Raw genomic sequence first — 56,682 nt, forward strand, 5'->3', positions numbered from 1 at the left:
GATCGGCGCGGACGGGGTGCGGCTCGCGCTGTTCGTCGTCGCGCCGCTCTGGCTCGACTGGCTGCCCGACCACGCGCTGATCCCGCTGCTGGCCAGCGTGTTCGTCGCCGGGATCGCCGAACGCCTGTGGACCATCGCCAAGGACAGCGCGGCCCCTGCCCTGCTGCCCGCGCCGCCCCCCGAGGGCGACGCCGTGCGGCCCCTGCCCGACCACCTCGACGCGCTGCGCCGGCTGAACCTGCGCACGAACTTCGCGGCCCTGCCGGTCGCGGCGGCCGTCCTGCTGCTGTCGGTGCTCGTCGGCAAGGCCCTGGGGCTGGGCGTGGACTGGTTCGCCGAGAACCACACCGCCCTGGGCTCGTACGTGGCCGCCGGGCTGTTCGCGGCGGGGATCTCGCTGCTGCTGCCGCTCGTGCTGCCCGAGACCGACACCCCGCGCCCGCGCTCCCCGCTGGAGGGGTTGCGCCCGCCGAAGGCCGGGGACCGGCCCGACAAGGGCCGCACCGGGGCGGTGCCGCTGCTGGTGCTCGCGTGCGCGGCGGTGACCGGGGCGATCGCGAGCGCGGTCGCGGTCGCGGTGCTGCACGCCTTCGACCTCGGCGGCGGACCGGCCGCGTTCGCGCTGCTCGTGCTCGCGCTGCTCGGCGGCGTCGGCGGCGGGATCGCCGCCGCGCGCGGCGGCCGGGTGCTGCCGGGGCTGTCCCGGCGCCGGCTGTTCGCGCTGGCCATCGCGGTGAGCGGGGTGGCGCTGCTGCTCACCGGACTCGTGCCGGACACCGCCACGGTGATCATGCTGTCCTTCGTGGCCGGGCTCGCGGCCGGTGTCGCCGCGAACATCGGGCACGCCCTGCTCGACCAGGAGAGCGAGGAGGCCCGGCGGCCCCGGACCACCGCGCACCTCCAGGCGGCGGCGCGGGTCGCGATGGTGCTCGGCGGGGTCCTCGCCCCGCTGGTGGCCGGCGGGATCGGCCCGCACCGCTTCGGCGCGGCCGACGGGCGGGTCGGACCCGGCGAGATCGTGTTCGCGCACGGCGGCGCCGCGTACGCCCTGATGCTCGTCGGCGCCCTGCTGCTGCCGGTGGCCGCCATGGTGATCACCAAGGGCGACGACCGGTCCGGAGTGCCGCTCGGCCGCGACCTGCGCGAGGCGCTGCGCGGCGGGGAACCGGCCCAGGCCGCCTCCGCCACCGGCTTCTTCATCGCGCTGGAGGGCGGCGACGGGGCCGGCAAGTCCACGCAGGTCAAGGCGCTGTCCGAGTGGATACGGAGCAAGGGCCACGAGGTGGTCGTCACCCGCGAGCCCGGGGCCACCCCGATCGGCAAGCGGCTGCGCTCCATCCTCCTCGACGTCTCCTCGGCCGGGCTGTCGAACCGGGCCGAGGCCCTGCTGTACGCGGCGGACCGCGCCGAACACGTGGACACCGTCGTGCGGCCCGCCCTCGAACGCGGCGCCGTCGTCATCACCGACCGCTACATCGACTCCTCCGTCGCCTACCAGGGCGCCGGCCGCGACCTCTCCCCGACCGAGATCGCCCGGATCTCGCGCTGGGCCACCACCGGACTGGTGCCGCACCTGACCGTGCTGCTCGACGTGTCCCCCGAGGCCGCCCGCGAACGGTTCACCGAGGCCCCCGACCGGCTGGAGTCCGAACCCGCCGAGTTCCACGAGCGGGTCCGCGCCGGCTTCCTCACCCTGGCCGCCGCCGACCCCGGCCGCTACCTCGTCGTGGACGCGGGCCAGGACCCCGAGACCGTGGCCACCGCCGTCCGACACCGGCTCGACCGGATACTGCCGATGTCCGCCGACGAGATCGCCGCCCAGGTCGAGGCCCGGCGCAAGGCCGTGGAGGAGGCCCGGCTGGCCGCCGAGGCGGAGGCCGCGCGCAAGGCGGAGGAGGAGCGTCGCCGGCTGGAGGCGGAGGCCCAGGCCCGGGCCGAGGCGGAGGCCGCGCGCAAGGCCGCCGAGGAGGCCCGGCTCGCCGCCGAGGCCGAGGCCGCGCGCAAGGCCGAGGAGGAGCGTCGCAGGTTGGAGGCGGAGGCCCAGGCCCGGGCCGAGGCGGAAGCCGCGCGCAAGGCCGCCGAGGAAGCCCGGCTGGCCGCCGAGGCCGAGGCCGCGCGCAAGGCGGAGGCCGCACGCCGCGAGGCCGAGGAGAAGGCCCGCGCCGCCGAGGCCGAACGCCTGCGGCTCAAGGCCGAGGAGGAGGCCCGCGAACGGGCCGAGGCCGAGGCCCGCCGGCTGGAGAAGCAGCGCAAGGCGGAGGCCGCCCTGCTGCGCGCCGAGGAGGCCCGCCGACTGGCCGAGGCATCGGCGGCCAAGGCGCGCGCCGAATCGGAGGCCCGGGCCAGGGCCGAGGAGCGGGAGCGGGCCCGGATCGAGGCGGAACAGCGCCGCGCGCGCGAGGAACGCGAGGCCCGGGAGGCCCGGGAGGCGGCGGCCCGGCTCGACGACGCCGTCACCGTCGAGACCCCGATCGTGGTCCCCGACCGGCGCGTCGTGCACCCCGACGACATCACGCAGACCGTGCCCGTCCCCACGGTGGACCCGGCCCGCGGCGCCGAGGACGAGACCCGGGTGCTGCCCCGGATCGGCCCCGGCACCGGGCCCGGCTCCGACGACGCCACGCGGGAACTGCCCGTGCTCGACGACCGCGGCCGGCCCGTGCGCGGCGGCGGACGCGGCCCGGAGGGCGACCCCAGCCTGGCCGACGAACTCTTCGGCGGCGGCGGATCCGGCGCCGACCACGAGGACGAGGGGCCCGCGCGCGGCGGCCGCCGGCGCCGCTGACGCGCCCGCCGGGCGTTGACGCCGGGCGTCGTCGGCGGGCGTTGTCAGTGGCGTCCGCCACCATGGGACCGACACCCGTCACAGCGGGTGAGCACAGCACACGAGAGGAGGCGGCCGTGACCGTCTGGGACGACCTGGTGGGCCAGGAACGCGTCCACGCGCAACTGGCCGCCGCCGCCCGCGACGCGGACGTCCTGGTCACCGCCGCCGAGACCGGGGCCCCCGCCCCCGCCGCGTCCAAGATGACCCACGCCTGGCTGTTCACCGGCCCGCCCGGCTCCGGCCGCCCCGAGGCCGCCCGCGCCTTCGCCGCCGCCCTCCAGTGCGTCAGCCCCGACCGGGCGCTGAGCGGGGAACCCGGCTGCGGGTTCTGCGAGGGCTGCCACACCACCCTCGTCGGCACCCACGCCGACGTGGAGCTCGTCCGCAGCGACACCCTGTCCATCGGCGTCAAGGACACCCGCGAACTCGTCCGGCGCGCCCAGCTGTCCCCGGCCGTCGGCCGCTGGCAGGTCATCATCGTGGCGGATGCCGACCGGCTCACCGAGGGCGCGGGCAACGTCCTCCTCAAGGCCGTGGAGGAGCCCGCGCCGCGCACCGTCTGGCTGCTGTGCGCGCCCTCGCTGGAGGACGTGCTGCCCACCATCCGCTCCCGCTGCCGGCACCTCACCCTCGGCACCCCCTCCGTGCCCGCCGTCGCCGACCTGCTGGTGCGCCGGGACGGCGTCGAGCCCGAGGCCGCGTACGCCGCCGCGCGCGCCACCCAGGGCCACATCGACCGGGCCCGCCGGCTGGCCACCGATGAACGCGCCCGCGCCCGGCGGGCGACCGTGCTGCGGCTGCCGCTGCGCGTGGACGACGTGGGGGCCTGCCTGAAGGCGGCGCAGGAACTCGTGGACGCGGCCGCCGAGGACGCCAAGCAGGTGGCCGAGGAGATCGACACCCGGGAGACCGAGGAGCTGAAGGCCGCCCTCGGCGCGGGCGCCGGCACCAGCGGCCGGATGCCGCGCGGGACCGCCGGGGTCATGAAGGAACTGGAGACCCGGCAGAAGAGCCGGCGCACCCGCACCCAGCGCGACACCCTCGACCTGGCCCTCACCGATCTCGTCGGCTTCTACCGCGACGTGCTCGCCCTCCAGCTCGGGGCCTCGGTCGCCATCGCCAACGAGGACCTGCGCGGGGACCTCGACCGGATCGCGCGGGCCGGCGGGCCCGAGCGGACCCTGCGGCGCATCGAGGCGATCCTGGCCTGTCGCGAGGCCCTGGACCGCAACGTGGCCCCGCTGCTCGCCGTCGAGGCCATGACCATGGCCCTGCGCGCGGGCTGACGGCCGCCGGGCGCGCGGGGGCGGTGCGGCACCGGGGGGTCGCCCGTCCGGGCGACCCGCGACACCGCCCGGGGCGCCGCCGGGCGGGGGAACCCGGGCCGGACCGCGCCGTCGGCGGCCCGACCAGGGCATAGGGTCGCGGAATGGATCCCCGTCGCCCCGGTCGCACGCCGGTCGCCACCACCGCCCTGCTCGTGGCCGCCGGTCTCCTCCTGGCCGGCTGCACCTCGACCGGTCCCGGCCCCGAGCGCACCGGCACGCCCGGCTCCGTCACCGCGACCCCGGCCCCCGTGCCCGAGGCGCTGCGCTCCTACTACACGCAGAAGCTGTCCTGGCGGGACTGCGGTGTCGAGGGCTTCCAGTGCTCCACCCTCAAGGCCCCCCTGGACTACGCGCACCCGGCCGCCGGGAGCGTGGACATCGCCGTGGCCCGCAAGAAGGCCACCGGACCGGGCAAGCGGATCGGTTCGCTGCTGGTCAACCCGGGCGGCCCCGGCGGCTCCGGGATCGGCTACCTCCAGGCGTACGCGGGCATCGGCTACCCGGCGCCGGTCCGGGCCCGCTACGACATGGTCTCCTTCGACCCGCGCGGGGTCGCCCGCTCCGCGCCCGTGGAGTGCCTGACCGGGCCCCGGATGGACGCCTTCACCCAGGTGGACCAGACCCCCGACGACGACGCCGAGAAGAAGTCCCTGGTCGCGGCGTTCCAGGAGTTCGCCAAGGGCTGCGAGACCCGCTCGAAGCGGGTCCTGCCGCACGTGTCCACCGTCGAGGCCGCCAAGGACATGGACCTGCTGCGGGCCGCCCTCGGAGACGAGCGGCTGCACTACGTGGGCGCCTCGTACGGCACCTTCCTCGGCGCCACCTACGCCGAACTCTTCCCCGCCCGCGTCGGCCGGCTGGTCCTGGACGGGGCCATGGACCCCTCCCGCAGCTCCCTGGAACTCAGCCGCGACCAGGCCGCCGGCTTCGAGACCGCGTTCCAGGCATTCGCCAAGGACTGCTCCGCCCAGACCGACTGCCCCCTCGGCACCGGCGGCCCGAAGGGCGTGGCCACCGAGCTGCGCGCCTTCTTCCGCACCCTCGACGCCCGCCCGATCCCCTCGGGCGACCCCAAGCGGCCGCTCGGCGAATCCCTGGCCACCACCGGGGTCATCGCGGCCATGTACGACGAGACGGCCTGGCCCCAGCTGCGCGAGGCCCTCGCCCAGGCCAAGGACGGCGATGGCGCGGCCCTCCTGGCCCTGGCCGACAGCTACTACGAGCGCGACCCGGACGGCAAGTACGCCAACCTGATGTACGCCAACGCCGCCGTGAACTGCCTCGACCAGCCCCCGGCCTTCGCCGACCCGGCCGCCGTCGAAGCGGCCCTGCCCTCCTTCGAGAAGGCCAGCCCGGTCTTCGGCCCCGGCCTGGCCTGGGCCTCCCTGAACTGCGCGTACTGGCCGGTCAAGGCCACCGGCAAGGCCGGCCCGATCAAGGCGGCCGGCGCCGCCCCCATCGTGGTCGTCGGCACCACCCGCGACCCGGCCACCCCGTACGCCTGGGCCCAGGCCCTGGCCTCCCAACTGGACTCGGGCACCCTCCTCACCTACGAGGGCGACGGCCACACCGCGTACGGACGCGGCAGCGACTGCGTGGACTCGGCGATCAACACCTACCTGCTGGAGGGCAAGGCCCCGCCGAAGGACAAGCGCTGCTGACCCACCCGCGAACCCGGTACGGGCCACCCGAAACCACCCTGTAGACTTACCCCGCTGCCGATGATCGTGGCCCCCGGTCACCCTTGTCAGCGCGGCAAGCCGCCTTAGCTCAGTTGGCCAGAGCAACGCACTCGTAATGCGTAGGTCTCGGGTTCGAATCCCGAAGGCGGCTCAACGAAACCCCAGGACTCACTCGCCGTGACCTGGGGTTTTGTGTTGCCCGGGGTGTTTCCGTCTCTCGGCCCGGGTCAGTGGCCTGTTGCGAGGAAACGAAGGTAGCGGAGCGAGCCGAAGGCGCGACGGTGTTCTGCTTCGGTTGTGGTGACCTGAGTTGCCAGGCGGGTGTGTGCGGCGTCGGCGTCGGCGATTCGGGCCTGCTGTTGGAGCAGCAGCGCGCGTCGGCGTTGAGTGTCCGTGCGGCGCCGCTGCTTCTCCGTGTTGGCCTGCTGTACGTCGGAGGTGATCCTCTTCTGGAGATCCTCACGGTTGCGGCGGGCGGTGCTCTTGGCCTGGGCGAGCTCCGTGTCGTGCTGTTTCTTCTCGGTGGCGAACCGTTGCCGGATCGCGGTGCGTTCCTGTGGGCTCAGGCTGGTGGGCGCGGATTTCCGGGCTCGCTGGTGGAGGTTGGCCCGCCAGCTTTCGAGCGCGGCGGCGCGGACCTCGCCGATGCCCGGAACCTTGACCTGCCCGCCGTTGGGGCGGATGAGGTACGCGTCGCGGTTGCCGTAGCCACTGTTGTGCTGGACGTATCGGATGCCGGTGAAGTCGGCGGCCGTGTGGATGCCGGCGGCGGTCAGGTTCGAGATCGTCACCGCTCCCATGTTGGAGAGCCGCATGGCGTCTTGGATGGGTGTCCTGCGGAGTTTGTCCTGGGTGTGGGCGCTGATCGCGGCGTCCAGCGCGGCGTCCAGTTGTTGACGCTCCCGGATGCCCAAGTTGTTCAGCTTGGTCGTGAGATCGCTGGTCTGCCGATTGAGTTTGAGGGCGATCCGCGCCTCCCCGTCGGTCAGCTCCTTCTGCAGTTTTTTGATCCGCAGGTCGGTTTGCGAGTCCTGGGTGACGGCGGCCGTGTCGAGTTTCTCGATTTCCTGCCGGATCCGCCGAGCCTCTGCGGCGGCATCCGTCCAGGAGCTCGCCTGCTCTTTGAGCGCCGAGACCCGCGCTTTCGACTCTCTGGTGTCGGGGTGGGAGCCGCGCGTGACGTGCAGAGCCCCGGTGCCCAGGATCAGGGCTCCCACTTCGGCGGCGAGTGTCGGTCCGACCTGCAGCGTGCCGAGGCCGGCCATGGTGACCGGTGCGGTCGCGACGGCCAGCGCGAACATGCCGGCGATGAGGTCCGCGGGACGTCGGCGGGTGAACCCTGTACGGGTGGCCGTGTTCGTGTTGCCCGTGGTGGGCGCGCTCCGGGGTTGGGGGATGTGTCCGGCCATCCACGAGGGAACCGCACCCGGCGGGGCCGCGGCGGGCGTGGCCGGATGTGAGCTCGTTCTCGGGGCGGCCCCGACCGTGGTGAGTGCGGGGATCGCGGTGAGGGGGGTGGAGAGGTGGGCGCGGGTCCGGGCGGCCAGGTTCCGGAGGTCGGCGTCGGGGTGGGCGAGGAGCAGGCTCCAAGCCAGCGAGGATTCGGGTTCCTTGAAGTCGTCCTCTTTGAGGATCAGGAACTCGCCATGCTCGTCGTGCAGCTGATTCCAGAGGCCGGGGTCGACGGCGACGGCGATGAGGGCGAGGTGGATGATCCAGGACGAGAACCGGTCCATGGCCGGACCGAAGTCCGTGCTCGTACGGCGCGGGGACTGGTAGTTGCGGTGGCCGTTCTCGGTAGCGCCCTGCCCCTGCAATGCGGGCACGTACATCCCGTCGTAGTCCACCAGACGGAACGTGCCGTCGTCGGCCACCAGAAGGTTTCCGTGTTGCAGGTCGCCGTGGGCGAACCCGAGTCGTTCCAGGTCGGAGACCAGTGCCCCGAACCGCTCGGCCGCCGTGAGGAGGGCGGCCCGGTTCCGGACGTTGCGCTCGATCCATGTGATCAGGCCGGTCCCCTCGACCCACGCCATCTTCAGCGCCGGATACCACTCACCGGCGACGAGCACCCCTTTCGGCAGGTACTCGATGCCGACCGGCCACGGTTGGGACAATTCGGCGGGCCGGAGGGCGGCGAGCTGCTCGCCGATGGCCTGGTAGCGGGTCCCCAGGGTGCTGCTGTCGCGGGTGAAGCACTTGAGGGCATACCGCTGCCCGCCCGGGGCGGTGACGGAGAAAACGCTCGCGAAGTTGCCGGAGATCGCTTTTGGCCCCAGCACGGGACTCTGCTGGACCGTCCCGTGCTTGAGGTCGGGATCCTCGAAGCACACTGTGGGGTTTTGGAGGGCCTCCACGTAGTTCGCGCCGGTCGGGAATTTCCGTCCGGCGGCAGGGCCACCAGTACGGGAGACCGCCATCACCCCTCCGTTCTCACCCGCATGCGAATGAGGGCCACGTCGTCGTTGCGCATCCTGGACTTGTCACGTTCGTCCTGGACCCATTCGGCGAAGGTCTCCTCGCCCAGGTCGGCGAGGTTCCCGAGCTGTTCCCCGGCTCTCCCGGAACCGGATTGGGACGTCGACAGCAGCCAGGCCGCCAAGGCATCGGTTGCCAGCACGAGCTCCTCGCCGGGGTGCAGTTCCCCGGTCAAGGTGCTCGCACGGTCGGTGATGAGGTCGACGTCCCGATTGCGGCTGCCGAGGAGTTGTGGGGTGATGCCGAAGCCTGCGCCGTCGGTTATGGGGAAGGAGGCGAGCAGACGGCCCTCTCGCAGGTGGAAGAGGCAACTGTCGCCGAGCGCGAAGGCTTTCCAGGTCCAATGCGGCGGGCGCGAGGAGTCCGCCGCGGTCCCCGTCTCCACGCGAACGTCCACGGCCATCAGGGTGGCGAAGGCACCTTTGTCGAGGCCAGGTTGTTCGTACCAGGTGATCGGCCTGCCCCGGGCTGCCCGTTCCGCCTGGTACTCCGCCAGGAAACCGTCCCACTGCTCGACGGTGCGGGCCAGGAGGTCCTCCACGAAGGAAGCGCTCCCGTCCGTTTTCCCGTGTCGGTCGTCATCGGTCGCCATGGCGGCGATGGCGCCCCGGGCGAGCCGGTCGGCCCACGCACCGGCCAGCATGCTCTCGGACGCGCCGTCGGACACGGCCGCGAACAGGGCGTGCTCGTTCGGTGCGAGGACGACGTGTGCGGCGTCCTCGCACTCCTCTCGAGAGCTGCCGGCCTTTGGCACCGTGATGCGCTGGAAGTCGATGCGCGGCGGACGGATGTCCATGTCGGTCAGCGAAGTTCCGTGGCGCGGGTACCGATGTCGAGGAATTCGACGATGGAGGTGATGTCGGCGTTGTAGACGAAACCGCGGGTGTCCTCGCTGACCCGGTGGCCCTGGGACGTGGCGTAGGAGCGCATGTGGGTGGGCAGCACGCTCGACATGTGGAAGAGGAGACGGGAGTAAGTGTCCGGGAGTCCCTCCTCGCTGTCGGGGAACGTGACGGGGGTTCCGCCGGCCCCGGACACGTGGAGATTGAACAGGAGCACGGATCCGTCGGCGGTGGCGTGCGAAGCGAGGCCGATGGCCGCGCTCGTCGGGTCACCGTCCGTGGACTCGCCGTCGGTCAGGTTGAGGACGATGGGCGGGAAGCCACCGGGGTGTTCGTCGACCCAGCGAGCCACAAGGGAGTCGGCGTAACCGAGGGCACGGGTCATGGGGGTGCCGCCGTTGGTGACCGGGTCCATCCAGACGGGGAACTGGACGGTTGTCTCGACGAGGCCGCCGGCGCCATCGGGAACCTTCTTCGTTCGGCTTTCCAGCCGGGCGGGATTGTTCGCGATCTCGCCCAACGGGACGAGATCGCGTCCGGCGAGCGTGCCCGTGAAAGCGGAGCCGACCTGATTGTGGCCGTATCCGATCACCGCGACGTGGAAGTAGTCCCGGACACCCTCTTCTTTGGCGCACTTGACCGAGAGCTCGGTGAGCAACCGGTTGATGGCGTCCGAGACGACCTGGGCCCGTTGCTGCACCAGCTCACCGCTGCCGATCGGGTCACTCATCGAGGCCGACTGGTCCACGAGGAAGATGAAACAACCGGGGTTGGTCCGGCTGATTTCGGCGGTATACGGCATCTCGGCGATCAGACTCCTTTGTGTGACGGGGTCGAACCACCGCGGAGCACGAGATGTGTGCGGAAACCTGACCCCCCAGGGAGGCCGATGCTAGCGGACGCGGCAGGCTTGGGAGGAGGGACGGAAGTCGCCCGTTCGGGGGGTGGGGGAGTGCGGAGTCCGGGCAGGGGCACCGAGTGGCGGGTGGTTCGGTCAGGGGTGGAGTCGTCGCAGGTCAGGGGGGTGGGGTGAGGTAGGGTTCTGCGAGACTGTAGGCTGGAAGTCTTGTCGACATGCTATGGTCGACGTTGGTTCGGTCAGAGCAAGCTGTAATAGGAGTATTCGGTGTCTTCGAAGTGCGATGTTTGCGAGAAGGTGCCCTCGTTCGGGCGAGTCGTCTCCCGACTGGGCAAGGGCGCCCAGGTGCGCCGCGTCAAGGGCCGCTCGCCGCGCATGTTCCGCCCGAACGTGCAGGTGATCCACACCTCCGTGAACGGGACCCCGAAGCGCGTCAACGCGTGCACGTCCTGCATCAAGGGTGGCAAGGTGGAGCGTCGCGTCAAGGGCTGAATCTCGACATCGTCGTGGATTCGCGCGCGCAGACCGGACGGACTGTCCGCTCCCATGTCACACCCCAAGTTTTGAGCTCCTGGCTCCTTCGGTGACTCCGCCGTAGGGGCCATTAGCGTTTTCGGCCCCGGTTCGGGTCACGCGTGCGGGCGTACCGCCGCGCGGATCGACGCGGCCACGAGCTCCTGCCGCGCGGACAGGTAGAAGTGTCCGCCGGGGAAGGTCTCGGACGCGCACGGGCCGGTCGTGAACCACTCCCAGGCCAGGGCGTCGTCCAGTGGGACCACCGGGTCCTCCTCGCCGAGCAGCACCGTGACCGGGCAGTCGAGCGGACGCGCCGGGTCCCCCGGTGCCGGTTCGGCCACCGTGTACGAGGTCAGCGCCTCGTAGTCGGCCCGGATCGTCGGCAGCACCATCCGCAGCAGTTCCGGGTCCTGCAACAGCACCCCGCCGGTGCCGCCCAGGCGGCGCAGCTCCGCGAGCACCCCCTCGTCCCCGTACCGGTGCACGGGGTCCCGGCGCAGCCGCGAGGGCGCGCGGCACGCGGACGCGATCAGCGCGGCCGGACCGCCCGCGGGGCCGGAGCCGAGCCGGCGGGCCACCTCGAAGGCCACGACCGCGCCCATGCTGTGCCCGAACAGGACGAGGGGACCGGCCCCGGGCCCCTGCGCCGCCTCCCGTGCCGTGAGCGCGGCCACCACCCCCGCCGCCAGGTCCCCCACCGTCCGCAGCGGCTCCTCCGCCAGCCGGTCCTGCCGTCCCGGGTACTGCACGGCGAGCACCTCGATCTCGGGGGACAGCTCGCGGGCGAGGGGGAGGAAGAAGTTCGCCGAGCCGCCCGCGTGCGGGAAGCACAGCAGCCGGGGAGCCCCGGGGAGGGGGTCGCGGTAGCGGCGGAGCCAGGCGTCCGCCCGCACGTCGAGGGCATTCATCGCGTCCTGCTTTCTCGAGGTTCCCCAGGCCGGTCGGTACCGTACCGGGTCGCGGGCCGGCCCGTCCGGCCGGGGCGGGGCACGTGCGTCACTTCGCGTCCGCGTAGCAGGAGACGGTGGCGGTGGTGAAGGAGAAGACCACCGGGGTGGGGCCGAAGGTGAGGGCGGTGGCCGTGGCCGCGGCCTCCGTGATGGCGCGGGTGACGGCCGGGGCGGCCTCGGCGGGACAGTCGACGATCACCTCGTCGTGCTGGAAGAAGACCAGGTCCGCGTCGAGCGGGAGCAGGGAGCGGCGCAGGGCCGCCAACAGCAGCAGGGCCCAGTCCGCCGCGCTGCCCTGCACCACGTAGTTGCGGGTGAAACGGCCCCGGGCGCGGGCCCGGGAGCCGGCGCCGGCGCCGCGTTCGGGGCCCTCCGGGTCGGCGGGGGTGGGGTCGGGTCCGGTGGGGTCGGGTTCGCCGGTGCCGTGCGAGGCGGGCGGGCAGGTGCGGCCGAGGTGGGTGCGGACCAGCCGGCCCTCCTCGCCGGCGCGGGCGGCCTCGTCCACGTGGTCCACGGCCCGGGGGAAGCGGCGGCGCAGGGCGGCGAGGTTGCGCAGGCCGTCGCCGGAGGTCTGGCCGTAGATCGCGCCGAGCACGGCGAGCTTCGCCTGCTCGCGGTCGCCGGCGAACACGTCGCGGGCGATCTCCGCGTACAGGTCGGTGCCGGTGGAGGCCAGGGCGCCCAGGGCGCGGTCGCCGGAGATCGCGGCCAGGACCCGGGGTTCGAGCTGGTCGGCGTCGGCGACGACGAGCACGCGGCCGGGGTCCGCGATCACGGCCCGGCGGATCACCTTGGGGATCTGGAGGGCGCCGCCGCCGTGGGTGGTCCAGCGTCCGCTGACGGTGCCGCCGGGCACGTACTCGGGGCGGAAGCGGCCGTCGCGGACCCAGTCGGCGAGCCAGCTCCAGCCGTGCGCGGTCCAGATCCGGTACAGGCGCTTGTACTCCAGCAGCGGGGCGACGGCCGGGTGGTCGATCTCCTCCAGTTCCCAGCGGCGGGTGGAGCCGAGGCGGTGGCCGGCGCCGGCGAAGGCGCGGATGACCTCGGCGGGCAGGTCGGGGCGGACCCGGCGGCCGAAGGCGGCGGAGATCTCGGCGGCGAGTTCGGCGAGTCGGCGGGGTTCGCCGGTGCCGCCGTAGCGTTCGCCGAGGAGTTCGGTGAGCAGGGCCCGGTGCACGTCGGCCCGCCAGGGCAGGCCGGCCCGGCGCATCTCCCCGGCGACGAGGAAGCCGGCGGACTCGGCCGCGTGCAGCAGGGCCGTCCGGTCGGGGTGGGTGGTGGCGCGGGCGCGGGCGAGCTGGTCGGCGTGCACGGCGAGCAGGGCGTCCGGGGGGAGCGGGGCCGGGCCGGGTTCGAAGAGGGCGGACTGGTCGCCGCCGCCGGGTTCGGCCGCGCGGGCGGGCGGGTCGGCGGGGACGGGGGCGTCGTGCAGCCGGGCCCAGGCGGCGGCGGCCGAGCGGGGTTCGCCGTACCGGCCGGCGTGGGCGAGGAGGAGGGGTTCCACGGCCTCGATGTCGTGGCAGCGGTCGATCCGGACGCCGGCGGCGAGGAGCCGGGGCAGCACGGCGGGGGTGGAGCGCCAGACCCAGCGGGTGTGGGGGCCGGCGCCGAGGTCGGCGAGGGCGGCGCGGACGGCGGCGGCCGGGTCGGCGGCGGTGACGGAGGGCGCGCCGGGGGTGACGGCGCCGGCCCGCCAGGAGCCGCTCTCCGTCTCGGCGAGCAGGAAGCGGGGGTCCGGGGCGGGGCGGTCGTTGCCGGAGGGTTCGCGCACGGGTGCGAGTGTGACAGCAGGGGCCGACAGGGGGCTCGACGCGCGCGTGACACCCTGGACGCGTGAGTGACGCCGATGCCCCTTCCGCCGCCGAGATCGTCGACCGCGCCTGCGCCGCGGCCCTGTACGCGGACGACGACCTGTCCCTGGACACCGGGGCCTCCGTGCTCGCCGCGGACCCCGCGCGGTGGGAGGACGTGAGCCGCGAGCTGCTCGTGCGGGCCGAGGGGCTCGTGGGGCAGGCGTGGCGACGGGGGTGGCGGCCGGAGGACGTGGCGCGGCTGGTGCGCCGTGACCTCGGCGAGCCGGCCCTGGCCCGGTACGAGGACTTCGTGGCGGCCGAGGCCCGCCGGCACGTCGGTCGCCGGCCGGCGCGCTGGCCCGAGCCCCCGCCGGTGTGGTGGGGCGGGGACGACGCGCGCTGGGCCGGGGAGGCGGCGCGCCGGGAACGCGAGGACCGGTTCGGGTTCGGCGGCGGGGTGCTCGGGCTGCTGCGGCTGCTCGTGCGCCTGCCCTCGATCGAACCGGCCGGTCCCTGGCCGGGGCGGGACGGGGTGGGCGAGGGCCCGGCGGAACTGCCCGAGGGCGGGCACATCGAGCCCCGGATGCTGTCGCGGATCCGGGCCCTGCTGGCCAAGGCCGAGGCCACCCCGTACCCGGAGGAGGCGGAGGCGCTGACGGCGAAGGCGCAGGAGCTGATCGCCCGGCACACCGTGGACGAGGCGCTGCTCGCGGCGAGCGGCCGGGCGCCGGCGCAGCCGCCGATCGCCGTGCGGATCGGGGTCGAGCCGCCCTACGAGGAGGCGAAGGCGCTGCTGCTGCACGCGGTGGCGGAGGCCAACCGGTGCCGGGCGGTGTGGAACGCGGCGTTCGAGTTCACCACGGTGGTCGGCTTCGAGGGGGACGCGGAGGCGGTGGAGCTGCTGTACACCTCGCTGATGGTGCAGGGCACGGCCGCGATGACCCGCGCGGAGGCCGGGCAGCGGGCGGGGGGACGCAAGCGCACGAAGACCTTCCGGCAGTCCTTCCTCCTGGCCTACGCCGACCGGCTCGGGCGCCGACTCGCGGACACCGCCCGGGACACGGCGACGGCGGCGGGCGCCGAGGGCACGGGCGACGCGGGCGCGGGGTGGACCGGGGAGGTGCTGCCGGCGCTCGTGGCGCGGGAGGTGGCCGTGGGGGAGGAGGCCGACCGGATGTTCCCGCGGACCACGACCACCCGGCTGCGGGGGGCCTCCGACCGGGCCGGCTGGGAGGACGGCGTCGAGGCCGCCGACCGCGCCCGCCTGGGCGGCGAACGCCGGGGCCTGCCGGAGGGCCGGGGGCGGTAGCGCGGTGAGCGGGTGGGGCGGCGGGCGGTAGGGCCGTTCGTCGGGTCCGGTCGGGTCGGGTCGGACCGTCCGGAATGTCCTGTGCGCGTTAGGCTCGCCGCATGAGCTGGGCCAAGGCGCTGAAGGACACCGTGCGGTCCGGCATGAAGGTCGAGCGGACGCGCCTGGAACCGCTCGTCGCGCTGCGGGCCACCGCGGGTCTGGCGCTGGTCGTCGGCGTGGGCCTGGCGTGGGCGGGGCCGGGGACGGCGGCGAGCGCCGCGTTCGGCGCGCTCCAGGCGGCCATCGCCACCTACCAGCGCAGTTGGCGGCCCCGGCCCGTGCTCGCGCTGGCCTCCGGGGTGACCCTGGCGGTGTCCACCTTCCTCGGGTACCTGGTCGGCTCCTCGCACACCCTGGCGTTCGTGGCGATGCTCGCCGTGTGGACCTTCGCCGCCGGGCTGATGTGGGCGGCCGGCCCCACCGCCGGGATCATCGCCTCCGGGAACGTGGCCATCATGCTGGTCACCGTGACCCTGCCGACCTCCGTGGCGCAGGCCGCCGGGCACGCGGTGGTGATCGCGCTGGGCGGGGTGGTGCAGGCCCTGCTGATCGTGCTGTTCCCGGTCCGCCGCTGGGGCCCGCAGCGCGACGCCCTCGCCGACGCGCTGGCCGCCGAGGCCGACTACGCGCGCCGGCTGCGCCAGGATCCGCTGGCCTCCTTCGACCCGCAGCCCCTCATGACCGCGCGCGCGGCGGCCCGGGTCACGCCGGGGCAGGCCCGGCGCCGCCCCGCCGAACTGCACGGGGCGCGCGGGCTCGCCGAACGGGTCCGGCCGGTGCTGGCCGCGCTCGCCGATCCGGCGGCGGGGGTGCCGCAGGAGGGGCCGGAACGGGACCGGGTGCGGGAGGCGCTGGGGGCGGCCGGGCAGGTGCTGGACGCGGCGGCGCACGCGATCCGGCACGGGGAGCCCGTGCGGGTGCCGCCGCCGGCCGCCGCCGTGCTGCGCGCCCCGGACTGGGAGGACGTGTGCCAGGGCTCCGCGCTGCGGGCGGTGCGCCGGCTGTCCCGGCTCCTCGACGACGTGGTGGAGACCGCCGAGCCGGGCTCGGGCCGGCCGGCGGCCCCCGGCGAGTTGATGCTGCGGCCCACCCTGCTCGGGCTGGTGCCGCTGGTGGCGCGGGCGGTGCGGGCCGAGCTGCGGCCGGGGTCGACGGTGCTGCGGCACGCGCTCCGGCTCACGGCCGTGGTGGTGGCGGGCTGGCTGGTCGGGCACCTGCTGCCGTTCGGGCACGCGTACTGGGCGCCGATGGCGGCGGCCATGGTGATGCGCCCGGATTTCACGCAGACCTACTCCCGGGCCGTGGCCCGGTTCGCCGGGACGCTGGTCGGGGTGGCCCTGGCCACCGGGGTGGTGCAGACGGTGCACCCGGGGACCTGGCTGTCGGGGCTGCTGGCGGTGGTGTGCGCGGGGCTGATGTACACGCTGCTGCGCACCGGGTACGCCGTGACCCAGGTGTTCGTCTCGGCGTACGTGGTCTTCCTGCTGGGCATGGGCGGCCTGCGCTGGGACCAGACGGTGCCCGACCGGGTCGCGCTCACCCTGGTCGGCGGGGTGCTCGCGATGATCGGATACGCCCTGTACCCGGCCTGGGAGACGCCCCGGTTGCGGACCCGGCTGGCGGACTGGCTGGCCGCCGACGGGCGGTACGCGGCGGCCGTGCTCGATCGGTACGCGCAACCGGGCGGTGGGACGCGGGAGCCGGTGCGGGCGGCCCTGTTGGAGGCACGGGACGCGCGGGTGGCGTGGCGGGCCGCGAAGGCCACGGCGGAGGGGGAGCCGGTGCGGCACCGGGGCCTGTCGCGGGCCGCGGCCGACGAGGCGGGGTCGGCCCTGGCCGCGTTCGGTCGGGCCGCGATGTTGTTGGAGGGGCGGGTGCCGCCCGAGCGGGAGGCCCCGGGGTCGGCGGGCGCGGCGGTGATGGCGGCGGCGGTGCTCGCGGCGACCGAGGAGGGGGCGCGGGAGTTGCGTGCCGGGGTCGTGCCGCGCTGGGAGGGGGTGCGGGCCGCGCTGGCCGACGAGGCGTGGACGGCGGAGGACTCGCCGTTGCTGCGGGAGGCGGCGGAGCGGCTCGCGGACCGCTTGGACGAGGTGTCCGAGGCGCTCGGGCACTGAGCCCGCCGGTCGCGCGGGGTGTCGAGGGGCGGTGTTTCACGTGAAACACCGCCCCTTTCGCATGCCCGCGGCCCTCCGGCCGGGGTGGCCCGCCGGCGGCCCGGAGGCGACCCGGCGGAGGTTGATGGAAATGGGAGTCGTTTTCATTTATGCTCGCACCATGGCTCGCGACGACCTCCGACCCGTGGTGCGGATCCGTTCCACCGCCGGGACCGGCTTCACCTACGTCACCCGCAAGAACCGGCGCAACGACCCCGAGCGGCTCGTGCTGCGCAAGTACGACCCCGTGGTCCGCCGGCACGTCGACTTCCGAGAGGAGCGCTGATCCCCGTGCGCCCCGAGATCCATCCCGCCTACGGCCCCGTCGTCTTCCGCGACAAGGCGGCCGGATTCGCCTTCCTGACCCGCTCCACCCTCGCCGACCGCACCGCCGCGCGGACCGTGACCTGGGAGGACGGGGTCGAGTACCCCGTCGTGGACGTCGAGATCTCCTCGGCGAGCCACCCCTTCTACACCGGCACCGCCCGCGTGGTGGACACCGCCGGCCGCGTCGAGCGCTTCCGGCGCCGGTACGGGTCGGGAACGGACGGCGCGTCGTGAGGCTGCCCGTCGTCATCGTCGGCGGGATGCACGAGGCGGCCCGCCGCGAGGTCGTGGACCGGCTGCTGCTCGCCGTCCCCCACAGCGTCGCCCTCCACCACGACCTCGCCGGCGCCGCCGCGACCGGCCGGGTCACCCGGGTGGAGCGCGACGCGGTCGGGGAGCTCGCGCGCGGCACCGCCCCGCTCGTCGACGACTGCGCCTGCTGCGCCCTGCGCGCCGACCTCGTGCCCGAACTGCGGCGGATCGCGGCCGGCGGCGGGCGCGCGCTCGCGATCGTCGAACTCTGGGACTCCGTCGAACCCCGGTCCGCGGCCGAGGTGATCGCGGCGCACGCCGGGGCCGGGCCGGACCGGCTCGTCCTCGTGAACGTGGTCACCGCCGTGGATCCCGCGCTCGTGCTGCCCTGCCTCGGCAACGGCGACGACCTCGCCGAACGGGGCCTGGCCGCCGCCGCCCGGGACCGCCGCACCGTCGCCGACACCTTCGCCCGGCAACTGGAGTACGCGCCCGTGCTCGCGCTCGTGGACAGCCCGGAGGCCGACGCCGAGGACGCGGCGCTGCTCGCGCAGCTCCACCCGACCGCCCTGGCCCTGCCGGCGGACTCGGCCGCGCTGGTGCGCGAGGTGCTCGGCGGACGGTTCGACGTGGTCGCCGCCGCCGAACGGCAGCACCCGGCCGGGGCCCTGCTGCCCCAGGAGGCCGACGAGGCCGGGGTGTCCACCCTGGTCTGGCACCGCGACCGCCCCTTCCACCCGGGCCGGCTGTTCGCCGCCCTGGAGGGCCTGACCTGCGCCGCCGCCCGCAGCCGGGGCCGGTTCTGGCTCGCCGACCGGCCCGACACGCTGTTGCACTGGGACGCCGCCGGCGGCGCCCTGTGCGTGGAGGGCCTCGGGCCGTGGATGGCGGCGCTGCCGGCCGCCGCCTGGGACCTCGCGCCGCCCGCCCGACGCGCCGCCGCCGCCGTCGACTGGCACCCCGAGCACGGGGACCGCTGCCAACACCTCGTCTTCACCTCCCCGGCCCTGGACCGGGCGGCCCTGACCGCGCTGCTCGACTCCTGCCTCCTGTCGGACGCCGAGTACGCCGCCGGGCCCGCCGGGTGGACGGACCTGCCGCGCGCCTTCGACACCCTCCTCGACCCCGTCGGCTGAGCCGGCGACACGCCCCGTTCACACCCGACGACGAGATCCGGTCGTCCTGGACGCTCCGCCGATCGGGGCAGGATCGGGGCCCGTTCGGCCACCCGGGCCCGGGCCGGGCGGCGGGGTGAGCCGGCACGGGGGGTCGGTGACGAGCGGGAACGCCCCGGTCGGCCCGCCCGGGGCCGGGTGCGTGACGGACTCGTGACCCCTCGTGCACGTGCATCCGCCCATGCAGGCGACCGTGAACGCGGCTATGATCCGGTGCAGTTGACATCTGCGCTATCGGGGGCTTCCTGTGGATCACGCCTACAACGGGATGGCAGCCGCAGAACTCGACGGGGTCGCCTGGCAGAAGAGCAGGCACAGCAACTCCCAGGGTTCCTGCGTGGAGTTCGCCAAACTGCCCGGCGGCAACGTCGCCGTGCGCAATTCCCGACACCCGGACGGGCCGGCCCTGGTCTACACCCCGGCCGAGATCGCCGCGATGCTCCTGGGCGTCAAGGACGGGGAGTTCGACCACCTCGTCGCCTGAGCCCGCCGGCCGGCCGGACCACCGCGCACCGCGCCCCGCCCGCCGGGGCGCGGTCGTGTGCCGTACCTCACACGGAGCTTCCCGGCCATGCACGTGCGCCGGCCGGGATCGATCGGCCCCCGTGGCGGATCGATCCCGGCCGGTGGTGTGTGACGCGGCCCCGGCGGGCGGTCGGCGGTCAGTCCTCGGTGAGGAGGAACAGCGCCCAGACCACCTTGCCGCGCATGCTGCCGGCCAGTCGGTGCCAGCCCCAGGTCTCGCTGTACGCGTCCACCAGGAACAGCCCCCGGCCGGACTCGGCGGCGCAGTTCTCGTCGAACGCGTCGGGGGAGAAGCCCCCTTCGGGGGACTGCTCGCTCGGATCGCGCACGGCGCACACCAGGCGGCCGTTCCACTGGATCAGGTGCAGCCTGACCTGCGGTTCCGTTCCCTCGCTCAGGCCCGGGGCCCGGTCCGAGCCGGGCTCGGACCCCTCGGGCAGGGCATGGCGCAAGGCATTGGTGACGAGTTCGGAGACCACCAGGGAGACGTCGTCGAAGCGTTCCGACAGGCCCCACCGGCCCAGGGTCGAGCGCGTGAAGGCGCGCGCCCCGCGGACCGCGTCGAAGCGGGCGGGCAGGGCGCAGGAGGCGGAGCCGGAGACGGCGGCGGGGTCGACCGGGGGCAGGCCCTGCCGTAACGGCTCAAGCACAGTCGATCCATTCGTCCCCATGCGAGGCACTCCCGGAAATCGCGGACGAGGCGGCGGAACTGCGGGATGGTCCGGCGCCCGCGCGATGAGCACGCAGGTGCGCGGCACCATGGTTCCGAATGGGCGGGCCGGATGCAAGGGCAGATGCACGTGCACGCGCCGGAGAAGTCCGGACCCTTCCGGTTCTCGATGATTTCTTCCCCCGGGTCCTGACGGACTTCCTCCGCCGGCCGTCCGAATCCGTCACCGAACGAGTACGGCCCGATGCGTTTTGCCGGCAGACTTCGGGGCTTGGGGACGACGGGGACCCCGATCCGGGGGGTCCCGAACGCCGCCGAGGGCGTGACCGGGGCGCACACAAGTCGGCGACACGAGCCGGCGTGACCAAGGAGGGCAACAGTGACCGCAGAAGCCGGCGGTTCCGTGGTGCGCCGCATCCTCTTGGGCTCGCAGCTCAGGCGACTGCGCGAATCCCGGGGCATCACCCGGGAGGCGGCCGGTTACTCGATCCGTGCCTCCGAGTCGAAGATCAGTCGCTTGGAGTTGGGCAGGGTGAGCTTCAAGGCCAGGGACGTGGAGGACCTCCTCACGCTCTACGGGGTCACGGACGGGGCGGAGCGCGAGGCGCTGCTCGGCCTGGTGCGCGAGGCCAACGCGGCCGGCTGGTGGCACAGTTACGGCGACGTGCTGCCCGGTTGGTTCCAGACCTACGTGGGACTGGAGGGCGCCGCCTCGCTGATCCGCGTGTACGAGGTGCAGTTCGTGCACGGCCTGCTCCAGACCGAGGCGTACGCGCACGCGGTGGTCTCGCGCGGCATGCCCGGCGCGGGCCCCGCCGAGGTGGACCGCCGGGTGGCGCTGCGGCTGGAGCGCCAGAAGGTGCTCGTCTCCGAGAACGCCCCGGTGCTGCACGCCGTGCTCGACGAGGCCGCCTTGCGCCGCCCGTACGGGGACCGCGAGGTGATGCGCGGGCAGCTGGAGCACCTGATCGAGATCTCGCAGCGGCCCAATGTGCGCCTTCAGGTGATGCCGTTCAGCTTCGGCGGGCACGCGGGCGAGAGCGGGGCCTTCACGATGCTCCGGTTCCCGGAGTCCGACCTCCAGGACCTGGTCTATCTGGAGCAGCTGACCAGTGCCCTGTACCTCGACAAGGACGAGGAAGTGGCCCAGTACGACCGGGCCATGACCAGGCTTCAGGAGGACTGCCCAACTCCCGATTCCACGCGCGATGTTCTGCGCGGTCTCCTCCAACTGTCCTGAATCACGCTTAGTATGACGAGCGTTCCATCCGATCGACGATCGGGGGCGGTCGATATCCGGTGCGGCGTGAACGGGCGCGCCCCGTCGCGAGTAGGGGATGGCATGTCGATGTTCAGCGACCTGGCTCACCAGTACATCGACGGCGCGTGGCCGGCGGGCGCGGGGTCCTGGGACATCATCGACGTGAACCCCTACAACGGGGAGAAGCTCGCCGCGATCACCGTCGCCACCGTCGACCAGGTCGACCAGGCGTACCGGGCCGCCGAACGCGCCCAGCGCGACTGGGCCGCCGCCGGTCCGCACGCCCGGCGTGCCGTGCTGGAACGCGTGCTGGCCGCCGCCGAGCGGCGCGGGGACGAGATCGTCGAGGCGATGATCGAGGAACTCGGCGCGACCCGCCCCAAGGCCGCCTACGAGCTGTACCTGGCCAAGGAGTTCCTCCGCGAGGCCATCGCCCTGACCGTCCGCCCCGAGGCCGAGCTGTTGCCCTCGCTGGTGCCCGGCAAGGAGAACCGGGTGCACCGGCTGCCGGTCGGCGTGGTCTGCGTGATCAGCCCGTTCAACTTCCCGTTCCTGATCACCCTGAAGTCCGTGGCCCCCGCCCTGGCCCTGGGCAACGCCGTGGTCGTCAAGCCGAACCAGAACGCGCCGGTGGTCGGCGGGGGGCTGATCGCGGCCCTGTTCGAGGAGGCCGGGCTGCCGGCCGGGCTGCTGAACGTGCTGGTCACCGACATCGCCGAAATAGGCGACGCGCTGATCACCCACCCCGTGCCCAAGGTGATCTCCTTCGCCGGCTCCGACCGCGTCGGCAGACACGTCGGCGCCGTCGCCGCCCGTCACTTCAAGCGCAGCGTGCTGGAGCTCAGCGGCAACAGCGCGCTGGTGGTCCTCGACGACGCCGACCTGGAGCAGGCCGCCGAGGCCGCCGTGTTCAGCCGGTTCGTCTACCAGGGCCAGGTCTGCATGGCCGCCAACCGGATCCTGGTGGACGCCTCCGTGGCCGAGGAGTTCACCGCCCTCTTCCTCGCCAAGGTCCGCGCCCTGCGCGCCGGCGACCCGCACGAGGCCGAGACCACCATCGGCCCGCTCATCAACTCCTTCCAGGCCGACGCGCTGACCGCCCTCGTGGACCGGGCCCTGGCCGACGGGGCCCGCGCCCTGCTGCGGGGCACCACCCGGGGCAACCTGGTCGAGCCCACCGTCTTGACCGACCTGCCGGCCGACTCCCCGCTGCTGGGCCAGGAGATCTTCGGGCCGGTGGCCCTCCTGGTGGTCGTCGCCGACGAGGAGGAGGCCGTGCGCGTCGCCAACGCCACCCCGTACGGGCTGAGCGGGGCCGTGCACACCCGGGACGTGGAGCGCGGCATCCGCTTCGCGCACCGGATCGAGACCGGGATGATGCACGTCAACGACTCCACCATCGCCGACGAGCCGCTGACGGCCTTCGGCGGGGAGAAGGCCAGCGGGCTGGGCCGGCTCGGCGGGCAGTCCACCGTGGACGCCTTCACCACCCTGAAGTGGATCTCGGTGCGGCACGGGGCCCGCGACGGCTTCCCGCTCTGACCCGGACCCCGCCCTCCCGCGCCTCTCGGTTTTCGGGGCGCCCGGCATTGCGGACCGTTCCTGACCGCGTCCGTCCCTATCGTCGTGGGTGTCGGAAAGTTCGCACCACTGCTTGGGGAAGAGGCGGTCCGCATGGTCACGCACGTGTCGCTGGAGAACCACGCCGACGAGCGCGAGGCGCTCCTGGCCTTCGTCGAGGCCCAGCGCGGGGGACTGCGCCGCGCCGTCCTCGGGCTCGGTGAGGAACAGGCCGCGAGCCGCCCGAGCGCCAGCGAGCTGAGCCTGTCCGGGTTGCTGAAGCACGCCGCCGAGTGCGAGCTGAACTGGCTGCGGATGGCGCAGGGCCGGCCGAACGAGCGGCAGGAGGGCGGGCAGAGCTGGGAGGACGGCTTCCGGTTGATCGACGGGGAGACGATCCCCTCGGTGCTGGAGTTCTGGGCCGACGTGGCCGCGCAGACCGCCGCGTTCACCGCCGAGTCCGACCTGAACGGCACCTTCGCCCTGCCGCCCGCCCCCTGGTTCCCCAAGGACGGCAAGGTCTCGGTGCGCTGGATGCTGCTGCACCTGGTGGAGGAGTTCGCCCGGCACGCCGGCCACGCCGACATCATCCGCGAGTCCCTCGACGGCAAGGGCGCCTGGGACCTGCTGGCCCTGGAGACCGGGCAGACCTGGGGCGGGGACGACGGCACCGGGAACGCCTCGGCCTGAGGGCTTGCACCTCACGCGACGTGAGGGGGCACGGTGGTCACACACCCCGGACGGACCGGGGCGCGAGGAGCGGAACGCGTCATGAGCCACTCGGTCGGACAGGTCGCCGACATCGCCGGGACCACCGTGCGCACCCTGCACCACTACGACGAGATCGGACTGCTGAGCCCGAGCGGGCGCACCCCCGCCGGACACCGCCGGTACGAGTCCGAGGACCTCGACCGGTTGCAGCGGATCCTGTTCTACCGAGAGTTGGGCTTCCCCCTCGACGAGGTGGCCGTCCTCCTGGACGACCCGGACACCGACCCGCACGAGCACCTGCGCCGGCAGCACCGGCTGCTGACCGAGCGGATCGACCGGCTGTCCCGGATGGCCGCCGCCGTGGCACACGCGATGGAGGCAAGGACCATGGGCATCGACCTGACCCCCGAGGAGCGCTTCGAGGTCTTCGGCGAGTTCGACCCGGAGGCGTACGCGGCCGAGGCCGAGGAGCGCTGGGGCGGCACCGAGGCGTACCGGGAGTCCACCCGGCGCGCCGCCGGGTACGGGAAGGCGGACTGGGCGCGGATCATGGGCGAGCACGAGGAGCTGTGCCGACGCGGCGCCGCCCTCCTCGCCGCCGGCGCCGACCCGGACTCCGCGGAGGCCCGCGCGCTCGCGGAGGACCACCGGGGCTGGATCTCGCGCAACCACTACCCGTGCCCCTACGAGACGCACACGGGCCTGGGCGAGATGTACGCGGCCGACGAGCGGTTCACCGCGACCTACGACGCGTTCGCCCCGGGACTGGCGATCTTCCTGCGCGACGCGATCCTCGCCAACGCGATCCGGCGGGTGTGAACGGGGAGTGACGGCTTCCGGGCCGCCCCCGGAGGGGCCGTGGAACCGGGTGGGGAACTCGGGCGTTCATAATTAAGCCGCCCGCAGCGGTTTCACCTTCCCCCAATCCAGGAGAGCCCGGATCCCGTGTACACGCTCGCGCTCGGCCCAGAGTGGCTGTCCCCGGACTACCTGATCTCGCATTTCGGCCTGATCGGCATCCTCGTCATCGTCTTCGCGGAATCGGGGCTCTTCGCGTTCCTGCCAGGTGACTCCCTGCTGTTCACGGCGGGTCTGCTGGTCGCCGACGGCAAGTACATCACCCAGCCCCTGTGGCTGGTCTGCGTCCTGATCGTGGCCGCCGCGATCATCGGTGACCAGGTCGGCTACATGATCGGCAAGTTCTTCGGGCCGAAGCTCTTCAACAAGCCGAACTCCAAGGTCTTCAAGAAGGAGAACCTGGACAAGGCGCACGAGTTCATGGACCGGCACGGCCCCAAGGCCATCGTCCTCGCGCGCTTCGTGCCGATCATCCGGACCTTCGCGCCGATGGTCGCGGGCGCCGGCTCCATGAAGTACCGCACCTTCCTCACGTACAACGTGATCGGCGGCGTGGCCTGGGGCGCGGGCGTGACCACGGCCGGTTACTGGCTGGGTCAGATCAGCTTCATCAAGACGAACATCGAGGCGATCCTCGTCGGGATCATCTTCGTCTCGATCATCCCCGTGATCATCGAGTTCCTGAAGGCCCGCAAGGAGAACAAGCAGAAGGCCGCCGAGGCCGAGCGGAACCCGGCCGCGGTGGGGGCCCCGGTCGGGGCGCCCGCGTTCGGCGCCGACGGGCAGCCGCTCGGGGACACCGCGCAGTTCCCGCAGTTCCCCGAGGTCCGACAGACCCCGGGCGGGCCCGGCGCCGGCCCGGACGGCGGCCACGGCGGGTACGGCGGCGGTCAGGGCGGTCAGGCCGGTCAGGGGTACGGGCAGGGCGGTCAGGGGCAGGGGTACGGCGGGGGCTACGGCGAACGCCCGGGGCAGGGCCAGGAGCCGCCCGCGCCCTACGGCGGGCAGCCCCGGCAGCAGGGCTACCCGCAGCCGGTCGAGCAGTCCCCGTACGGGCAGCCCCAGCAGCCCGGCGGCTACCAGCAGCAGCCGCAGCAGCCGCAGCAGCAGCAGGGGTACCCGCAGCCGCAGCAGCCCTCGCCCTACGCGCAGCCGCAGGCGCAGCCCCCGCAGCAGCCCTCCCCGTACGGCGGTCAGGAGTACGGGCAGCAGCAGCCCCAGCAGGGCGGCCCCTACGGCTACCCGCAGCAGCAGAACCACGCGCAGCAGCAGGACGCGTACGGCTACCCGCAGCAGCAGCCCAACCCCTACGGCGCCCAGCAGCCCCCGCAGCAGCCGTACCCCTACGGTCAGCAGGGCGGGCAGCAGCAGCCGAATCCGTACGGCCAGCAGCCGCCTCAGCAGCAGCCCCGGCAGCCGGGCTACCCGTACGAGTACGACGAGAACGAGGGCCAAGGGCAGGGGCACGGCGGCACCGGCCGCTGAGCGCCGCGCCGCGCACCGTGAGAGGGGCCGCGGGGCCCGGACCGAGCACCGGTCCGGGCCCCGCGGCCCCTCTTGCGTCCCCGCGCCGGCGCCGGCCGGGGGCCCGGCTCAGAAGCCGAAGCGGGTGCGCTTGGCCGCCGCGCGCTGCTTGGTGCGCGTCCCCGGCAGGCGCATGAACAGCCGCGAGACCTCCGCGCCCAGGTTCACCCCGATCGCGATGGCCAGCGCGATCGCCGCCGCCTTCGTCAGGGAGGCGAGCCCGCTGTCCAGCCGGTTCTCCGCGATCGAAAGCAGCGCGTGGTACGTGGTGGAACCGGGCAGCAGCGGGCCGATGGCCGCCGTCACGTAGGGCAGCGCCGAGGTGTGCTGGATCCGCGAGAAGAGCTGCCCGAACAGGCCCACCAGCCCGGCCGCGATGGCCGTCGAGGGCACCGGGGTCATCCCGGCGGTGACCAGCGCCCCGTACACCGTCCACGCCACCCCGCCGTTGAGGGCCACGGCGAGCACCGTGGAGCGCTCCTGTTGCAGCAGGATCGCGAAGGTCAGCACCAGCACCATCGAGGCGACGATCTGGAGCAGCGGCCGGGAGGGGATCTGGAGCACGGCGTCCGGATCGAGCGGGGCGCCCACGTGCACCCCGACGTAGAGCATGATCAGCACGCCCGTGACGATGCCGATGAAGAGGTACATCACCTCCAGCAGCCGGGCCGAGGCGGTGATGTAGTAGCCGGTCAGACCGTCCTGCACGGCCGCCACCAGGGCCCGTCCGGGCAGCAGCGCGAAGAGCCCGCCGGTGATCACCGCCGAGGCCCGCAGATCCACCTCGGCCAGCTTCAGGGCGATGCCCAGCGCCGCCGGCGGCATCGCCGCCACCACGAACTGGTAGAACTCCGGCAGCCCGCGCCCGGCGCACCACCAGGCCAGCCGGTCGCCGAGGACCGCGCCGAGGGCGGCGGCGAAGAACACCGCGACCCCGCCGCCGACCAGGGTCGAGGCCGAGCCGGCGAGAAGCCCGGCGGCCACCGTCAGCACCCAGGTGGGGTAGGGGTGCCGGTTGCGTCGGATCTCGGCCAGCCGGCGGTAGGCGTCCTCCAGCGTCACCTCGGTCTCGGGCGCGCTGATGTCGGCGACCAGCCGGAAGACGGCGGCGAGCCGGTTGTAGTCGGTGCCCCGGCGGCGGACCGTGCGGGCGGCCGAGACCGGGTCGTCCACCAGCGAGGGCTGGTGGGTGATGGAGAGCATGGTGAAGGTGACGGTGGGCTCGCAGCGGTCCAGCCCGTAGCTGCGGGCCACGGCGAACATCGCGGCCTCCACGTCCTCGGAGCCCTCGCCGCCCGAGAGCAGCAGTTCGCCGATGCGCAGGGTCAGGTCGAGCACGCGGCCCACCGGCGGCCCGGTCTCGGCGACCTTCTGCACGCTGTCGGGGGTCGGGCGCACGTCCACCGGCATGCGCAGCATCGTGCGCATCCGGTCCTGCCAGGGGGACTCCTTCATCCGGATCAGCGGGAGCTGTCCGGTGGTGGTGAAGGCCGGCGGGGACTGCTGGGCCGAATAGGTGCTCGGCGTCGCGAACGCGGAGACCTCCGGTTCGGCCGCCGTGGTCTCGGTGCCCGCCGGGAGGGCGAACTCCGAGGTCGGCGAGTCCTCCTCGGGCGCCGTCGGCAGGGTGGCCCCGGCCGGTTGCGAGAAGGCGCTGTGCGCCTCGTCCGACTTGGGTTTGCGGTCCTCCGCCTCGGCCTCCGCCACTCCCACTCCCGTGTCCCACGACCGCCGCGGCTGGTCGGCGGCCGTTGATGATCCAATTATGCGGAATCGTTTCCTCCTCGGCGCGCGCGGAGTGCGCGCGCCCCGGCGATCCCCTCCTGCCCGGCGGGGCGGCCCGGGGAACGCCGAAGGCCCCGACCGGCCCGGACGGAGCCGGGGGACGGGGCCTTCGAGGAGTACGGTCCGCGCGGGACCGTCCGGGGGATCAGTGACCGCCCTGGTCCTTCAGACGCTTGTAGCTGGCCTCGATCTCGGCCTCGGCCTCGGCGCGACCGACCCAGTCGGCGCCCTCGACCGACTTGCCGGGCTCCAGGTCCTTGTAGACCTCGAAGAAGTGCTGGATCTCCAGGCGGTCGAACTCGGACACGTGCTGGATGTCCTGGAGGTGCTCCACGCGCGGGTCGGAGGCCGGCACGCACAGCAGCTTGTCGTCGCCGCCCGCCTCGTCGGTCATGCGGAACATGCCGATGGCGCGGCACTTGATCACGCAGCCGGGGAAGGTCGGCTCGTCGAGGATCACCAGCGCGTCCAGCGGGTCGCCGTCCTCGCCGAGGGTGTTCTCGACGAAGCCGTAGTCCGCCGGGTAGCTGGTGGAGGTGAACAGACGACGGTCCAGACGGATCCGACCGGTCTCGTGGTCCACCTCGTACTTGTTCCGCGAACCCTTCGGGATCTCGATGGTGACGTCGAACTCCACGTCCTGGCTCCTGTCGTGTGTGGCACGCCGGTATCGGCGCACCGCCGGCATGATCGTTGGTGAGGGCGCGTCCGACGCCGGCCCCCGTGACGGGATGCCATGCTCGCGGCAAGACGCGAGGCAAGTGTCCCTCACGCAACCGGGTGATCGCGAAAGGGGCTGGTCCGAGGTGCCGGCGATGAAGACGTGGCAGGTCGTGGCGGGGTCGACGGTGGCCGGTCTCGCCCTGGCGGCCTCCGCCGTGGTCACGGCGGGGCCGTGGGAGTCCGGGCAGCGCACGGCCGAACAGGCCAGGGCCGCCGCCGGCAACCACGCCCCCGGGGACGACGGGCTCGCGGCCCGGGCCGGGCTCCCGGCCCCCGCCCCCAGCGCCGGCGCCGTGCTGCGGGCCCTGACCGACCCCGCGCGCGGCGGCGCCGCCCCCGGTCGCGCCGAGCGGGACGCGGCCCTCGCGAAGGCCCTCGCCCCCCTGATGGACGCACCCGCCCTGGGGAACCGGCCGGCCGCCCTCGTGATCGACGTCACCGGCGGGGCGCCCCTGTACTCCGTCAACCCCGACGCCGCGATGACCCCCGCCTCCACCGTGAAGATCGCGACGGCGGCGGCCGTGCTCGCCGCCGTCGGACCCGAGCACCGGATCGCCACCACCGTCGTGCCCGGCGGCGCCCCCGGCGAGATCGTCCTCGTGGGCGGCGGCGACCCCTCGCTGACCGCGCGGCGCGGGGCCTCGGGCGGCAGCCTGATCGCGCTGGCCGCCGACACCGCCCGGGCCCTCCAGGCCGCCGGCACCACCACCGTCACCCTCGGCTGGGACGCGGGCCGCTTCACCGGCCCCGACCGCCACCCCATCGGCGTCAACCCCAACCTGGCCCGGATCTCCGCCCTGACCGTGGACGAGGCCCGCACCGACGGCTCCTCCTCCGGGCCCGTCGAGCGCCTGCCCGACCCCGCCGCGGCCGCCGCGAAGACCTTCGCCGACCTCCTGCGCGCCCGCGGCCTGACCGTCACCGGCGAACCCGCCGCCCGCCCCGCGCCCGCCGGGGCCAAGCCGATGGCCACCACCCTGTCCCCGCCCGTCGGCGCCCTCGTGGAGCGGATGCTGACCAACAGCGACAACGACTTCGCCGAGGCCCTCGCCCGGCTCACCGCAGTCTCCTCCGGACAGCCCGCGAGCTTCGAGGGGGTCGCGAAGGCCACCGCCGCCCGCATCGCCGGCCTCGGCCTCGACACCGCCGGCAGCCGCTTCGCCGACGGCAGCGGCCTCGACCGGGCCGACAAGGTCACCGTCGAACTCCTCACCGGCATCCTCGCCAAGGCCGCCGCCCCCGACCGGGCCGGGCTGCGGCCCCTGCTGTCCGGGCTGCCCGTGGCCGGGTTCTCCGGCACCCTCAAGGCCCGCAACGCCGAGGGCTCCCCGGCCGCCGGCCTGGTCCGCGCCAAGACCGGCACCCTCACCGGGGTGAACGCCCTCTCCGGGATCGTCGCCACCCCCTCCGGTCGACTGCTCGCCTTCGCGTTCCTCGCCGCCGACACCCCGGCGGCCGGCGAGGCGGAGAAGGCCCTCGACGCGCTGGCCGCCGAAGTCGCCGCCATGCCGTAGCGCCGGCGCCCGCGACGGGACCTCCGGGCCCGTCGCGGGGGGTCCTTCGTCGGCCCGGTACACGTACCGTTGACGCATGACGAGCTTCGGTGGTGCCGGCGGCGAGATGGTCGACTGGAATCTCGCGGTGACGACCGCGACCCGATTCGCGCGTTCCGGCCCGGAGGTGAGTCGGGACGAGGCCCGCGCGGTCGTCGCCGAGCTCCGCCGGCACGCCGCGACCTCCGAACGGCACGTGCGCGAGTTCACCCGGATGCTCCCCGAGGGCGCGACCGTGCCCGACACCCCGGTGCTGATCGTCGACCGGGCGGGCTGGGTCAAGGCCAACGTGGCGGGCTTCCGGCATCTGCTCGGCCCGCTGCTCGCCACCATGCGCGAACGCCGCGAGGACCGGCCCGGCGGGGCCGTGATGGGCGCGGTCGGCTCCAAGGTCACCGGCGCCGAGCTGGGCATGCTGCTGAGCTTCATGTCCTCGCGGGTGCTGGGCCAGTACGAGACCTTCGCGCCCGTCGGCCGCGACCTGCCCGGCGCCCCGGACGGCGGCGGCCGGCTGCTGCTCGTCGCGCCGAACATCGTGCACGTGGAACGGGAGCTGGAGGTCTCGCCACACGACTTCCGGCTGTGGGTGTGCCTGCACGAGGAGACGCACCGTACCCAGTTCACGGCCGTCCCGTGGCTCCGCGACCACCTGGAGGGCGAGATCCAGACATTCCTGGGCGCCTCCGACCTGGACCCGGCCACCCTGCTGGAGCGGCTGCGGGAGGCCGCGCAGGCGGTGGTCTCGGGCCGGGGCGAGGGCGAGGACGAGGAGGGCCGCTCGCTGGTCGAGCTGGTCCAGAGCCCGCTCCAGCGCGAGACCCTGGGCCGGCTCACCGCCGTGATGTCCCTGCTGGAGGGGCACGCGGACTACGTGATGGACGGGGTCGGGCCCGCCGTGGTGCCCTCGGTGGCCGAGATCCGGGAGAAGTTCCAAAAGCGCCGCACGGGCGGCGCCGGCCGGCTGGACCTCGCACTGCGCAAGCTCCTGGGCCTCGACGCCAAGCTGCGCCAGTACCGGGACGGCGAGCGCTTCGTGCGGGCGGTGGTCACGGAGGTCGGCATGGCGGGCTTCAACCGGGTCTGGACCTCGCCGAACACGCTGCCCACCAAGGCCGAGATCGCCCGTCCGGCGGACTGGGTGGCCCGCGTGCACCGCAAGGGAGGCGAAACAGTCTGACGGGAGTGACGCACGGGGCGTAAACCCGTTACTCCGGGGGAAGAGACGTCACCCGTCCGAGGGACCGTGGCGCGTGCGAGGGCGTGCGATGCTCGGAGAACGGCTCGGTTTCTGTCACCATCGACGCACTCTCAGTGACAACCCGGTCCGCCGGGGGCACCGGGCGCAGTCCCACGCACCCACCTCGTCACACCAGCGTCTCCCCTCCCTCCCACCACCACCGAAGGGCATCGGACATGGGTCCCCATCCTGCGGTCGCGGCGATACGCCTGGCGGTCCGCCGCGCGCTCCACGACATCCTCACCGACCTCGCCGAGTCGACACCCTCCGTCGCGCCCGCCGCCGTCGCCTCCGCCGCCGAGCTGCCCGGCCCCCGGGCCCGCGCCGGCCGTGCCGACGCCGCCGACGGCCCGGCGGACCCCCGTCCCCTCGTCCTCGTGGCCTGCTCCGGCGGGGCCGACTCCATGGCCCTGGCCTCCGCGCTCGCCTTCGAGGCCCCCAAGCTCGGCCTGCGCGCCGGTGGGATCACCGTCGACCACGGCCTCCAGGACGGCTCCGACCTGCGGGCCGCCGAGGTCGTCGCGCGCATGGGCGCCCTCGGTCTGGGACCCGCCGAGGCCGTCGCCGTCCGCGTCGGCCGGGACGGCGGACCCGAGGCCGCGGCCCGTGACGCCCGCTACGCGGCCCTCGACGGGGCCGCCGACCGGCTCGGCGCCGTCGCCGTGCTCCTCGGCCACACCCGGGACGACCAGGCGGAGACCGTGCTGCTGGGCCTGGCCCGGGGCTCCGGCATCCGGTCCCTGTCCGGCATGGCCGAGATCGGCGCCGGCCCCGACCGGGACCGCCGCTACCGCCGCCCCTTCCTCGGCGTGGACCGGCAGACCGCCCGCAAGGCGTGCATGGTGCAGTCCCTGCCGGTCTGGGACGACCCGCACAACGTGGACCCCGCCTACACCCGCTCCCGGCTGCGGCACGAGGGCCTGCCCGCGCTGGAGAAGGCCCTCGGCAAGGGGGTCGTGGAGGCCCTGGCCCGCACCGCGCAGCTCTCCCGGGACGACGCCGACGCCCTCGACGCCTGGGCCGCCGACGCCGACCGCGCGGTCCGTGACGAACTGGGCCAACTGGAGTGCGCCAAGCTCTGGGCGCTGCCCCCGGCCGTCCGCCGCCGGGTGCTGCGTCGGGCCGTGGTCGCGGCCGGTTCCCCCGCCGGTTCGCTGTTCGCCCGTCACATCGAGGAAGTCGACCGACTCATCACCGGATGGCGCGGTCAGGGCGCCATCAACCTGCCCGGCCGGGTCGAGGCCCAGCGCCAGGGTGGCAGACTTGTCATTCGGCAGGGCTGAAGGTGCTGAAACACGGCTGAGTCCTCCGGGGCGCCCACACCCACGGCCCCCCGGAGCGCGCGGTCGCCAACGAAAGTGATGCGGGTGGACGAGAAGGACATGGGTTCCGACCTCGAGTCGGTGCTCATCACCAAAGAAGAGATCGACGCGAAGCTGGCCGAGCTGGCCGCGAAGATCGACGCGGAGTACGCGGGCAAGGACCTGCTCATCGTCGGCGTCCTCAAGGGCGCGGTGATGGTGATGGCGGACCTGGCACGCGCCTTGTCCACCCCGCTCACGATGGACTGGATGGCGGTGTCCTCCTACGGGGCCGGCACCCAGTCCTCCGGCGTGGTCCGGATCCTCAAGGACCTGGACACCGACATCAAGGGCAAGCACGTCCTGATCGTCGAGGACATCATCGACTCCGGCCTGACCCTGTCGTGGCTGCTGTCGAACCTGGGCTCCCGCGAGCCGGCCTCGCTGAAGGTGTGCACGCTGCTGCGCAAGCCCGACGCCGCCAAGGTCGCCATCGACGTGGAGTGGGTCGGCTTCGACATCCCGAACGAGTTCGTCGTGGGCTACGGCCTCGACTACGCCGAGAAGTACCGCAACCTGCCCTTCGTGGGCACCCTCGCGCCGCACGTCTACGGCGGCTGACGCCCGACGAGCGGGTCCCGGCCGTCGGCGCGAGCGCCGGCGGCGGGGACCGTGCCCCGACCGGCCCACTCGTCCGTCACCCTCGACGCGGACACCCCACGCCCCCGTGTTCCCCGGCCCCGACGGGGAACCCCGGGGCCGTGCCCGCCGTTGGAGGTGGGGAAGGGCGAGTGAAAGCGGGTCTGACCGCCGTCCCGGGGGACCGCGGGTGACAATGCAGGGGTACATTCCGAAGAACAGTCTTTACTCACAGCAGCATTTACCTACGGGCAGGAGGGACGGGGCGCAGTCCGCCCCGTGTGGATGGACGTGAAGCGATACTTCCGTGGGCCCGTCATGTGGATCGTGCTGGCCGTCCTTGCCGTGGTCGTGTTGATGAACGTCGTCAGCTCCGGCGGCGGCTACAAGTCCGTGGAGACCAGCCAGGTCATCAAGGCGATCAGCCAGGACCGCGTGACGACGGCCAAGCTCACCACTGGCGACAGCCAGATGATCAAGATCGACCTGAAGAGCGGCGAGAAGCTCGAGGGCAAGGACGGGACCAAGTTCCAGGCCAACTACATCGGCGACCAGGGCGTCGAGCTGGCCCAGATCCTTCAGCAGAAGTACGAGGCGGGCAAGATCTCCGACGGTTACACCGTCTCGCCCGACAAGACCAGCCCGTTCCTGAGCGTGCTGCTGTCCCTGCTGCCCTTCGTGCTCATCGTCGTGGTCTTCCTGTTCCTGATGAACCAGATGCAGGGCGGCGGCTCCCGGGTCATGAACTTCGGGAAGTCCAAGGCCAAGCTCATCACCAAGGACACCCCCAAGACGACCTTCGCCGACGTGGCCGGGTCCGACGAGGCGGTCGAGGAACTCCACGAGATCAAGGAATTCCTCCAGGAGCCCGCCAAGTTCCAGGCCGTCGGCGCCAAGATCCCCAAGGGCGTGCTGCTGTACGGCCCGCCCGGCACCGGCAAGACCCTGCTCGCGCGCGCCGTCGCCGGCGAGGCGGGCGTGCCGTTCTACTCCATCTCGGGCTCCGACTTCGTCGAGATGTTCGTGGGTGTCGGCGCCAGCCGGGTGCGCGACCTCTTCGAGCAGGCCAAGGCGAACGCCCCGGCGATCGTCTTCGTCGACGAGATCGACGCCGTCGGTCGCCACCGCGGCGCCGGCCTCGGCGGCGGTCACGACGAGCGCGAGCAGACCCTGAACCAGCTGCTCGTCGAGATGGACGGCTTCGACGTCAAGGGCGGCGTCATCCTGATCGCGGCCACCAACCGGCCCGACATCCTCGACCCCGCGCTGCTGCGCCCGGGCCGCTTCGACCGGCAGATCGCCGTCGACCGCCCCGACATGCAGGGCCGGCTGGAGATCCTCAAGGTCCACCAGAAGGGCAAGCCGGTCGCCCCGGACGTCGACCTGTCGGCCGTCGCCCGTCGCACCCCCGGCTTCACCGGTGCCGATCTGTCGAACGTCCTGAACGAGGCGGCGCTGCTGACCGCCCGCTCGGACAAGAAGCTGATCGACAACCACATGCTGGACGAGGCGATCGACCGCGTGGTGGCGGGTCCGCAGAAGCGGACCCGGATCATGTCGGACAAGGAGAAGAAGATCACCGCGTACCACGAGGGCGGACACGCCCTGGTCGCGGCGGCCTCCCCGAACTCCGACCCGGTCCACAAGATCACGATCCTGTCCCGCGGCCGGGCCCTGGGCTACACCATGGTCCTGCCCGACGAGGACAAGTACTCCACCACGCGCAACGAGATGCTCGACCAGCTCGCCTACATGCTGGGCGGGCGGGCCGCCGAGGAACTGGTCTTCCACGACCCGACCACCGGCGCGTCCAACGACATCGAGAAGGCCACGGCCACGGCCCGCGCGATGGTGACGCAGTACGGCATGACCGAGCGGCTCGGCGCCATCAAGTTCGGCAGCGACAGCGGCGAGCCCTTCCTCGGTCGCGAGATGGGCCACCAGCGCGACTACTCGGAAGAGGTCGCGGCGCTGGTCGACGAAGAGGTCAAGAAGCTCATCGAGAACGCGCACAACGAGGCGTGGGAGATCCTGGTCGAGAACCGGGACGTCCTGGACAACCTCGTGCTCGCGCTGCTGGAGAAGGAGACGCTGGGCAAGGAGGAGATCGCCGAGGTCTTCGCCGGCATCGTCAAGCGTCCTGCCCGCCCCGCGTGGACCGGCTCCGCCCGGCGCACCCCGTCCACCCGGCCGCCGGTGCTCTCGCCCAAGGAGCTCCAGCTCACGAACGCCGCCAACGGCAGCGTTCCGGCCGCCCCGACGGTCTCCACGGAGAAGGCGCAGCCCGCGCCGGCCCCCGAGGACACCCCGGAGTCCTGAGCGGACCCACCGGAATGAACGCCGCGCCCCCCGAGGTTCTAGCCTTGGGGGGCGCGGCATTTTCCGTGTGTGGTCCCACCGCTGCTGTGAAGAACAGGAACGAGGCATTCCGATGACCGACCCGGTGACCCTGACGGGCGAGCCCACGATCGGCGAGTTCGACGAGAAGCGCGCCGAGGCCGCCGTCCGCGAGCTGCTGTACGCGGTGGGCGAGGACCCCGACCGCGAGGGTCTGCTGGACACCCCGGCTCGGGTCGCGCGCGCCTACAAGGAGATATTCGGGGGCCTGCGGCAGCGCCCGGAGGACGTGCTCACCACCACCTTCGACCTCGGGCACGACGAGATGGTGCTGGTCAAGGACATCGAGGTGGTCTCCTGCTGCGAGCACCACCTGGTGCCCTTCCACGGGGTGGCGCACGTGGGCTACATCCCGTCCGCCGACGGCAAGATCACCGGCCTGTCGAAGCTCGCCCGCCTCGTGGACGTGTTCGCGCGCCGCCCGCAGGTGCAGGAGCGGCTGACCACGCAGATCGCCGAGTCGCTCATGGAGATCCTGGAGCCGCGCGGGGTCATCGTGGTCGTGGAGTGCGAGCACATGTGCATGACCATGCGCGGGGTCCGCAAGCCGGGCGCCAAGACCATCACCTCGGCCGTGCGCGGCCAGCTCCGCGACCCGGCCACCCGCTCCGAGGCGATGAGCCTGATCATGGCCCGCTGATCATGGCCCGCTGAGCACCGGACGACGGAGGGCGGCGCGCACGGGACCGCGGGGTCCTCGTGCGCGCCGCCCTCCGGGCGTCTCAGGCGCGGGCCGGGTTCTCCGGGGCGCCGCCGGCCGGGCCGTCCTCGTCGCCCGGGAGCCGCAGCACGCGCTGGAGCCAGAGCCCCACGGCCACGATCGCCCAGCCGCCCAGCACCGCGAAGCCCGCGTACAGGGTCTGGTCGCGCCGGGCCGGGACGGAGAACTCCTCCAGCAGCAGGAAGAGGCCGGTGCCCCCGTAGCCGCCCGCCACGAGGGCCGCGACCAGGGCGGCGGCCTGCCCGAACACCAGGGCGCGGGCGGCCGTCAGCGGGTCCACGCCCTTCGCGTCCGGTCGGCGTTCGCGCTGGGCCCGCAGCCGCGCGCGCAGGGCCAGGGTCGTGGCCAGCAGCACCGCCGCGATCGCGCCGAGCACGATGGGGGCGGCGGCCGGGACCCCGGGCAGGCTGTCGTACGCGTTCCACAGGCGGGCGCCGGCCCAGGACAGCACGCCGGCCACCAGGAAGATCCCCACCAGCAACGTCGGCTTCAACTGCCTCACGTGTCCCACGCCCCGCTTTCGCTTCCCGTCCCGTTCCGTGCCGTCCCGATCACCGTACGCGGCGGTCGGCTCCCCCCGCGACCAGGGGAACGACTACTCGGGCAGTCGCAGTTCCAGGTCGTCGCGGATCTGCACGCCGGTGCGGTCCACCGAGGCCAGCAGCTCGGCCACCGGGCCCCGACCGGGGACCGCGGCCTGCGGGTCCACGTCCAGCCACGGCGCGAGCACGAAGGCGCGCAGGTGGGCGCGCGGGTGCGGCAGGGTCAGCACCGGGTCGTCGGAGACCACGTCGGCGTAGGCGATCACGTCCACGTCGATGGTGCGCGGGCCCCAGCGCTCCTCGCGGACCCGGTCGAATGCCTCCTCGATGGCCTGGCCGCGCTCCAGCAGCGAGTCCGGGGGCAGGGTGGTCTTCACCAGGGCGACGGCGTTGAAGTACGAGGGCTGCGAGTCGGGGGCCACGCCCCAGGGCTCGGTCTCGTAGACCCGCGACACCGCCTTGACCCGCAGGCCCGGGGTGTCGCCGAGGGCGTCCACGGCCCCCTGGAGGGTGTCCAGGCGGTTGCCGAGGTTCGAGCCGAGGGCGACGACGGCCATGCGCGGGTTGGACAGGGTGGTGTCGGCCGCGTCGACGGTCTCCACGACGGAGGCCGGCACCGGCTGGACGGTCGGGTCGAACTGCGGCTGGTTCATGTGCGGCTCCGGGTGATGGTGATGGTCACGTCGTCGAAGGGCACGGTGATCGGCGCGTCCGGCTTGTGCACCACCACCTCCACCTCCGCGACGGCCTGGTGCTTCAGACACTGCTGGGCGATCCGTTCGGCCAGGGTCTCGATCAGGTCCACGGGCTCGCCCTCGACGACGCCCACGACCTCCTCGGCCACCACGCCGTAGTGCACGGTCTTCGCCAGGTCGTCGTCGGCGGCCGCGGCCCGGGTGTCGATGTGCATCACCAGGTCCACGATGAAGGTCTGCCCCTCCTCGCGTTCCCGGGGGAAGACGCCGTGGTGCCCACGGGCCTTGAGGCCGCGCAGCGCGACACGATCCACGCGAATCACTCCTGCTTTCTCGTGCTCTCCGGTCCGCGGGGGGCTCCCGCGACCCTGGGCTTGGCCGAGTGCGGTCGGCGTCCGTCCACGGTCGAATCTACCTGCGGGACCCGTACGGGTCCGCCGGCGGGCCGGGGGAGGGCGCTCGTCGCCCCGGGCGTCTGCCCGGTTCCGGGTCGCCCGAAGCGCGTGACGGCGCACTGATCGACGGGCCCGCCCGGGGCTCACCCGTTCGGCTCAACCGAAGCCGGCCGGCGAGGATTCCCGGCCGGTCCGGGGCGGGTTCAGCGGGAGCCGTCGACCGTGCCCGGCGCGCCACCGTCGCCCTCCGCGGCGTCCTCCTCGTCCTCGTCCTCCCCGTCGTCGATGAGCACGGGGGAGCCGTGGTGGGACCACAGCCGCCAGCCCTCGGGTGTGCGCCGGAACACATTGGTGGCCACCACGAGCTGCCCGACCAGCGGGCCGAGGTCCTGGCCCTCCTCGGCCGGGCCGCCGCTGAGGATGTTCTCGGTGCACGTGACCACGGCCGTGTCCGCTATCACCGAGACCTTCACGTCGGTGAGGAAGAACTGGATGTACTCGGTGTGGGACATGATCAGCGCGTAGCTGCGCAGCACCTCGCCGCGCCCGGTCAGCGCGGGCCAGCCGGGGTGGACGCAGGAGATCTCGTCGTCCAGCCACAGCGCTCCCAGCCGGTCGAGGTCCCCCTCCTCCAGGGCCCCGTAGAAGGCCGTGTTCGTCTCCTCGACCGCCTCGATGTCCGTTCCGTTCACCGGTTCACCGTGATCTTCCCGCTCCCGCGCCGTGCCTCGGCGCCCGTCACCAAGCCCCTTCCACGGCGCGGGCCACCCGAACCGCGTCCGCGCTCGCCCGTACCTCGTGCACGCGCACCGCCCAGGCGCCGGCGGCGGCCGCGAGGGCCGAGACGGCGGCGGTGGCGGCGTCGCGTTCGCGGGCCGGCGGGGGCGCGGCGGCCTCGGAGCCGGCGAGCACGCGGCCCAGGAAGCGCTTGCGGGAGGCGGCCACGAGCAGCGGGAAGCCCAGGGCGCGCAGCTCGGGCAGCCGGGCCACGAGGGCCAGGTCGTGCTCGGCGTTCTTCGCGAAGCCCAGGCCCGGGTCGACCACGAGGCGGTCGGGGCAGACGCCGCCGGCGACGACGGCGTCGATCCGGCGGCGTAGTTCGTCGGTGACCTCGCCGAGCACGTCGGCGTAGACGGCGCGGGCGTTCATGTCCTCGCTGAAGCCGCGCCAGTGCATCACGACGAAGGGCACGCCCGCCTCGGCGACGGCGGGGATCATGCCGGGGTCGGCCAGGCCCCCGCTGACGTCGTTGACGAGCAGCGCCCCGGCCTCGACGGCGCGGGCGGCGACCTCGGCGCGCATCGTGTCCACGGACACGGCGACCCCCTCGGCGGCCAGCCGGCGCACCACGGGCACCACTCGGCGCAGCTCTTCCTCGGCGTCCACGCGGGTGGCGCCGGGCCGGGTGGACTCGCCGCCCACGTCCACGAGGTCCGCGCCGGCGGCCACGAGGTCCAGGCCGCGTTTGACGGCCGTCTCGGTGTCGAACCAGCGCCCGCCGTCGGAGAAGGAGTCGGGGGTGACGTTGACGACGCCCATGACCGCGCAGCGGTCGAGGTCCGGCAGGCCGGCCACGAGGCCGCGGGGGAGCGGGCGGGACGGGTGGGGGGTGCTCATGGATCCAGGGTAGGTCGCGTGTTCGGCGCCGGGCACGGCCGAGGCCCCGCGCCCGCGCCGGTCTCGGCGGGGTGCGGGGCCTCGGGCGGTGCGTCGGGGCGTGTGTCGGGGAGGGTCAGGCGGCGCGGACGGTGGCCTGGTCGGCGCCGGTGGTCAGCGGCCGCATGTCGTGATCGTGGTCGTGGGCGCAGACGCGGCGCTTGCGCGGGCCGCGCCGGCTCTCGAAGAGCCGGGGCAGGGCGAGGGTGACGAAGCCCTCGGCCTGCATCGCGGCGAAGCCGATGCGGGGCAGGTCGCGGGTGGTGCGGAAGACCACGAAGCGGGGCTCCCAGCGGGGCCGGAACTTGGCGTTGAACTTGTACAGGGACTCGATCTGGAACCAGCGGGAGAGGAACACCAGCAGGCCGCGCCAGGCCCGCAGGAAGGGGCCGGCGCCGATCTTCTCGCCGCGCGCGAGGGCGGAGCGGAACATCGCGAAGTTCAGCGAGACCTTCTCGACCTTGAGCTCGGGGCAGGCGCCGAGGGCGGCCACGATGAGCAGCTCGTTCATGCCGGGGTCGGCGGCGCGGTCGCGGCGCATCAGGTCCAGGGACATGCCGTCGGGGCCCCAGGGCACGAAGTGCAGCACGGCCTTGAGGTCGCCGTAGGCGCCGGTGTCGCCCTCCTCGGCGCGGTGGGCGGTGGCGATCACGCAGTCGGTGTCGCCGGGGTCGCCGACGCGGCCCAGCGCCATGGAGAAGCCGCGTTCGGTGTCGGTGCCGCGCCAGGCGTCGGCGGCGGCGCGGACGTGCTCCAGCTCCAGCTCGGTCAGCTCGGAGACCCGGCGGACCTTGGTGGTGTAGCCGTTGCGTTCGATCCGCTTGACCATCTGGCGGACGTTGCGCATCGGGCGGCCGGCGAGGGAGAAGTCCTTGACGTCGACGATGGCCTCGTCGCCCAGTTCCAGGGCGTCCAGGCCGGTCTCGCGGGTCCAGACCTCGCCGCCGGTCTCGGAGCAGCCCATGACGGCCGGGGTCCAGGAGTGGGCCTTGGCCTCGGTCATGAACCGTTCGATGGCGCCGGGCCATGCCTCGACGTCGCCGATCGGGTCGCCGGAGGCCAGCATCACGCCGGAGACCACCCGGTAGGTGACGGCCGCCTTGCCGCTGGGGGAGAAGACGACGGCCTTGTCGCGGCGGAGCGCGAAGTGGCCCAGCGAGTCGCGGCCGCCGTGCCGCTCCAGCAGCTCGCGCAGCTTGGCCTCGTCGTCCTCGGTGAGCCGGGCGGCCGGGTGCTCGGGGCGGAAGGCCAGGTAGATGGTGGTGAGCGCGGTGAGCATGCCGAGGGCGCCGAGGGAGTAGCCGACGGTCCAGGAGGCCCGTCCGGCGTAGTCCACGGGGCCCTCGAAGCCGAACAGGCCGTAGATCACGTGCACGACCTGGTCGGCGATGCCGGGGTCGCCGACCACCTTGCGCGGGTGGGCGTTGACGATGACCAGGCCGATGCCGATGGAGCCGGCGCTCATCAGCACGAAGTTGGTCAGCGCCTTCCAGCGGCTGCGGGGGTCGGGCAGGGCCTTGAATTCACCCTGATGGCGCAACAGCAGGAAGAGGAGCCAGCCGGAGATCAGCGTGGTGACGATCGTGCCCGGCGTGAGGTGTCGGTTGAGGAGCTGCGCCACGACGCCGGCGGGCAGGAGCACGACGGCGGCCCGGAAGGCACGGCGCTTGCGGCGCTTGAGCCCGTGGGCCAGGAGCAGCAGGAGGACGCCGGCGCTGACGGAGAGGGCGGCGGCGAAGGGGCCGAGGGCGCCCGGGAGCACCTCGGCGATGGAGTGCACGCGACTGCGGCGGAAGGCCGGCACGATCCCCGCGACGAGGTTGACCAGGCCGACGAAGGTGACGGCGGACCCCACGACCGAGGGCACGGCCTCGGGGCGGGGGCCGCGGAGGATTCGGCGCACTGTGCTCGGAACCTGTCCGGACTTATCGGCATCTATCCTGCTGGACATCGCTTCCCGTTGCTCCGCGAGAGATCATGTGGCCGGATGGCCTTGAGGGCCACCGGAGTGTGCGTCCCCTAGGACGACGAGCGGGGCCGGCGGGTTCACTCGTGGTCCGGAAAAATTCGACCTGCCATCAGAAAGACGACTGACTGCTCATGGGCCTCACCAGTACCACCGTTCTGATCCTGGCGATCGTCGCCGGTGTCGCGCTGTTCGGCGTCACCGTGTGGGCGTGGCCCCGCCTGGCCGGTCGGGGCGTCCGCGCGGTGCTGGGCCGGATCGGCCTGCTCCTCGCCACCCAGATCGCCCTGTTCTCGGCGGTGGGCCTGGCCGCGAACAAGTCCTTCCTGTTCTACGGGTCCTGGGCGGACCTGTTCGGCCAGGAGACCTCCATGGGCAAGGTCGTCGACCACTCCATGAGCAGCAAGGACATCAAGGTCGTCGACAAGCAGCACCTCGACGTGCCGGGCGGCAAGAAGCCGCAGGTCGGCGGGCAGATCCTGAAGGTCGCGATAACGGGCGAGAAGTCCCGGATAGAGTCCCCCGGCTACGTGTACCTGCCGCCGGAGTACTTCCAGCCCGAGCACAAGGACGCGAACTTCCCGGCGTCCATCGTGCTGACCGGCTACCCGGGCACCGCCGAGAACCTGATCAAAGGGCTGAACTACCCGATGACGGCCTTCAAGCAGGCCAAGGCCGGGAAGATGAAGCCGATGATCCTGGTCATGCTGCGGCCGACGGTGGCGCCGCCGCGCGACACCGAGTGCGTGGACATACCCGGTGGCCCGCAGACCGAGACCTTCTTCGGGCACGACCTGCCGCGCGCCGTGCGGACCACCTTCCGGGTCGGCGACAAGCCCGCGAACATGGCCTTCGTCGGCAACTCGACCGGCGGCTACTGCGCGCTGAAGATCGCCGCGCACTACCCGCAGACCTTCGGGGCGGGCGTGGGCCTGTCGGCGTACTACGAGGCGCCGAACGACGCGACCACCGGCGACCTGTTCATGGGCGACAAGAAGCTCAAGGACCGGGCGGACGTGCTGAAGTCGATCGACGCGAAGAAGCCGTCCGGCACCTCGTTCCTCGTGACCAGCAGCGAGGTCGGCGAGCCGAACCTGGACGGGACGAAGGAGTTCGTCAAGCGGGTGAAGTCCCCGGACCGCGCCTCGTCGATCATCCTCGACAGCGGCGGCCACAACTTCAACACCTGGCGCCGGGAGATCCCCCCGATGCTGGAGTGGCTCAGCGGGCGCATGAGCGCGTAGCGCGGAGCGCGACGACGGGCGACGGACGTCGGACCACGGGGACGGGCCCGGTGCGGGAGGCACCGGGCCCGTCCCCGTGCGCGGGGGTCAGCTCGCGCGGCGCAGGGCGCCGTGCACGCCCGCCGGGGTGAGGGTGCCCGCGGGGCGTTCGCCGGCCGGGTCGAGGACCGTGATTCGGCCGGATTCCTCGCCGAGCAGCGCCGTCAGCGCCGCCTTCAGGGTGTCCCCGATCCGGATCGTGCCGGGGGCGGCGGGGGCGGCGGGGTCGGCGAGCGGGTCGAGGTCGGCGGAGGTGAGGGTGGTGACGGCGAGCCGGCGCAGCTCGCGGTCGGCGCCCACGAACCGGGCCACGCGCTCGTTGGCGGGGGCGTCCAGGATCGCGGCCGGCCGGTCGAGCTGCTCGATGGTGCCGGGCCCGTACACGGCGATCCGGTCGCCGAGCCGGATGGCCTCGTCCAGGTCGTGGGTGACGAGCAGCACCGTCTTGCCCAGGGTGCGCTGGAGGTCGCGGAACTCGTTCTGGAGGTGCTCGCGGACCACCGGGTCCACCGCGCCGAAGGGCTCGTCCATGAGCAGCACCGGCGGGTCGGCGGCCAGCGCCCGGGCCACCCCGACCCGCTGCCGCTGACCGCCGGAGAGTTGGTCGGGGCGGCGGGAGCCGTACTCGGCGGGGTCGAGGCCGACCAGTTCGAGCAGCTCGGCGGCCCGCGCCAGGGCCTTGTCCTTGGGGGTGCCCAACAGCCGGGGCACGGTCGCGGTGTTCTCCAGCACGGTCTTGTGCGGGAAGAGGCCCACGTGCTGGATCACGTAGCCGATGCGCCGGCGCAGTTCGACGGGGTCGGCGTCGGCGATGTCCTCGCCGTTGAGGGTGATCCGCCCGGAGGTGGGGTCCACCAGCCGGTTGACCATCTTCATGGTGGTGGTCTTGCCGCAGCCCGAAGGGCCGACCAGCGTGAGCAGTTCGCCCTCCGCGACGGTGAAGTCGAGGCCGCTGACGGCGGTGGTGCCGTCGGGGTAGCGCTTGGTCACCTGCTCGAATCCGATCACCGGGACATCCTCTCTCACTGCCGTCGTCCATTTGTGAACGACGTGTTGCCCCCATGCGAAAGATTCCGGCCACTGTCGCACGCGGGGGTTATGGTCGCTCAGGCGCGTGTGCCACGCCGCGCCCGGGGTACGCGGGCGAGAACGCACGCGAACGACGACGGGGGGTGAGACATGGCGACGGCGAATTGCCTGGTGGCGAACGACTGGGTGTGTCCGGAGTACCTCACTTCACGGGCCCAGGAACTCACGGACGCCACGATCGAGCATGTCTGGATCACGACGGTTTCGGTTCTGATCGGCGTGATCATCTCGATCCCGCTGGCCCTGCTGGCCCGCCGCGGCCGCCGCTGGGCCGCGCCCGTGCTCGGCGTGACCACCTTGCTCTACACCGTGCCCTCCCTCGCCATGTTCTCGCTGCTGCTGCCGCTGTTCGGGCTCTCGGCCGCGCTCGTGGTGACCGGGCTCGTGCTCTACTCCCTGACCATCCTGGTCCGCAACACCCTGGCCGGGTTGGCCGGGGTGCCCGAGGAGGTCCGCGAGGCCGCCGTCGGCATGGGCTACGGCCCCGGCCGGCTGCTGTGGCAGGTCGAACTGCCGCTCGCGCTGCCCGCGATCCTCGCCGGGGTGCGGATCGCGACGGTCTCCACCGTCGCCCTGACCACCGTCGGCTCCATCGTCGGCAAGGGGGGCCTGGGCAACCTCATCGCCCCGGCCGTCACCAGCTCCTTCAAGGCGCAGGTGCTGACCGCCTCCGTGCTGTGCGTGCTGCTCGCGCTCGTCGCCGACCTGCTCCTGCTCGGCCTGCAACGGCTGCTGACCCCGTGGACCCGGGATACGGCGAAGGCCCCCGGCGGACCCGCCGGCGCGGCCCCCGCCCCCGCCCCCGTCCCGGAAGGAGTCTGACGATGTCCGCCGGAATCCTCGGGGACACCTGGACCTGGCTCACCGACCCCGCCCACTGGAGCGGGGACGCCGGGGTCTGGCACCGGCTCGGCGAGCACGTCTGGGTCAGCGGCCTGGCCCTGGCCATCGCCTGCGCGCTGGCCCTGCCGCTGGGCCTGTGGCTCGGACACCTCGGCAAGGGCGGCACCCTCGCCGTGAACGTCTCCAACGTGGGCCGGGCCGTCCCGGTCTTCGCCGTCCTCGCCCTCTTCTCCGTCAGCCCGCTGCGCAACGCCGGGTACACCCCGACGGTGGTCGCGCTCGTGCTGTTCGCGATCCCGCCGCTGCTCACCAACGCGTACGTGGGCATGCGGGAGGTGGACCGGGCCGTGGTCGAGGCCGCGCGCGGCATGGGCATGTCCGGCGGGCAGCTGTTCCGCTCGGTCGAGCTGCCGCTGGCCCGGCCGCTGCTGATGACGGGTCTGCGCTCGGCCGCCGTCCAGGTCATCGCCACCGCGACCATCGCCGCGATGGTCGGCCAGGGCGGGCTCGGCCGGATCATCACCGCCGGGTTCGGCACGTACGACACCGCCCAGGTGGTGGCGGGGGCGCTGTTGGTGGCCCTGCTGGCGCTGGTGGTCGAGGGCGTGCTGGTGGCGGCCGACCGACTGACCCGCTGACCCTCGCCCCCGTGCCGCCCGAGGCCCCCGTCTTCCGATTCGTCCTGCCCCCGCGTCACCGTGACGCGCTCACCCTCCAACGGAGCCATTCCATGCGCATCTCCAAGCCCACCCGCCTCCTGGGCGCCTCCCTCGGCGCCCTCGCCCTGACCGTCTCGCTGACCGCCTGCGGGGGCGACAGCCTGGAGAAGACCAAGGACGGCGGGGCCGCGGCCTCCACCGGCACCGGCTCCGGCGGCGGGGACAAGGGCAAGCTGGTGATCGGCGCGGCCGGGTTCACCGAGTCCAACGTGCTGGCCGAGCTGTACGCGGGCGTCCTGCGCAAGGCCGGGTACGGCACCTCCATCACCACCGTCAGCAACCGCGAGCTGTACGAACCGGCCTTGGAGAAGGGCGAGATCGACGTCGTCCCCGAGTACGCCGCCACCCTCGCCGAGTTCCTCAACGCCAAGGTCAACGGCCCCAAGGCGCCCGAGGAGAAGCCGGTGGCCTCCTCCGACGCCAAGGCCACCACCGAGGCCCTCGGCAAGCTCGCCGCCCCGCGCGGGCTGAAGGTGCTCGCGGTCGGCGAGGCCGTGGACCAGAACGCCTTCGCGGTCAGCAAGGAGTTCGCGGCCAAGAACAACCTCAAGACCCTCTCCGACCTCGGCAAGTCCGGGCTGAAGGTGAAGATCGCGGCCGGCGACGAATGCGCCGTGCGCCCGTTCTGCGCCCCCGGCCTGACCAAGACCTACGGGGTCAAGGTCGACGGGATCGACCCCAAGGGCGTGGGCACCCCGGCCGCCAAGCAGGCCGTCAAGGACGGGGTGGACCAGCTCGTGCTGACCACCACCACCGATGCCACCCTCGACACCTTCGGGCTGGTGCTGCTGGAGGACGACAAGAAGCTCCAGAACGCCGACAACGTGCTGCCCGTCGTGAACGCCAAGGACGCCGGCGCCCCCGAGATCGCCGCCGCCCTCGACGCGTTGACGAAGAAGCTCACCACCGCCGACCTCGTGGAGCTCAACCGCAAGGTGGACGCCGAACGCGCCAAGCCGGCCGACGTGGCCGCCGCCTGGCTGAAGGAGAAGGGGCTCGTCTCCGGCTGAACCGGGGCGTTCTGACGGGGCGCCGGAGGCGCGCGACACGCCGGGCGGTCGGGATCGGGGAACCGGTCCGGGCCGCCCGTGCCGCGGAGCGGAACGCCCAACACGCGGACTTCGGGTCCCCGTTACGCGTTCGTGGTGAGACCGTAGGACAATCGCCAGGGCGCGGATCGGCGCGTGGCGGCCCCAGCGGGCGCCTACGCACTGTAAATTTCAGGCCATGCCCCGTGGACGCCACCGCAACCCAGAACCCCTGCACCGGCTGCTGACCCCGGCCGTCGTCGCCGTCGTGTCGATCGCGGGCGCCGGCGCCGCGTGGCTGGTCACCGATCTCCTCGTGGTGAGACTGCTGGTCGCCGCCACGGCCGGGGTCGGCGTCACCGGCTCCCTGCTGATGCGGGCCTGGGACCGCGCGGCCGGCCGCAAGGTCGCCGAACTCGCCCGCGAACGCGCCAAGGACGAGTGGCGCACCGAGGAACGCCTCGCCGAGCTGGAGTCCGAGCTGGAGGAGGCGCGGGCACTGCGCGTCAAGCTCGACGCGAAGCTCCGCGCCAAGCGCGTCGAGATCGCCGGCCTGCGCGGCGAGCACGCGGCCCTCCTCCGCCGCTACGCCACCGCCGAAACGGAACGCGCCGGGGCGCTGGAGGCACAGCGGCTGCTCGCGCGCGCCGCCGCCGACGCGGACGCCGACGCCGACTCGGACGGCGGCTCCGGCGGCCCCGACGGCCCCGGTGGCGGCCGGATCCCGGAGACCGAGGAGCGCACCGCCGAGGGCGCCCCCACCCCGGTCGGCTACGCCCGGGCCAACGCGGCCCTCGGCGCCCTCCTGAACCGCGCCCTCGTCGAACCCGCGCGGGCCCCGCACCCCGAGCCCGTGCCCGAGCCCACCCGGGAGCCCGAGCCGACCCCGGAGCCGATCGCGACCGTCCCGGCCCAGACCCCGGCCCAGACCCCGGTCCGGGACCAGGCCGCGGCCCAAGCCCAGACCCCGGTCCAGGCCCCGGCCCAGGCCCAGGCTCAGGCGCCGGCCCCGGTCCCGCCGCGTCCGGTGCCCGGTTTCTTCACTCCGGCCGTCCCGGCCGGCCCGGCGCCCGTCGCGCCCGCGCACAACCGGCTGCCCGCCCTCCCGCCGCTGGCCGAACAGGCCCGTCTGGCGGAGACCGGCGCGGTGACCGAGACCGAGACCCGCCCCGAGACCCCCGAGACCCCCGCACCCGTCCCGGCGACCCCGGCCGTCCCGGCACCCGCGCGGGCGGTCGTACCGGCCGGCGGGGTCACCCCGTACCCCGCCGCCGAGGCCGGTCCCGGCCGGCGCAGCGCCTCCCGGGTCGAGGGCGGCTTCGACTTCTTCGGCACGAAGACCGGCGAGTCGGCGCGCGCCGCCATCGAGGCCGTGCAGAACGAGGACCTCGCGGACGTGGTCGGGGCCGAGGCCCTGGCCGCGCACAAGGCCGAGGTGCCCGGCGAGCCCAGCTTCAAGCCCCTCACCCCGGAGGCCCGCGCCGTCGGCCAGGTCATCGACCTCACGGCCCACGACGAGACGGAACCCATCGACGTGGTCCGCCTGCGCACCGCGATCAGCTAGCGCGCGCCCGGGCAGCCCGAACGCCCCCGTCGTCCCTTCGCACGCCGCGGGGGGACCGGCGGGGGCGTTCGCGCGTACGGGGGCGGGGTCAGAACAGGGGCAACTGCCCCGGGGTCGGCGGGAAGGCGTACCCGTCGAGGGTGGGGGCGCTCGACCCGAGCGAGACCCGGGCCCGCGAGCCCGGGCAGGACACGAGCCCGGCGCGCGAGCCGGCGGGCGGATCGTGCCGGGCCACCCGCCCGGCGGTCACGGCACAGTCCCGCCCGCAGACGGGGCAGGCACGACGCGGAGAAACGGACATGCCCGAAGTCTGCCGCCCGCCACGGACACCCACACCCGCGGGCTACTTGTCGATGTCGCCGACCACGAAGAAGAGGGAGCCGAGGATCGAGACCATGTCCGCGACCAACTGGCCCGGCAGGAGGACGGCCAGGGCCTGGATGTTGTTGTACGAGGCGCTGCGGAGCTTGAGCCGGTACGGGGTCTTCTCGCCCTTGGAGACCAGGTAGTAGCCGTTGACCCCGAGCGGGTTCTCCGTCCAGGCGTAGGTGTGGCCCTCGGGGGCCTTGAGCACCTTCGGGAGCCGCTGGTTGATCGGGCCGGGCGGCAGCTCGGCGAGCCGGTCGAGGCAGGCGAGGGCCAGGTCCAGGGAGTTGTGGGTCTGCTCCAGCAGGCACTCGAAGCGGGCCAGGCAGTCGCCCTCGGTACGGGTGACCACGTTCAGGACCTCCGCCAGCGCCGGGTCCCCGTACGCCAGGTACGGCTCGTCGCGGCGCAGGTCGAAGTCCACCCCGGAGGCGCGGGCGATCGGGCCGGAGACCCCGTACGCGTGCACGGCCTCGGCGCTCAGCACGCCGATGCCCCGGGTACGGCCCCGGAAGATCTCGTTGCCGTGCACCAGCCGGTCGTACACGTCCATCCGGCCCCGGACCTGCTCGACGGCGGCGCGGGCCCGACCGGTCCAGCCGGCCGGCAGGTCCTCCTTGAGGCCGCCGACCCGGTTGAACATGTAGTGCATCCGCCCGCCCGAGACCTCCTCCATCACGGCCTGGAGGTCCTCGCGCTCGCGGAAGGCGTGGAAGATCGGCGTGATGCCGCCCAGTTCCAGGGGGTAGGAGCCGAGGAACATCAGGTGGTTGAGGACCCGGTTCAGCTCGGCCAGCAGCGTGCGCAGCCAGACGGCGCGCTCGGGGACCTCCATCCCCAGCATCCGCTCCACCGCCATCACGACGCCGAGCTCGTTGGAGAACGCCGACAGCCAGTCGTGCCGGTTGGCCAGCATGACGATCTGCCGGTAGTCGCGGGCCTCGAAGAGTTTCTCCGCGCCCCGGTGCATGTAGCCGACGACCGGGTCGGCGCTGACGATGCGTTCGCCGTCGAGGACGAGGCGCAGCCGCAGCACGCCGTGGGTCGAGGGGTGCTGGGGGCCGATGTTGAGCACCATGTCGGTGCTCTCCGCCGCGCCGCCGATGCCGACCGTGGTCTCCGTCATGGGCACCATTCTCGCAAGCCTAGGCTGACCGCATGGATACGGGCGCGGCGCGGGATGTCGGAACGGCGGACGGGGCGGACACCGCCCCCGGCGAGGGGGAGTGGCACACCCTGCCGGCGGGGCTGTTGAGGCTCAGACGGTTGCTGCTGGTGCTGTGGGTGGGGCCGGTCGCGGTGGCGAGCACCCTGGTGCTCGCGCTGACCCTCGGGCCGGCGTGGTGGGCGCTGGGCGCGCTGTGGGCGGCGCTGCTCGCGTGGTGGTGGGTGCTGATGGGCCGCAACTGGCGGTCCTGGCGGTACCGGGAGAGGTCCGAGGACCTGGTGATCGAGCACGGCGCGCTGTGGTGGACGCAGACGGTGGTGCCGTACGGGCGGATGCAGCTGGTGGAGGTGACCTCCGGGCCGTTGGGCCGCCGGTACGGGCTGGCCTCGGTGCAACTGCACACGGCGGCGGCGGCCACCGACGCCGAGATCCCCGGCTTGGACCCGGCCGAGGCGGAACGGCTGCGGGACCGGCTCACGGAGCTGGGCGAGGCCAGGTCGGCCGGGCTGTGAGCGATACCGAGCACGCCGAGCCGGAGGCCGTGGAGCGGCGGCTGCATCCCGTGACCCCGTTCCGGCGCGCCTGGGTGCCGCTCGCCGCGCTGATCGGCGGCGGCTTCAAGGAGGTGGAGCGGATCGAGGAGTGGGTGCGCGACCTCCAGGTCGGCTGGCTGGCGGGGGCGGTCCTCGCCCTGGTGGCCGTCTTCGGCACCTACGGCTTCCTGAGCTGGAGGTTCACCTGGTACGTGGTGACCGGCGGGGAGCTGCGCATCCGCACCGGGCTGCTGTTCCGGCGCACCGCGCACATCCGCCTCGACCGGCTTCAGGCGGTGGACGTGACCCGGCCGCTGCTGGGCCGGCTGGTCGGCGTGGCCGCGCTGCGGATGGACGTGATCGGCACCGAGGAGAAGGACGAGCTGGCCTTCCTCGGCGAGGCCGACGCGGTGGCCCTGCGCGCGGAGCTGCTGGCCCGCGCGGCCGGGTTCACGGCGGAGCGGGCGGCGACCGTGGGCGAGGCGCCCGGGCGGGAGCTGCTGCGGGTGAGCCCGCGCGAGGTGGTGCTGTCGATCGTTCTGAACCTGGGGGTGTGGACGGCGGTGCCCGCGGCCCTGGCCGGGGCGGCGTTCGTGTGGTGGTTCACGGGGAGCGCGTGGGCCACGTTCGGCATCGCCTTCCCCTTCCTCGCCTCCCTGTGGAAGGGCACCCTGGGCCGGCTGCTCGCCGAATGGGACTGGACGGTCGCCGAGTCCCCCGACGGGCTGCGCGTGGACCACGGCCTGCTGGACAAGGAGCACGAGACGGTGCCGCCGGGCCGGGTGCAGGCGATCCGGCTGGTCGAGCCCTTCCTGTGGCGCCGGCGCGGACTGGTGCGGGTGGAGTTGGACGTGGCCGGGTCGAAGAACGACGTGCTGGTCCCGGTCGCGCCCTGGCCCCGGGCCCGGGTGGCGATAGCGCGGATCCTGCCCGGGGTGGACGTGGACGCGCTGGAGTTCGCCCCCGCGCCCCGTTCGGCGCGCTGGGTGAACCCGCTGTGGTGGCGCGGGCAGGGGCTCGCGGTCACCGACGAGGTCTTCGCCTCGCGCCGGGGCCTGGTCTGCCGGCGCACGGCCGTGGTGCCGCACGCGAAGGCGCAGAGCGTGCGGCTGACCCGCGGGCCGTGGCAGCGGGTGCACGGGGTCGCGGACGTGACGGTGGACACCGGGGCCAACACGAGCGTGACGGCGGCCCTGCGGGAGCTGGGTTCGGCCCGCGAACTGACCTGGGCGCAGGCCGACCGCGCGCGGCTCTCGCGGGCCCGGGCGGCGCCGGACCGGTGGATGACGGGCGGGCCGGCCGCGGCCCCGGCCCCGGCCGGTGACGGGTCGGGCGAGGGGGCCGGGGAATCCGTGCGGTAGTGGTGCCCGGCGGACGGGAACCGCGGGTCGGGCGGTGTGCGTCGACAGACGTGCGCGCGCCCTCACGGGGGTGGGGCGCGCACGGGAACGGGGCACCCCGCCGGTCGGGCGGGGTGCCCCGTTCGTCGCTCGTCCGCGCGGTGCCGGTCGGTCAGCGGCCGGTGCCGGGGCCGGGGTTGCCGCCGGCGCGGACCAGGCCCGTCTCGTAGGCGAGGACCACGACCTGGACCCGGTCGCGCAGGTCCAGCTTGGTCAGGATGCGGCCCACGTGCGTCTTGACGGTGGCCTCGGAGAGCACGAGCCGGGCCGCGATCTCCCCGTTGGAGAGCCCCTGGGCCACCAGCAGCATGACCTCCCGCTCCCGCTCCGTGAGCCGCTCCAGGTCCTTGTTGGAGGGCTCGTCGGCGCCGGCGGGCAGCATCGGCGCGAACCGGTCCAGCAGTCGGCGGGTGGTGGACGGGGCCACGACGGCGTCCCCGCTGTGCACCGAGCGGATCGCGGCCAGCAGTTCGCCGGGCGGCACGTCCTTGAGCATGAACCCGCTCGCGCCCGCCTTGAGGCCGGAGAACGCGTACTCGTCGAGGTCGAAGGTGGTCAGGATGATCACCTTGGGGTGTTCGGGCTGTTCGCAGATCCGGCGGGTCGCCTCCACCCCGTCCAGGCGCGGCATGCGGACGTCCATCAGGACCACGTCCACCTTCGTGGCCCGCAGCACCTCCAGCGCCTCCAGGCCGTCGCCGGCCTCCGCGACCACCTCCATGTCCGGCTGGGCGGCGAGCACCATCCGGAAGCCGGTGCGCAGCAGCACCTGATCGTCGACGAGCATCACTCTGATGGACATGCCTCTGACCGACCTCACTTCTTCTTCAGCGGGAGCAGCGCACTGATCCGGAAGCCGCCACCCGGCCGCGGCCCCGCGTCCAGGGTGCCTCCGACCATACCCACCCGTTCGCGCATCCCGATCAGGCCGTGGCCGGCGCCGTCGGCGCCGCCGTCCTCGTACATCTCCTGGGGGGCGCCCCGGCCGTCGTCCTCGATGATCAGGCCGAGGCCGTCGTCGAAGTAGACGAGGCGGACGGAGGCCCCGGCGTCGGGTCCGGCGTGCTTGCGGGTGTTGGTGAGGGCCTCCTGCACGATCCGGTACGCGGTGAGCTCCACCCCGCTGGGCAGTCGGCGGGGGGCGCCCTCGATCGCGAAGTCCACGGTCAGGCCGGCCTGCCGGACCTGTTCGACCAGCACCTCGATCTGTTCCACGTCGGGCTGCGGCACGTACTCCTCGCCGCCCTCCGGTTCCCCGGTGCGCAGCACGCCGAGCAGCCGGCGCATCTCGGCGAGGGCCTGCCGGCCGGTGCCGGAGATGGTGCCGAGGGCCTCCTTGGCGAGTTCGGGGGCGGTGTCCATGACGTAGGCGGCGCCGTCGGCCTGGACCACCATCACGGACACGTTGTGGGCGACCACGTCGTGCAGCTCGCGGGCGATCCGGGCGCGTTCGGCGGCGACGGCCACCTTGGCCTGGGCCTCGCGCTCCTTCTCCAGCCGTTGGTTGCGCTCCACGAGCTGGGCGTAATAGGCCCGGCGGGTGCGCAGGGAGTCGCCCATCACCCAGGCGAGGGCGAAGGGGACCATCAGGAAGCCGGTGAAGAAGGTGGCCTCCACCCAGTCGAAGTTCGGGCCCTTGTCCCAGCCGAAGCGCAGGGCGTACAGGGGGGCGGCGGACAGGGCGAGGCCGAGGGCGAGCCGGGACATCCGGCGCGAGACGTCGAGGCCGCCGGCCGCGGCCACCGTGAACACCAGCGAGAGCATGGTGAAGTCGGCGAAGAACGCGGTGATCCCGAAGACGAGCTGGTACACCCCGACGCCGACGGCGAGCCAGAACATGCCCAGGGTGTGCTTGCGGCGCAGGGCCTGGGCGAGGCCGAGGGCCAGCGCGGCGGGCACGGCGAGCAGCTTGCCGGTGAGCCCGTACGGGGCGCCCCCGGCGATCTGGAGCAGCGTCATGCCGACGAGGACGACAGCCCAGAAGGTGTCGACGCCCGTCGGGTGTCTGCGGAGGAAATCGTAGAGACGCTGCACGTGACCCAGCGTAGGCACCGGGGGTGCCCGGGGGAGTCAGCCACAGGGGCGATCCGGGTGAGCGGGGCGTACTCCCCAAGGTGGAGGGGAGTGCGGGACCCACGGGGCCATCGGGCCGTCCACCGGTCCGCCGCGGGTCGCGCCGGGCCCGCGCACACGCCCTAACCTGGCCCGATGAGCGCGGAGCGGTGGCGGACGGCGATGGAGCGGGCCCTGTACGGACCCGGGGGTTTCTGGATCCGGCCGGACGGGCCTGGTCCGGCCGGTCACTTCCGCACCTCCGTGCACGCCTCCCCGCTGTTCGCGGGCGCGGTGGCCCGGCTGCTGGAGTGGGTGGACGAGGCCCTCGGGCGACCCGGGGAGCTGGACTTCGTGGACCTCGCGGCCGGTCGGGGCGAGCTGGCCCTGGGCGTGGCGGACGCGGTGCCCGGGGAGCTGGCCGCGCGGCTGCGGGTGTGGGCGGTGGAGCGGGCCCCGCGGCCGGCGGGCCTGGACCCGAGGGTGCGGTGGGCGGCGGAGCCGCCGGCGGGCGCGGTGGGGCTGCTGTTCGCGAACGAGTGGCTCGACAACGTGCCGCTGGACCTGGCCGAGGAGGACCGGTACGTGCTGGTGGACCCGGCCGGGGCGGAGAGCGCGGGCGGGCCCCTGGACGCCGGGGACCTGGCCTGGCGGGAGCGCTGGTGGCCCGACGGGTCCCGGGTGGAGCTGGGCGGGTCGCGGGACCGGGCCTGGGCCGGGGCGGTGGCCTCGGTGGCCGCCGGGCTGGCGGTGGCGGTGGACTACGGGCACGTGCGGGAGGCGCGGCCGGAGTGGGGGACGCTGACGGGGTTCCGGGAGGGCCGTGAGGTGGCCCCGGTGCCCGACGGGAGCTGTGACGTGACGGCGCACGTGGCCCTCGACTCCTGCGCGGCGGCGGCCGGCGGCGGGAGCCTGCTCACGCAGCGGGAGGCCCTGCGGGCGCTCGGGGTGAGCGGGGGGCGTCCGCCGCTGGCGCTGGCCGGCACGGACCCGGCCGGGTACGTGCGGGCGCTGGCGCGGGCCGGGGAGGCGGCGGAGCTGACGGCGCGCGGCGGCCTGGGGGAGTTCGGGTGGCTGGTGTGCCCGGTGGGCGGGATCGGACATCCGTTCCCGGGGCCTGCGGTCTTCCCGACGGGCTGACCCGGGCGGGACGCGCGCGTGCGGTGCCCGCCTGTTTCACGTGAAACGTCGCGGCCCTGTTTCACGTGAAACGTCGCGTGGGCTGTCCGCCTGTTTCACGTGAAACACCGCGCACGCGCGTGAGGGGCCGAGCCCTCGGACAGGCCCGGCCCCCCACTGCGTCGCGATGGACGGGTCGTCGCCCACCGCGTCACTTGTCAGTGATCATCCGCCTTCGGCCCCCCGGGATCAAGAGGGAACCGGAAGGACGGCTACTTCTCGACCTCGTGGTCGTGACCCTCGTGCAGACCGCCGCCGCCGTTGCCGCCGTTGCTGGGCTGCGAGACGACCGGCTTGCCCAGGGGGGCCAGGTCGTGGGCGTAGTGGCCGACCGCGTCCGCGATCACGTCCACGTTGATGTCCAGGGCCTTCTGGTCGATGTTGGTGATGTCGTCACCCTTGGCGTGGTAGTTCTTGTCGAAGGCCACACCGGCCTGGCCGCCGAACTTCGCGGCCTGCGCGGCCGACTTGATCTCCTCGGCGCCGGTGAAGGTGCCGCCGGCCGGGATGCCGTTCTCGATGAACGGGCCGTAGTCGGAGCGACCGCTGAAGTCCGTGCCCTCGTGCGGGATCTTCTTCGAGTCGAGGAAGTCGGTGATCCCCTTCTCGATCTGGGCGGAGCCCTCCGGGCCGGGGCCCGCGCCCACGCCGTCCGAGTCGTCGCCGTCGTAGACGAAGTACGCGGCGTTCGGCGAGGCGATCATGTCGAAGTTCAGGTAGAGCTTGATCTGCTTCTTCTGCTCCTCGGTCAGCCCGGCGACGTACGCCTCGGAGCCGAGCAGGCCGAACTCCTCGGCCGACCACCAGGCGAACTTGACCTTGTTCTTGACCTTGGTCTGGCTGCTCGCCAGGCGCTGGGCGACCTGGAGGATGCCGGCCGAGCCGGAGCCGTTGTCGTTGATGCCGGGGCCGGCCGCGACGGAGTCGAGGTGGGCGCCGAGGAAGACGGTGTTGTTCGCGTCGCCGCCGCGGGTCTCCGCGATCACGTTGTAGGTCTTGCGGTTCTCGCGCAGCTCGCGGATGTCGAGGGTGACGTTCACCGGGCCGGCGGCGGCGTCGGCGGCCAGCTTCTCGCCGTCCTCCTGGGTCAGGCCGCCGGTGGGGACCTTGCCCACGGTCGGGTCGCCGAGGGTGCCGTTCAGGGCGCCCGCGGTGTTGTTGTAGACGATCGCGCCGACCGCGCCCGCGTCCGCCGCCACCTGCTGCTTCTGCGCGAAGGTGCAGCCGCCGCGCTTGATCAGCGCGATCTTGCCGGTGACCGGGGCGTTCGCGTAGTCGCCGGCCTCGCAGCCCGTGGTGCCGTCCGCGTCCACCGGGGCCACGCCGATCTGCGCCGTCACACCGCCGGCCGGGCCGCTCTTGGTGTACGTCATGAGCTTGATCGGGATGTCACGCCCGTTGGTGCCGTTGACCTTCAGCTTCTCGGCGATGGTCTCGACGTAGACGAAGTCGAACTCGTTGCGCTGCACCTTGTAGCCGGCGGCGCGCAGCACGGCCTCGACGTAGAGCGCGGACTGCTGGTGGCCCTTGGAGCCGGCGACGCGGTTGCCCTTGTTGTAGTCCGCGATGGCCTGGAACACCTTGAGGTGGTTGAAGGCCCCCTTGCCCGTGGACTCCTTGACCAGCTTGCGGGCCAGGGCGTCGGCGCGGGCGGCGTCGCTCTGCGGGCTCGTCGCGCCGGCGGGACCGGCGAGCAGCAGCGGAGAGGCGATCGCGGCCACGGCGAACGCGGCGGTGGTGGCGACTATGCGTCGTCGGCGTGCGGACATGGAGGCCCCTTCAAAGGCAAACGGACGGCAAAGGTGTGACGTGTGGACGGCACGTTAGGCATCCGAAGGTCACTCTGACCAGAGTTTTCGCCGATTTCGGTTTATGAATTCCGTATATCGGTACGACGAATCGCCCGAGCCGGGTGCATTCGACCATTCGGACCAGAAGATTCCGCACCACAACGGCGTGTCGTACGGCCACTTCAAGCCGGCCGCGCCCCTCCCGCCCCGTGCGCCCGCGGCCGCCCCGCCCGTGCGCCCGGGCCCCACCGGCCCCGCCGCCGCCCGCACTGCACCGCCCCGCCCGCCGTCCCGGGACGGTGCGACGGGCAATTCCGGAAACCGCCCCGGCCCCCTCCCGTCGTCAATCCGCACCGGTCGCCCCGGGCACCGAAAAAACCGGCGAAGCGACCCGGAGCGGCATGCTTAAGAGTTCCCGT

48 protein-coding genes, 1 tRNA gene and 1 pseudogene (1 of these 50 running past the window's edge) are annotated in these 56,682 nt (G+C 73.5%); 30 read left to right on the forward strand and 20 right to left on the reverse strand.

Going from position 1 to position 56,682, the window contains the following annotated elements; translation table 11 throughout:
- From tmk to ACN20G_RS13695, 4 genes are all read left to right on the forward strand, one after another.
- On the forward strand, positions 1-2,785 hold the 3' portion of the coding sequence (tmk, locus tag ACN20G_RS13680) for a dTMP kinase (protein ID WP_424213049.1). The gene continues 359 nt to the left of window position 1, outside the view; 2,785 of the gene's 3,144 nt are visible here — the last part of the coding sequence; its start codon lies beyond the left edge, outside the window; its stop codon occupies positions 2,783-2,785.
- Positions 2,786-2,901: 116 nt separating this feature from the next.
- Positions 2,902-4,113: a DNA polymerase III subunit delta' gene (locus tag ACN20G_RS13685; protein WP_424213050.1), complete on the forward strand. Its 1,212-nt coding sequence runs from the start codon at positions 2,902-2,904 to the stop codon at positions 4,111-4,113.
- Between the two features lie 143 nt (positions 4,114-4,256).
- A complete protein-coding gene (locus tag ACN20G_RS13690; protein WP_424213051.1) occupies positions 4,257-5,816 on the forward strand; it encodes an alpha/beta hydrolase in 1,560 nt (519 codons plus the stop codon).
- Between the two features lie 98 nt (positions 5,817-5,914).
- Positions 5,915-5,988 (forward strand) — tRNA-Thr (locus tag ACN20G_RS13695).
- Positions 5,989-6,064: 76 nt separating this feature from the next.
- On the opposite strand, the gene ACN20G_RS13700 is transcribed toward ACN20G_RS13695, so the two are convergent.
- Genes ACN20G_RS13700 through ACN20G_RS13710 form a run of 3 tightly spaced genes read right to left on the reverse strand, consistent with a single transcriptional unit; the run spans position 6,065 to position 9,956 of the window.
- Positions 6,065-8,254, reverse strand: a complete 2,190-nt coding sequence (locus tag ACN20G_RS13700) for a hypothetical protein (protein WP_424213052.1) — start codon at positions 8,252-8,254, stop codon at positions 6,065-6,067.
- A complete protein-coding gene (locus tag ACN20G_RS13705) occupies positions 8,254-9,108 on the reverse strand; it encodes a hypothetical protein (protein WP_424213053.1) in 855 nt (284 codons plus the stop codon). The genes ACN20G_RS13700 and ACN20G_RS13705 overlap by 1 nt, the downstream gene beginning before the upstream one ends.
- Positions 9,109-9,113: 5 nt before the next feature.
- Positions 9,114-9,956 carry a vWA domain-containing protein gene (locus tag ACN20G_RS13710; protein WP_424213054.1) on the reverse strand — a complete coding sequence of 281 codons (843 nt, stop codon included), beginning with the start codon at positions 9,954-9,956 and terminating at the stop codon, positions 9,114-9,116.
- A gap of 324 nt (positions 9,957-10,280) precedes the next feature.
- On the opposite strand from ACN20G_RS13710, the gene ACN20G_RS13715 reads away from it, so the two are divergent.
- Positions 10,281-10,505 (forward strand): large ribosomal subunit protein bL28, encoded by a 225-nt coding sequence (locus tag ACN20G_RS13715; RefSeq protein WP_424213055.1) that lies wholly within the window; start codon positions 10,281-10,283, stop codon positions 10,503-10,505.
- Positions 10,506-10,642: 137 nt separating this feature from the next.
- Here the strand turns inward: ACN20G_RS13715 and ACN20G_RS13720 are convergent, their stop codons facing one another.
- Together ACN20G_RS13720 and ACN20G_RS13725 are read right to left on the reverse strand one after the other, a co-directional pair.
- Positions 10,643-11,437, reverse strand: a complete 795-nt coding sequence (locus ACN20G_RS13720; protein WP_424213056.1) for a thioesterase II family protein — start codon at positions 11,435-11,437, stop codon at positions 10,643-10,645.
- Between the two features lie 88 nt (positions 11,438-11,525).
- The gene (locus ACN20G_RS13725) at positions 11,526-13,250 is read right to left on the reverse strand and encodes a bifunctional 3'-5' exonuclease/DNA polymerase (RefSeq protein WP_424213057.1); all 1,725 of its coding nucleotides are present in this window, start codon (positions 13,248-13,250) and stop codon (positions 11,526-11,528) included.
- 62 nt (positions 13,251-13,312) lie between these two features.
- Between ACN20G_RS13725 and ACN20G_RS13730 the strand changes: the two genes are divergently transcribed.
- From ACN20G_RS13730 to ACN20G_RS13755, 6 genes are all read left to right on the forward strand, one after another.
- Entirely contained in the window at positions 13,313-14,581 is a 1,269-nt protein-coding gene (locus ACN20G_RS13730) for a DUF2786 domain-containing protein (protein ID WP_424213058.1), read from the forward strand.
- Between the two features lie 101 nt (positions 14,582-14,682).
- Positions 14,683-16,737: an FUSC family protein gene (locus tag ACN20G_RS13735; RefSeq protein WP_424213059.1), complete on the forward strand. Its 2,055-nt coding sequence runs from the start codon at positions 14,683-14,685 to the stop codon at positions 16,735-16,737.
- A gap of 160 nt (positions 16,738-16,897) precedes the next feature.
- The gene (gene rpmG / locus ACN20G_RS13740; protein WP_424213060.1) at positions 16,898-17,062 is read left to right on the forward strand and encodes a 50S ribosomal protein L33; all 165 of its coding nucleotides are present in this window, start codon (positions 16,898-16,900) and stop codon (positions 17,060-17,062) included.
- A gap of 5 nt (positions 17,063-17,067) precedes the next feature.
- Positions 17,068-17,337: a type B 50S ribosomal protein L31 gene (locus ACN20G_RS13745; protein WP_424213061.1), complete on the forward strand. Its 270-nt coding sequence runs from the start codon at positions 17,068-17,070 to the stop codon at positions 17,335-17,337.
- 26 nt (positions 17,338-17,363) lie between these two features.
- Positions 17,364-18,491, forward strand: coding sequence for a GTP-binding protein (locus ACN20G_RS13750; RefSeq protein WP_424215498.1), 1,128 nt, complete (start codon positions 17,364-17,366; stop codon positions 18,489-18,491).
- 286 nt (positions 18,492-18,777) lie between these two features.
- The gene (locus ACN20G_RS13755) at positions 18,778-19,014 is read left to right on the forward strand and encodes a DUF397 domain-containing protein (protein ID WP_424213062.1); all 237 of its coding nucleotides are present in this window, start codon (positions 18,778-18,780) and stop codon (positions 19,012-19,014) included.
- A gap of 178 nt (positions 19,015-19,192) precedes the next feature.
- Here the strand turns inward: ACN20G_RS13755 and ACN20G_RS13760 are convergent, their stop codons facing one another.
- Complete coding sequence (locus ACN20G_RS13760) at positions 19,193-19,726, reverse strand: ATP-binding protein (protein ID WP_424213063.1); 534 nt, start codon at positions 19,724-19,726, stop codon at positions 19,193-19,195.
- Between the two features lie 378 nt (positions 19,727-20,104).
- Here ACN20G_RS13760 and ACN20G_RS13765 point away from each other — a divergent pair, with 378 nt between their 5' ends.
- The 5 genes and pseudogenes from ACN20G_RS13765 to ACN20G_RS13785 all read left to right on the forward strand — a co-directional run.
- Positions 20,105-20,965: a helix-turn-helix domain-containing protein gene (locus ACN20G_RS13765; RefSeq protein WP_424213064.1), complete on the forward strand. Its 861-nt coding sequence runs from the start codon at positions 20,105-20,107 to the stop codon at positions 20,963-20,965.
- A gap of 102 nt (positions 20,966-21,067) precedes the next feature.
- Complete coding sequence (locus ACN20G_RS13770; RefSeq protein WP_424213065.1) at positions 21,068-22,528, forward strand: aldehyde dehydrogenase family protein; 1,461 nt, start codon at positions 21,068-21,070, stop codon at positions 22,526-22,528.
- A 132-nt stretch (positions 22,529-22,660) separates the two neighbouring features.
- Positions 22,661-23,236 carry a DinB family protein gene (locus ACN20G_RS13775; RefSeq protein ID WP_424213066.1) on the forward strand — a complete coding sequence of 192 codons (576 nt, stop codon included), beginning with the start codon at positions 22,661-22,663 and terminating at the stop codon, positions 23,234-23,236.
- An 81-nt stretch (positions 23,237-23,317) separates the two neighbouring features.
- The gene (locus tag ACN20G_RS13780) at positions 23,318-24,076 is read left to right on the forward strand and encodes a MerR family transcriptional regulator (RefSeq protein ID WP_424213067.1); all 759 of its coding nucleotides are present in this window, start codon (positions 23,318-23,320) and stop codon (positions 24,074-24,076) included.
- A 126-nt stretch (positions 24,077-24,202) separates the two neighbouring features.
- A pseudogene (locus ACN20G_RS13785) lies at positions 24,203-25,231 on the forward strand (DedA family protein); the annotation flags it as partial.
- Between the two features lie 477 nt (positions 25,232-25,708).
- Here ACN20G_RS13785 and ACN20G_RS13790 read toward each other — a convergent pair.
- Positions 25,709-27,346 carry a threonine/serine exporter family protein gene (locus tag ACN20G_RS13790; protein WP_424213068.1) on the reverse strand — a complete coding sequence of 546 codons (1,638 nt, stop codon included), beginning with the start codon at positions 27,344-27,346 and terminating at the stop codon, positions 25,709-25,711.
- Between the two features lie 223 nt (positions 27,347-27,569).
- Positions 27,570-28,061, reverse strand: coding sequence for an inorganic diphosphatase (locus ACN20G_RS13795; protein WP_424213069.1), 492 nt, complete (start codon positions 28,059-28,061; stop codon positions 27,570-27,572).
- A gap of 178 nt (positions 28,062-28,239) precedes the next feature.
- On the opposite strand from ACN20G_RS13795, the gene dacB reads away from it, so the two are divergent.
- The 6 genes from dacB (at position 28,240) to folE (ending at position 35,914) form a co-directional block, all read left to right on the forward strand.
- Positions 28,240-29,661, forward strand: coding sequence for a D-alanyl-D-alanine carboxypeptidase/D-alanyl-D-alanine endopeptidase (gene dacB, locus ACN20G_RS13800; RefSeq protein WP_424213070.1), 1,422 nt, complete (start codon positions 28,240-28,242; stop codon positions 29,659-29,661).
- Between the two features lie 76 nt (positions 29,662-29,737).
- Positions 29,738-30,877, forward strand: a complete 1,140-nt coding sequence (locus tag ACN20G_RS13805) for a zinc-dependent metalloprotease (protein WP_424213071.1) — start codon at positions 29,738-29,740, stop codon at positions 30,875-30,877.
- Positions 30,878-31,113: 236 nt separating this feature from the next.
- Positions 31,114-32,220 carry a tRNA lysidine(34) synthetase TilS gene (gene tilS / locus ACN20G_RS13810; RefSeq protein ID WP_424213072.1) on the forward strand — a complete coding sequence of 369 codons (1,107 nt, stop codon included), beginning with the start codon at positions 31,114-31,116 and terminating at the stop codon, positions 32,218-32,220.
- A 99-nt stretch (positions 32,221-32,319) separates the two neighbouring features.
- Positions 32,320-32,859 carry a hypoxanthine phosphoribosyltransferase gene (hpt, locus tag ACN20G_RS13815; RefSeq protein WP_424213073.1) on the forward strand — a complete coding sequence of 180 codons (540 nt, stop codon included), beginning with the start codon at positions 32,320-32,322 and terminating at the stop codon, positions 32,857-32,859.
- Positions 32,860-33,162: 303 nt separating this feature from the next.
- Positions 33,163-35,196 carry an ATP-dependent zinc metalloprotease FtsH gene (ftsH, locus tag ACN20G_RS13820; protein ID WP_424213074.1) on the forward strand — a complete coding sequence of 678 codons (2,034 nt, stop codon included), beginning with the start codon at positions 33,163-33,165 and terminating at the stop codon, positions 35,194-35,196.
- Positions 35,197-35,308: 112 nt separating this feature from the next.
- Positions 35,309-35,914: a GTP cyclohydrolase I FolE gene (gene folE / locus ACN20G_RS13825; RefSeq protein WP_424213075.1), complete on the forward strand. Its 606-nt coding sequence runs from the start codon at positions 35,309-35,311 to the stop codon at positions 35,912-35,914.
- 82 nt (positions 35,915-35,996) lie between these two features.
- Here folE and ACN20G_RS13830 read toward each other — a convergent pair whose 3' ends face one another.
- From ACN20G_RS13830 to ACN20G_RS13855, 6 genes are all read right to left on the reverse strand, one after another.
- Positions 35,997-36,497, reverse strand: coding sequence for a DUF3180 domain-containing protein (locus ACN20G_RS13830; protein ID WP_424213076.1), 501 nt, complete (start codon positions 36,495-36,497; stop codon positions 35,997-35,999).
- 93 nt (positions 36,498-36,590) lie between these two features.
- Complete coding sequence (gene folK / locus ACN20G_RS13835; RefSeq protein ID WP_424213077.1) at positions 36,591-37,190, reverse strand: 2-amino-4-hydroxy-6-hydroxymethyldihydropteridine diphosphokinase; 600 nt, start codon at positions 37,188-37,190, stop codon at positions 36,591-36,593.
- Positions 37,187-37,546: a dihydroneopterin aldolase gene (gene folB, locus ACN20G_RS13840; RefSeq protein ID WP_424213078.1), complete on the reverse strand. Its 360-nt coding sequence runs from the start codon at positions 37,544-37,546 to the stop codon at positions 37,187-37,189. Before folB ends, folK begins: the two co-directional genes overlap by 4 nt.
- Before the next feature lie 284 nt (positions 37,547-37,830).
- Complete coding sequence (locus ACN20G_RS13845) at positions 37,831-38,319, reverse strand: nuclear transport factor 2 family protein (protein WP_424213079.1); 489 nt, start codon at positions 38,317-38,319, stop codon at positions 37,831-37,833.
- Between the two features lie 46 nt (positions 38,320-38,365).
- Positions 38,366-39,244 (reverse strand): dihydropteroate synthase, encoded by an 879-nt coding sequence (folP, locus tag ACN20G_RS13850; RefSeq protein WP_424213080.1) that lies wholly within the window; start codon positions 39,242-39,244, stop codon positions 38,366-38,368.
- 115 nt (positions 39,245-39,359) lie between these two features.
- Positions 39,360-41,234 carry a phosphatidylglycerol lysyltransferase domain-containing protein gene (locus ACN20G_RS13855; RefSeq protein ID WP_424213081.1) on the reverse strand — a complete coding sequence of 625 codons (1,875 nt, stop codon included), beginning with the start codon at positions 41,232-41,234 and terminating at the stop codon, positions 39,360-39,362.
- A gap of 149 nt (positions 41,235-41,383) precedes the next feature.
- Here ACN20G_RS13855 and ACN20G_RS13860 point away from each other — a divergent pair, with 149 nt between their 5' ends.
- Complete coding sequence (locus ACN20G_RS13860) at positions 41,384-42,493, forward strand: alpha/beta hydrolase (protein WP_424213082.1); 1,110 nt, start codon at positions 41,384-41,386, stop codon at positions 42,491-42,493.
- Between the two features lie 87 nt (positions 42,494-42,580).
- Here ACN20G_RS13860 and ACN20G_RS13865 read toward each other — a convergent pair whose 3' ends face one another.
- Positions 42,581-43,540, reverse strand: coding sequence for an ABC transporter ATP-binding protein (locus ACN20G_RS13865; protein WP_424213083.1), 960 nt, complete (start codon positions 43,538-43,540; stop codon positions 42,581-42,583).
- 171 nt (positions 43,541-43,711) lie between these two features.
- Between ACN20G_RS13865 and ACN20G_RS13870 the strand changes: the two genes are divergently transcribed.
- The 4 genes from ACN20G_RS13870 (at position 43,712) to ACN20G_RS13885 (ending at position 47,775) form a co-directional block, all read left to right on the forward strand.
- Positions 43,712-44,443: an ABC transporter permease gene (locus ACN20G_RS13870; RefSeq protein ID WP_424213084.1), complete on the forward strand. Its 732-nt coding sequence runs from the start codon at positions 43,712-43,714 to the stop codon at positions 44,441-44,443.
- A gap of 2 nt (positions 44,444-44,445) precedes the next feature.
- Positions 44,446-45,102 (forward strand): ABC transporter permease, encoded by a 657-nt coding sequence (locus ACN20G_RS13875; protein ID WP_424213085.1) that lies wholly within the window; start codon positions 44,446-44,448, stop codon positions 45,100-45,102.
- A gap of 92 nt (positions 45,103-45,194) precedes the next feature.
- Complete coding sequence (locus ACN20G_RS13880) at positions 45,195-46,193, forward strand: ABC transporter substrate-binding protein (RefSeq protein WP_424213086.1); 999 nt, start codon at positions 45,195-45,197, stop codon at positions 46,191-46,193.
- Between the two features lie 217 nt (positions 46,194-46,410).
- Positions 46,411-47,775 (forward strand): hypothetical protein, encoded by a 1,365-nt coding sequence (locus ACN20G_RS13885; RefSeq protein ID WP_424213087.1) that lies wholly within the window; start codon positions 46,411-46,413, stop codon positions 47,773-47,775.
- A gap of 88 nt (positions 47,776-47,863) precedes the next feature.
- Here ACN20G_RS13885 and ACN20G_RS13890 read toward each other — a convergent pair whose 3' ends face one another.
- Together ACN20G_RS13890 and ACN20G_RS13895 are read right to left on the reverse strand one after the other, a co-directional pair.
- Positions 47,864-48,076, reverse strand: a complete 213-nt coding sequence (locus ACN20G_RS13890) for a hypothetical protein (protein WP_424213088.1) — start codon at positions 48,074-48,076, stop codon at positions 47,864-47,866.
- A gap of 42 nt (positions 48,077-48,118) precedes the next feature.
- Positions 48,119-49,267 (reverse strand): NADH-quinone oxidoreductase subunit D, encoded by a 1,149-nt coding sequence (locus tag ACN20G_RS13895; protein WP_424213089.1) that lies wholly within the window; start codon positions 49,265-49,267, stop codon positions 48,119-48,121.
- Between the two features lie 32 nt (positions 49,268-49,299).
- Here ACN20G_RS13895 and ACN20G_RS13900 point away from each other — a divergent pair, with 32 nt between their 5' ends.
- Both ACN20G_RS13900 and ACN20G_RS13905 read left to right on the forward strand, forming a co-directional pair.
- On the forward strand, positions 49,300-49,821 hold the full coding sequence (locus ACN20G_RS13900; RefSeq protein WP_424213090.1) for a PH domain-containing protein: 522 nt from the start codon (positions 49,300-49,302) through the stop codon (positions 49,819-49,821).
- Entirely contained in the window at positions 49,818-51,203 is a 1,386-nt protein-coding gene (locus ACN20G_RS13905; RefSeq protein WP_424213091.1) for a PH domain-containing protein, read from the forward strand. The genes ACN20G_RS13900 and ACN20G_RS13905 overlap by 4 nt, the downstream gene beginning before the upstream one ends.
- A 151-nt stretch (positions 51,204-51,354) precedes the next feature.
- On the opposite strand, the gene ACN20G_RS13910 is transcribed toward ACN20G_RS13905, so the two are convergent.
- Together ACN20G_RS13910 and ACN20G_RS13915 are read right to left on the reverse strand one after the other, a co-directional pair.
- On the reverse strand, positions 51,355-52,044 hold the full coding sequence (locus ACN20G_RS13910) for a response regulator (RefSeq protein ID WP_424213092.1): 690 nt from the start codon (positions 52,042-52,044) through the stop codon (positions 51,355-51,357).
- A gap of 14 nt (positions 52,045-52,058) precedes the next feature.
- Entirely contained in the window at positions 52,059-53,276 is a 1,218-nt protein-coding gene (locus tag ACN20G_RS13915) for a sensor histidine kinase (protein WP_424213093.1), read from the reverse strand.
- A 174-nt stretch (positions 53,277-53,450) separates the two neighbouring features.
- On the opposite strand from ACN20G_RS13915, the gene ACN20G_RS13920 reads away from it, so the two are divergent.
- Entirely contained in the window at positions 53,451-54,434 is a 984-nt protein-coding gene (locus ACN20G_RS13920; RefSeq protein ID WP_424213094.1) for an SAM-dependent methyltransferase, read from the forward strand.
- A 251-nt stretch (positions 54,435-54,685) separates the two neighbouring features.
- Here the strand turns inward: ACN20G_RS13920 and ACN20G_RS13925 are convergent, their stop codons facing one another.
- On the reverse strand, positions 54,686-56,242 hold the full coding sequence (locus ACN20G_RS13925; protein WP_424213095.1) for a M28 family metallopeptidase: 1,557 nt from the start codon (positions 56,240-56,242) through the stop codon (positions 54,686-54,688).
- Positions 56,243-56,682: the final 440 nt, after the last annotated feature.

The sequence above is a fragment of the Streptomyces dryopteridis genome (genome assembly GCF_049606955.1).
Taxonomy (GTDB): domain Bacteria; phylum Actinomycetota; class Actinomycetes; order Streptomycetales; family Streptomycetaceae; genus Streptomyces.

What these genes read in the sequence shown, in the direction of transcription:
- ACN20G_RS13690 (WP_424213051.1), top strand. Translation starts at nt 4,257, where the DNA reads ATGGATCCCCGTCGCCCCGGTCGCACGCCGGTCGCCACCACCGCCCTG.
- ACN20G_RS13700 (WP_424213052.1), bottom strand. Translation starts at nt 8,254, where the DNA reads ATGGCGGTCTCCCGTACTGGTGGCCCTGCCGCCGGACGGAAATTCCCG.
- ACN20G_RS13705 (WP_424213053.1), bottom strand. Translation starts at nt 9,108, where the DNA reads ATGGACATCCGTCCGCCGCGCATCGACTTCCAGCGCATCACGGTGCCA.
- ACN20G_RS13710 (WP_424213054.1), bottom strand. Translation starts at nt 9,956, where the DNA reads ATGCCGTATACCGCCGAAATCAGCCGGACCAACCCCGGTTGTTTCATC.
- ACN20G_RS13720 (WP_424213056.1), bottom strand. Translation starts at nt 11,437, where the DNA reads ATGAATGCCCTCGACGTGCGGGCGGACGCCTGGCTCCGCCGCTACCGC.
- ACN20G_RS13735 (WP_424213059.1), top strand. Translation starts at nt 14,683, where the DNA reads ATGAGCTGGGCCAAGGCGCTGAAGGACACCGTGCGGTCCGGCATGAAG.
- rpmG (WP_424213060.1), top strand. Translation starts at nt 16,898, where the DNA reads ATGGCTCGCGACGACCTCCGACCCGTGGTGCGGATCCGTTCCACCGCC.
- ACN20G_RS13750 (WP_424215498.1), top strand. Translation starts at nt 17,364, where the DNA reads ATGCACGAGGCGGCCCGCCGCGAGGTCGTGGACCGGCTGCTGCTCGCC.
- ACN20G_RS13760 (WP_424213063.1), bottom strand. Translation starts at nt 19,726, where the DNA reads ATGGGGACGAATGGATCGACTGTGCTTGAGCCGTTACGGCAGGGCCTG.
- ACN20G_RS13770 (WP_424213065.1), top strand. Translation starts at nt 21,068, where the DNA reads ATGTCGATGTTCAGCGACCTGGCTCACCAGTACATCGACGGCGCGTGG.
- ACN20G_RS13775 (WP_424213066.1), top strand. Translation starts at nt 22,661, where the DNA reads ATGGTCACGCACGTGTCGCTGGAGAACCACGCCGACGAGCGCGAGGCG.
- ACN20G_RS13780 (WP_424213067.1), top strand. Translation starts at nt 23,318, where the DNA reads ATGAGCCACTCGGTCGGACAGGTCGCCGACATCGCCGGGACCACCGTG.
- dacB (WP_424213070.1), top strand. Translation starts at nt 28,240, where the DNA reads ATGAAGACGTGGCAGGTCGTGGCGGGGTCGACGGTGGCCGGTCTCGCC.
- ACN20G_RS13805 (WP_424213071.1), top strand. Translation starts at nt 29,738, where the DNA reads ATGACGAGCTTCGGTGGTGCCGGCGGCGAGATGGTCGACTGGAATCTC.
- tilS (WP_424213072.1), top strand. Translation starts at nt 31,114, where the DNA reads ATGGGTCCCCATCCTGCGGTCGCGGCGATACGCCTGGCGGTCCGCCGC.
- hpt (WP_424213073.1), top strand. Translation starts at nt 32,320, where the DNA reads ATGGGTTCCGACCTCGAGTCGGTGCTCATCACCAAAGAAGAGATCGAC.
- ftsH (WP_424213074.1), top strand. Translation starts at nt 33,163, where the DNA reads ATGGACGTGAAGCGATACTTCCGTGGGCCCGTCATGTGGATCGTGCTG.
- folE (WP_424213075.1), top strand. Translation starts at nt 35,309, where the DNA reads ATGACCGACCCGGTGACCCTGACGGGCGAGCCCACGATCGGCGAGTTC.
- folK (WP_424213077.1), bottom strand. Translation starts at nt 37,190, where the DNA reads ATGAACCAGCCGCAGTTCGACCCGACCGTCCAGCCGGTGCCGGCCTCC.
- folP (WP_424213080.1), bottom strand. Translation starts at nt 39,244, where the DNA reads ATGAGCACCCCCCACCCGTCCCGCCCGCTCCCCCGCGGCCTCGTGGCC.
- ACN20G_RS13855 (WP_424213081.1), bottom strand. Translation starts at nt 41,234, where the DNA reads ATGTCCAGCAGGATAGATGCCGATAAGTCCGGACAGGTTCCGAGCACA.
- ACN20G_RS13860 (WP_424213082.1), top strand. Translation starts at nt 41,384, where the DNA reads ATGGGCCTCACCAGTACCACCGTTCTGATCCTGGCGATCGTCGCCGGT.
- ACN20G_RS13870 (WP_424213084.1), top strand. Translation starts at nt 43,712, where the DNA reads ATGGCGACGGCGAATTGCCTGGTGGCGAACGACTGGGTGTGTCCGGAG.
- ACN20G_RS13875 (WP_424213085.1), top strand. Translation starts at nt 44,446, where the DNA reads ATGTCCGCCGGAATCCTCGGGGACACCTGGACCTGGCTCACCGACCCC.
- ACN20G_RS13880 (WP_424213086.1), top strand. Translation starts at nt 45,195, where the DNA reads ATGCGCATCTCCAAGCCCACCCGCCTCCTGGGCGCCTCCCTCGGCGCC.
- ACN20G_RS13885 (WP_424213087.1), top strand. Translation starts at nt 46,411, where the DNA reads ATGCCCCGTGGACGCCACCGCAACCCAGAACCCCTGCACCGGCTGCTG.
- ACN20G_RS13890 (WP_424213088.1), bottom strand. Translation starts at nt 48,076, where the DNA reads ATGTCCGTTTCTCCGCGTCGTGCCTGCCCCGTCTGCGGGCGGGACTGT.
- ACN20G_RS13895 (WP_424213089.1), bottom strand. Translation starts at nt 49,267, where the DNA reads ATGACGGAGACCACGGTCGGCATCGGCGGCGCGGCGGAGAGCACCGAC.
- ACN20G_RS13900 (WP_424213090.1), top strand. Translation starts at nt 49,300, where the DNA reads ATGGATACGGGCGCGGCGCGGGATGTCGGAACGGCGGACGGGGCGGAC.
- ACN20G_RS13910 (WP_424213092.1), bottom strand. Translation starts at nt 52,044, where the DNA reads ATGTCCATCAGAGTGATGCTCGTCGACGATCAGGTGCTGCTGCGCACC.
- ACN20G_RS13920 (WP_424213094.1), top strand. Translation starts at nt 53,451, where the DNA reads ATGAGCGCGGAGCGGTGGCGGACGGCGATGGAGCGGGCCCTGTACGGA.
- ACN20G_RS13925 (WP_424213095.1), bottom strand. Translation starts at nt 56,242, where the DNA reads ATGTCCGCACGCCGACGACGCATAGTCGCCACCACCGCCGCGTTCGCC.